The following is a 55482-nucleotide window of genomic DNA, read 5'->3' as shown; positions in this document are numbered from 1 at the left end:
CGTTCGAGGTGGAGCTCCTCGGCGTGGACCATGTGGACGAGGAAGTCGGGGTCGAGGTCCATCGCGGGGTTGACGTCGTCGGCGTCGCGCTCGCCGGCGTGGATCCCGAAGGGCTTGCCGGCGTCGCGCGCCGCCGCCCGGACCGCGTCGAAGTCGGCGTCGCGGGCGCCCGATGCGCCGTACCCGTCGGCGACCGAGAGCACGTCGGGGTCGTCGCGGCCGAAGACGACCGGGTCGATCGCGCGGTTGCCGAACGGGACCCCCTCGCCGGCGAGCGCGTCCCGCAGGGCGCGCACGCCTTCGACGCCGCCCTCGCGGAACTCCAGGAAAGTCCCGGTTCCCGTCGCCTCCATGTACCGGAGGGTGCGCGCCATCGCGGCGACCTTCTCCTCGCGGTCGGCCGCACGGAGGAGCCGGTGTTTCAGCCCGTCCGGCGGCGCGACCAGCTCGTCGAGCGAGAGGCCCTCGCCCGCCTCCTTGGCGATCGAGTCGCCGACGTGGGTGTGGGCGTTCACGAACGCCGGGAGGATCACCCGGTCGCTCTCGACCGACGCCTCCTCGACCCGGACGATCTCGCCGTCCGCGACGACGACCCGACCCTCGACCGGCTCGAAGTCGCGACCGACCAAGACCGTCCCCTCCAGGTGCATACCGGGGGCTCGCCAGCCCGACGTTAAAACGTCACGGGTGCGGGTTCAGGGGCGGTCACCGCGCGTCGAGCCGCGCCCAGAACCCGAGCGTGTCGGGGAGGAGCGCCCGCGGCTCGGCGGCCGCCGCGGCGTCGCCCTCGCTCGTCGTCTCGCCGCCCTCGGGCTTCGGTTCGACGAGTCGCTCGACGATGAACCCCGCGTCCGTCAGGGCGCGGTGGAGGTCGGAGACGGTGCGGTCGAACGCGACCAGGTCCGCGTCGTACGACTCGTCGATCTCGATCTCGCGGCGCGGCGGCGCGTGGTAGCCGCGGCGCGGCGCGCCGTCGTCCGGGTCGATCAGCTCTCGGAACGGGTGCATCACGGCCAGGTAGAACGTCCCGCCCGGCCGGAGGACGCGACGGGCCTCGCGCGCCGCGGCCTCTACGTCCGCCACCAGCTGGAACGCCGCCTCCGAGAAGGCCAGGTCGAACGCGTCGCTCGCGAGCGGCGCGCGTGTCACGTCGCCCTGAACGAAGCGCGCGTCGGCGCCGTAGTGGTCCCGGAGCCGGCGCGCGTGGCGGAGCTGGTCCTCCGAGATGTCGACGCCGACGACGCGCTCGGCGCCCGCGAGCGCCGTGCCGACGCTCCCCTGCCCGCCGCCGCAGCCCAGCTCGGCGACCGCCTCGCCCTCGGCCGACGGCGGGAACTCGGGACCGGTCGCCGCGTGCCCGTCCGGGTCGAACGGCGTGGGGACCGGCGGCGGATCGGTGTCGGTCTCGGCGTTCCACAGCGCCTGAAACGCGTCGCTCCACTCGTTCCAGAGCCGCCGGTTCTCGCGGTGCGCGTCGGTCACGGCGGCACGTCGCCCGGCGGGCGGATAAACCTCACTCGAACTCGTCGAGCGTCGTCGGCATCGCGCCGCGCACCTCGGTCACGAGCCCGTCGGGATCGAGGCCGAGCACCTCCGCGGCCGCGCGGCCGACGCGGTCGGTCGCCGGCTCGGGGGCGTACACGCCGAGGCGCCACTGGTTGCGCTGCGCGGTCCGGAGCGCGGAGACGAGCGGCGACTGGCGTTCGAGGCGTCGTATCTCCCCGTTGACGGTGACGCGCGCGGTAGACTCGCGCATCGTGGGCTCCGGAGGCACGTCGAGGATCACGTGGTCGCGGGCGACGCCCGCCTCCGCGGCGATCTCGCGTTCGAGGGCGGTCTCCCCGGCGTGGTCCGCCTCGTGGACGCGGTCGGGGACGTCGTCGTACTCGGCCCACACCGCCAGCTTGTAGAGGTCGCGCTCGTCGTAGCGACGGGACAGCTCGGCGGTCGCGCGGCAGTCGCGGATCGCGGCGAGGAAGTCGTGGTCGTCCATCCGACGCAGCTCGGCGGCCGTCGTCGCGGTCGCGTCGAGGAGCTCGCTCGCGGCGCGGCGCAGCATCGCCTTCGAGATGCGCGCGACGTGGTGGGTGTAGACGACCGGGTTCATCAGCGCGCGGGCCAAAAGCAGACTCTCGGCGGTCTGGACGTTCCCCTCGTCCAAGACGAGTTCCGGCCCCTCGCGGTCGGCCCCGCCGTCGTCGGCGATCTCGTCGCGCTCGACGAACGTCAGCTCGCGGACGAACCGCTCGGTGTCGATGGTGCCGTACGGGACGCCGGTGTGGTAGGCGTCGCGCACGAGGTAGTCCATGCGGTCCACGTCGAGCTCCCCGGAGACGAGCCCGGCGTACGGCCCCTCGCCGGCGACGATCCCGGCGATCCGGTCCGGGTCGAGGTCGTGGTCGCGCAGCACGTCGCCGACCGCGCCCGTCGCCAGCAGCTCGTCGACGTCGTCGTGGTATTTCCCGGTCCGGCGGTGCGTGAGCGACTCGAGGTTGTGGCTGAACGGCCCGTGCCCCACGTCGTGGAGCATCGCCGCCGCCTCGATGCGGTCGGCGCGGGTGCCCCCGATCCCGAGGTGGTCGAGCGCGCGGCTCGCGAGGTGGTAGACGCCGAGGCTGTGCTCGAACCGCGTGTGGTTCGCGGAGGGGTAGACGAGCTGGACCGTCCCGAGCTGTTTGACGTGCCGGAGCCGCTGGACGGCGGGCGTGTCGACGAGGTCCGCGGCGACACCGTCGATCTCGATGTGGTCGTGGACGGTGTCCTTGACCGTGATCATGCGTTCGCCTTCGGCCGCTTCCGATAAAAGGCTGTGAGTCTCCGCGACGCGGTCTCGCCCTCGCCGCGACCCGCTTTCGGTGGCCGCGAATCCGTGGCGCGATTTATTACCCGACCGCACGAACCGTCGCGTATGTACGACGTGTTAGTCGCGGTCGGACTCGACGACGAGCAGCGGGCGCGCGCACAGGCCGAAGCCGTCGTCGGCCTGCCGGGCGACCCCGACGAGGTGACCGCACACCTCTGTCACGTCTTCCAGGACAACCCGGAGGGCGCGTCGGTCCACCAGCTCGGGACCGTGCGACGCGCCCGAGAGATCCTCGAAGACGCCGGTATCAACTGCGTCCACTACGAGGCCAGCGGCGACCCGAGCGAGGAGCTCCTCGCGGCCGCGGACGACGTCGACGCCGACCTCATCTGCGTGTCGGGACGGAAGCGAAGCCCGGCCGGGAAGGCCGTCTTCGGCAGCACGACGCAGGCGCTGGTGTTGAACGCGGACCGGCCGGTGTTGGCGGTCCCGGGGTCGGGCGGGGAGTGAGGCCGCGGCGGGCGCCGTCGGTCGGGCGCCCCGGCCGTGACGGGCGCGGCGTTCAGGCGGAGGGCCGCCCGGCGGCCCGGAGTCCGAGCACGTCCCGCGCCGCGTCGGCGACAGGCTCGACGCGCTCGGCCGGGCAGTAGACGCCGAGCGTCCAGCGGCGGCGCTCGGCGGCGCGGAGTCCGGAGACGAGCTCGGAGGCGTCCTCCAGCCGCTGCGGGACGCCGTCGACGACGACGGCGGAGCCGGACTCCTTGAGGGCCGGTCGCGAGGGGATGTCGACGATCACCGCGTCGCGGTCGATCCCGACGGCGTCGGCGATCTCGCGCTCGGCCGCCCGCTCCTCGGCGCGGCCGGCGTCGACCGTCCCCGCTGGCACCTCGTCGATCCCCGCCCAGACCGCGCGCTTGTAGAGGTCGCGGCGCTCGATGCGCTCGCCGAGCGCCGGCACCCGGTCGCGGAGCTCGACGAGGAGGTCGTGGTCCGCCATCCGGCGGAACGCCTCCACCTCGGTGCCCGTGCGGTCGAGGTACCGCTCGCAGGCGCGCTCCAGCATCGCGCCGGCGACCCGGGAGACGTGGTGGCGGTAGACGACGGCGTTCATCAGCGATCGCGCGACGAGCAGGCTCTCTGCGGTGGCGACGTTCCCCTCGGCCAGGACGAGGTCGGCGGACTCGCCGGGGCCGTCGCCGCCGATCAGCCGGAGCTCGGTGACGAGCCGACCGGTGTCGACGGTGCCGTACGGAACGCCGGTGTGGTGGGCGTCGCGCACGAGGTAGTCCATCCGGTCCACGTCGAGCTCCCCGGAGACGAGGGGGCCGAGCGCGCCCTCGCCGTCGATCAGCGCGGCGACGCGCTCGGGGTCGAGCCCGTTCCGTTCGAGGACCTGACACACCTCGCGGTCAGCGTCGGTGAGGAGCCACGCGACGTCGTCGTGGTCGCGGCCGGTCGCGCGCCGGATGATCCCCTCGGTCTGGTGGCCGTACGGCCCGTGGCCCACGTCGTGGAGCAGCGCCGCCGCGCGGACGTGCGCCGCGGTGTCGGCGTCGAGGTCGAAGCCCTCGACCGCGCGGCGCGCGAGGTGGTAGACGCCGAGGCTGTGCTCGAACCGCGTGTGGTTCGCGGACGGGTACACCAGGCGGACCGTGGACAGCTGTTTGATGTGTCGCAGCCGCTGGAACGCCGGCGTGTCCACGAGGTCGGTCGCGAGGTCGCCGAGCCTGACGTGGCCGTGGACGCTGTCCTTGATTGCCTTCATGCCCGTCGCCTCGCGTCCCGCGCGGTCCGCGGGGTCGACCCGGCGACGGGAGAGACGGCGCGGGTCACTCGTCGACGACGTCGATGCCGAACCGCTCTTCGAGCGCTCGCACGACCGACCCGCCCACGTTGGCGGTCGCGGCGCGCCCGTCCTCGACCGCGAGCAGGTCGTCCTCGTCGATCTCCAGCTCGGCGGCGACCTCCTCGACCGTCAGCCCGGCGTCCTGCCGCGCCTCGGTGACCACGTCGCCGTAGCCGGAGACGAGGTACGGGAGGCGGTCCGCCTCGTAGCTCGTCCCCTCCTCCTCCCAGCGCTTCGAGTCGCCGGTCGCGGAGTCGTACATCTTCGCCTGCTTGCGGGCGAGCTCCTTCTTCCGGCTCTCGGTCGCGCCCGAGCCGGATCCGCCGCCGGCGCCCCCGGGGCTGCCGCCGGCGCTCCCGCCGCGTGACCCACCGCTGGGCGCGTTCCCGGCGTCGTCGTGGGGGCGGCAGTTCGAGCACACGAGCAGCTTCGCGCCGGCGACCGTCGCCTTCCGGAGGTCCGCGGTCTCGCGGCCGCAGAGCTCGCACGCGTCGCCGTCGTCGCCGCCGCCGCCGCCGCCCGTCGAATACTTCGGCATACCCCGTGTAGTGGTCCGGACCGTTAAAAAGTCGTGGAGGGCGAGGGCCGGCTCCGCCGAGCCGCCGACGCGGCGACCGGTGTCAGCGAGTCCGGCGCCGTTCCGGGCTCACGGCCCGAGGTACCCCCACGCCTGGAGGCGGTCGCCGTCGCCGTCGATCCAGCGCTCGCCGATGTCGTCGCGGTAGTACAGGTTCGGCATCACGATGTCGTCGATCCGGCCGTACGCCTGCTCGCGCGCCGCCCCCATCGTCTCGCCTTTCCCGGTGACGACGATTGGCATCCCGCTCTCGCCGGCGACGCGCCACTGGCCGTCGACCCGCTTCGTGTCCTCCAAGTGGATCCCCTCGCGGTCGTCGGTCTGGAAGACGACGGCCGCATTCCGCGAGTTCTCGTCGTACGTCTTCTCGTCGTCGAACGGGAACGGCGGCAGGACGACTCGCACGGCGATCTGATACCCGTTGTGAACGGCCACCTCCGGCTTGTCGCCGCGCGCGAGGTCGCGGAAGAACGCGGCCGTCGACGACTCGATCGACTCCTCCTGAAGCGCGATGGTCGGGTACCCGAACCGCGGCGTGAACTCCAGCGGGTAGATGCCGGTCTCGTTGACGATACAGTTGATGTCGATGCTCCCGACGTACCCCTCGTCGGCGAGCCACCCCTCCATCTTCCCGAGGGTCTCCTCGAAGAGTCGGTTCCGCCCCGCCCAGAACATGGAGGTTCCCATCTCCCCGGTCGAGGGGCCGATGTTGCCGGGGAACAGCTTCTTGTGCTCGAAGTTGAAGTTGACCCGGTCGATGAACTCGTTCCCGTCGAAGAACCCGCAGATCGCGACCTCGACGCCCTCGACCTTCCGCTGGAGCTGGAACCCCTTCATGCGGTGCCCCCACGCCTTCTTGTACGCCGTCAACACGTCCACGACGTCGCTCCCGTCGTCCTCGCTCCCGACGTACAGCAGGCGCTTGACGTTCTGGACCTCGCCGAGGGGTTTGATCACGTACGGGGCGGGGTGTTCCCGGACGTGCCGTATCCCCGCGTCGAAGCTGTCGAAGACGTGGTGCTCGACGGTGTTCACGCCGTTCTCCTCGAGGACCTCCATCGCGTAGCCGCGGTCCTCTTCGAGGCGGTCGGTGTTCGGCGTCCCGCCGACGACGGCTTTCCCCTTCTCACGGAGCTCCTCTGCGAGTTCGCCCGTCCCGACGTCGGAACCGACCCAGATATCGTCGAAAACGATCACGTCCGCCCACTCCACGTCCGCGCGCCAGTCGTCCGTCTTCGGGACGAAGCCGTCGCCGATCTCGCGGTCGCTCTCGGCTTCGACGTAGTACTTCACGCCGTGGCCCTCGCGGTGGACCTGCCAGGCCAGGTCGGTTATCAGCGCCGCGTCGGCCGAGACGAAGAGGAAGTTGGCGGTGTCCATGCGTGGCAGTCATCCCTGACCGACTTGAGTGTGTGCCCGCGCGCTTCGGGGGTCCCGAGGCAGTGGCGAACGGGCGAAAAACGCCCGCTTCGGCGAGGGTGGTTGAAACGTTAACGCCCGGATTGATGGAGGACCCCGTGGTCGTTCCTGCTATGCCAAGCGTGACACGGGACGGCGTGGCGATCGACTACGCCGTCGACGGGGACCCCGACGGACCGACCGTGCTACTCTTAGAGGGTCTCGGGTACGGCCGGTGGATGTGGCGGTGGCTCGCCGAGGCGTTGGCGGACGACTACGAGGTGCTCCGTCCGGACAACCGCGGCACCGGGGACTCCGACGTGCCCGAGGGGCCGTACACGGTCGCCGAGATGGCGGCCGACGCGGCCGCGGTCCTCGACGACCGCGGCGTCGACGCGGCCCACGTCTGCGGCGCGTCGATGGGCGGGATGATCGCGCAGGAGCTGGCGCTCGCCGACGACCGGGTCGCGTCGCTGACGCTGCTGTGTACGTCGCCCGGCGGCGACGAGGCGACCCCGACGCCGCCGGCGGTTCAAGAGCACATCTTCTCGGCGCCCGAGGACGCCGACCCCCGCCAGCGGGTCCGCTACCTGATGGAGCCGGCCGTCTCGGACGGGTTCTACGAGCGCGAGCCCGAGCTCGTCGACCGGATCGTCGACTGGCGGCTCGCGGGCGACGCGACGCCGACGGGCCGGGAGGCGCAGGCGGCCGCGGTGGCGGCGTTCGACACGAGCGACCGGCTCGGCGACCTGTCCGTGCCGACGCTCGTCCTCCACGGGACCGCGGACCGCGTCCTCCCGGTCGAGAACGCCGACCTCCTGGCGGAGCTGATCCCGCACGCCGAGGTCGAGCGGTTCGAGGGCGGGCCGCACCTCTTCTTCGTCGAGGAGCGCGAGCGCGTCAACGAGCGAGTCCGGTCGTTCCTCGGCGGGGTCGCCTGAGATGGCGACAGAGGACGATCCGCGGGGCGACGACCACGGGGAAGGGGGCGGCGGCGACCCGCGACCGCACCCGCACGGCGACCGGGAGTACGAGTGGGTCGGCTCGCTGTCGGCGCGGCGCGCGCGGCTCTCGCCGGACCGCGTCGCGGTCACCGACACGGCCGCGAACGCCGAGTACACGTACGCCGAACTGGACGAGCGCGCCAACCGCACCGCCCGGTTCCTCCGCGAGGTCGGCGTCGAGGCGGGCGACCGCGTCGCGGTCGTCTCGCGGAACCGCGTCGAGCTGGTCGACCTGTTCTTCGCGACCGGCAAGACCGGCGCCGTCCTCGCGCCGCTCTCGCACCGGCTCGCGGAGCGCGACCTGTCGGCAGTGTTGGGGACGGTCGACCCGGAACTCCTCCTCGTGGAGACGCCCTTCGAGGGCGACGTCATCGACGCCTTGGAGCGCGCCGACGTCGAGCCGGCCGTCAGGTCGATCCCGACCGACGGCGACGACGCGTGGCGGTCGTACACGCGGGACCTGCCCGCGGACGGGTCGCCGGTCGAGACCGCGGAGGTGTCGCTCGCGGACCCGCACCTCTTCTTGCACACCGGCGGCTCGACGGGGACGCCGAAGGAGACGGTGATCAGCCACGGCGCGATGCGCTGGAACGCGTTCAACACGATCACGGCGTGGGGGCTCCGCGAGGACGACGTGACCCCGATGGTGTTCCCGATGTTCCACACCGGCGGGTGGAACGTGCTCACGGTCCCCTTCTTCCAGATGGGCGGGCGCATCCTGCTGAGTCCGGAGGTCGACCCCGGGCGCGTGCTGCGCGACGTGGAGCGCGAGTCGGCGACGACGCTGGTCGCGGTGCCGGCCGTGTTGCGGATGATGGCTCGCCACGACGACTGGGACGACACCGACCTCTCCTCGCTCCGGTTCGTGAAGAGCGGCGGCGGGCCCTGTCGGGAGAGCGTCATCGCGGCGTGGCGCGACCGCGGCGTCGAGATATCGCAGGGGTACGGGCTCACCGAGTGCGGGCCGAACAACTTCGCGATGCCCGACGGGTTCCCGCAGGAGAAGACCGCCAGCGTCGGCGTGCCGGCGCTCGCGGTCGACGCGCGCGTCGTCGACGAGGACGGCCCCGTCCCCGACGGGACGGTCGGTGAACTCGAACTGGCGGGCCCGGCCGCGGCCGACCGCTACTGGAACGAGCCGGCGGAGACGGCCGAGACGTTCGGCGACTGGGTGTCGACCGGCGACCTCGCGCGCGTCGACGAGGACGGCTACTACCACATCGAGGGGCGCAAGAAGAACATGTTCGTCTCCGGCGGCGAGAACGTCTACCCGCCCCGTGTCGAGGACGCGCTCACCGATCACCCGGGGATCGAGGAGGCGGTCGTGATCGGCGTCCCGAGCGACCGGTGGGGGACGGTCGGGAAGGCGATCCTCGTCGGCGACGAGTCGCTCACGCTCGGCGACGTGGAGTCGCACCTCGCCTCGCGGGTCGCCCGGTACGCGGTGCCGAAGGAGCTGGCCTTCGTCGACGAGATGCCGACCTCGGGGCCCTCGAAGATCGACCGCGCGGCGCTGAAAGAGCGGTTCGGTGGCTGACGGCGCCGTAACCCACAGGAACAACCATTATATACGCAGGGGATAAGGACGGGGCATGCTCGACGTCACGATGGATATGGAGCAGTTCGACTGCCCGTTCATCGACACCTCCGCCGACCACGACGTCTCCTTCTCGGCCATGCACTGGCAGTTGGACACGGCGGCGGAGCAGCTGGAGACGCGGCTGCTCGTCGAGTCGCCGGACCGCTACGAGCTCGGGGAGGGGCTCTCCGCGCTCCGCGACCACGAGAACATGGCCGAGTACCGCCTGTTCTCGAAGGAGGACGGGACCGCGATCATCCGGACCGTCATCGAGGAGACGAACGCGATGTCGACGATCACCGACCACGGCGGCTACATCACCGGCCCCTTCCTCATCGAGGACGGCTCCGAGCAGTGGCAGGTCGGCTTCGACGACGAGGCGACGACGGAGGCGGCGCTCCACGACTTGGAGAAGGGCAACGAGTTCGTCGTGGAGGACCGCTCGGAGCTCTCGATGGAGGCGCTGTTCGACACGATGCGGAACGCGAACGCGGCCTCGACGATGCTGGAGGCGTGTCGGGACCTGACCGATGTCGAGCGTGAGACCATCGAGTCGGCCGCCGACGCCGGGTACTTCGAGTCGCCGCGCGAGGCGACGCTGTCGACGCTCGCCGACGAGTTCGACGTCTCGACCGCGGCCGTCTCGAAGAACATGCGCCGCGGCGAGAAGAAACTGCTCCGCAGCGTCGTCGCCGCGCTCGACCGACTGGAGTAGCCGCCGAAGCGACCCGCCGACGCGGTGGATCGGTGGAGTCGATCGCACGGCGCGCCCCTCGAAAACCGCTGTTTCAGTCCCTTTCTCCGGCGTGTTCCGTCGAATCCGAGCGGACTGTTAACATCTTAACTCGGCCCTTGATGGTGGTGGTCACCCTCGGATAGTGTATGCGAGACGAACACACACGGCGATCGTACCTGCGAGGAACCGGCGCCGCGGTCGGCGCGGCGGGACTGACCGGCCTGGCCGGCTGTTCCGGGGGCGGAGACGGCGGGGACGGGTCGGACGGCGGGGACGGATCCGGCGGCAGCGGTGGGGACGGTTCCGACGGCTCCGACGGTGGCGACGGCGGCGACGGCGCCGACCTCTCCGACGAGACGGTCCGGATCGGCGCGCTCCAGCCGACCTCGAGCGACCTCCAGTACTACGGGCAGATCAGCCTCCGCGGGTTCTACTCCGGGCTGGCGTACAAACACGACCTCGACCCGATCCAGGAGGCGACGCCGGGGACGTACACGGTCGAGCCCGACGGCGGTCCGACCTACGAGATCATCGTCGAGGACACGCAGTTCAGCCCGGACACGGCCCAGAGCGTCGCGACGGACCTCGTCTTGGACGAGGAGGTCGACATCCTGTTCGGGGGGACCTCCTCCGACAGCGCGCGCCGGATCATCAACACCGTCGTCGACGAGACGGACGTGCCCTACCTGATCGGCCCCGCGGCCGACGCCGGCATCACGGTGAGCGACGAGTTCTGCCACCCGCTCGCGTTCCGCGCGAGCGAGCACACCGCGATGGACGCGCGGGCTGGCGGGACCTACGTCGCGGAGAACTTCGACATCGACACGGTCGCCGTGTTCGCGTCCGACAACGCGTTCGGGCAGAGCGTCGCGAGCAACTACACGCAGGTCTTGGAGAACCAGGGGGTCGACGTGCTGGAGCCGCGGTTCGTCGAGGTCGGCTACTCCGAGTTCGACGGGCTCTTCGAGCAGGCGGTCTCGGACGGCGCGACGGGCGTCGTCGGCGGCTTCACCGCGTCGACGCTGCCGCAGTTCCTCACCTCGGCCATCTCGTACGACGTCCAGGTGTTCGGCGGGTTCGCCGCCCTGCTGACGACGCAGCTCATCGGCGGCACCATCGAGTCGGCGCTCGGCGAGGACTTCACCGCGCAGGACATCAAGGACGCCGGGCTCGGCCCGTTCACCAGCCGGTACCACTGGAACCAGTACGAGAACCCGATCAACGAGGAGTTCCGGCAGATGCACGTCGACGCGTACGGCATCGTCCCCGACCTGTTCAGCTCCGGCACCTTCACCGCGGCCTCGGCGCTCTCGCAGGCCGTCTCGGAGGCCGGCTCCGCGGACGGCGCCGACATCGCCGACGCGCTGCGCGGGATGACCGTCACGGACACGCCGAAGGGCGAGAACGGGTACACGTTCCAGGAGCACAACAACCAGGCTGCCTCGCAGATGACGGTCGCGTGGCCGGTCCCGACCAGCGACGAGTACGCCGACACCTGGGGCGCGCCCATCATGCCGGGCGAGCCGCTCGAACGCCTCGACGCCGAGGACGTGATGGTCCCCGAATCGGACGCCAGCTGCTCGCTGTGATGCTGCTGGAGACCGAGGGGCTCACGAAGCGCTTCGGCGGCATCACCGCCGTCGACGGCGTCGACTTCGCGTTAGAGGCCGGTGAACTCTGCTCGATCATCGGCCCGAACGGCGCGGGGAAGACGACGTTCTTCAACCTGCTCACGGGCGTGTTGGAGCCCTCCGACGGACGCATCCGCTTCGACCCGGCGGGCGGCGGCGCGGGCGCCGACGCCGCGGAGACGGCCGGCAGCGGTTCGGCGCTCGACATCACCGCGGCCTCGCCGGACGAGACGGCGCTCGCGGGGATCCACCGGTCGTACCAGATCACGAACCTGTTCCCGACGCTGACGGTGTTGGAGAACGTCCGCGTCGCCGCGCAGGCGAGCCGCGGGAACGACTCCTGGAAGCTGTGGCGCAACGTGGCCGACTTCGAGGAGCACTACGCCGAGGCGACCGCGATCCTCGAACGGATCGGGCTCGCGGCGGAGGCGGAGACCGTCACGGAGAACCTGAGCCACGGCGAGAAGCGCAGCCTGGAAATCGGCGTCGCGCTCGCCGGTGACCCCGACCTCCTGCTGCTCGACGAGCCGACCGCCGGCGTGTCGAGCGAGGGCGTCGACGAGGTCGTCGAACTGATCGAGGACGTGGCGGAGGACCACTCGGTGATGCTCATCGAACACAACATGGAGGTGGTGATGGACATCTCCGACCGGATCGCCGTCCTTCACCGCGGCGAGCTCATCGCCGACGGCCCGCCCGAGGACGTGCGCGGCGACCCGGCCGTCCAGGAGGCGTACCTCGGCGGGTACGGCCGCGAAGGGTCCGGGGACGACTCGGCGATCGCGGAGGGGAGCGGCGACGGCACCGCCGACCGCGACGGCGACGCGGCGGCCGACGGCGGTCGCCGCGCGAGCGCCGGGGGTGAGCCGCGGTGACGGCCCTCGAACTCGACGGCGTCCACACGTACTACGGCGAGAGCCACATCCTCCAGGGGCTCTCGCTGTCGGTCGAGGAGGGCGAGATCGTCGCGCTGGTCGGACGCAACGGCGTCGGGAAGACCACGACGCTCCGCACCGCGCTCGGACTGACGCCGCCCCGCGAGGGGACGGTCCGGTTCGGCGGGACGGACGTGACGGGGATGGAACCCCACGAGATCGCCGCCCGCGGGATGGGCTGGGTCCCGGAGGAGCGGCGCGTCTTCTCGCACCTCACGGTCGAGGAGAACCTCCGCGTCGCCGCGCACTCGGCGGCCGACCCGGGCGCCCGGATCGCGGAGGCATACGAGCTGTTCCCGGCGCTCGACCGCTTCGCCGACAAGGAGGCGGGCGACCTCAGCGGCGGGCAACAGCAGATGCTCGCCATCGCCCGCGGCATGGTCGGCGACAACGACCTGCTGCTCGTCGACGAGCCGAGCGAGGGGCTCGCGCCCCAGATCGTCGAGGACGTGGTCGAGGCGCTCCGGGCGGCCTCCGCGGACACGACGATGGTCCTCGTCGAACAGAACTTCCGGCTGGCGATGGACCTGGCGGACCGGTTCTACCTCGTCGACCACGGCGTCGTCGTCGAGGAGGGCGAGACCGCCGGCGTCACGAGCGACGACGAGCGAATCCGGAGGTATCTCACCGCATGACCCCCGGAACGCTCGCGGCGGCCCTCTCGCAGTTCGCGCCGCTGCTCGACCCGAGCGCGCTGCTCGCGACGGGGGGCGCGGTCGACGGGCTTCAGACGGCCGCCCGCGTGCTCGCGGAGGGGATCGGCAAGGGCGCGGTGTACTTCACCATCGCGGTCGGGCTGACCCTGGTCTTCGGGCTGATGGGCGTCCTCAACTTCGCGCACGGCGCGGTCGCGATGGTCGGCGCGTACCTCGGCGGCCTCGTGCTCATCTTGGTCGTCGGCGCGAACACCGGGACGCTCGCGACGATACTCGTCTTCTTCGTCGCGCTGGCGCTGGTGTTCGCGGTCACGACAGCCGCCGGCAGCGCGATGGAAGTGGCGCTGATCCGACCGATCTACGACCGCACGCCCACCTACCAGATCCTGTTGACCTTCGGCGTCTCGCTCATTATCGAGGAGCTGGCCCGGATCATCCTGACGCTCCGCGGGATCCAGCCGGACCCGCAGTGGCAGGCCCCGATGGCCACCGCCCCGGACGTGCTCTTGGGCCGGACCCAGCTGTTCGGCGTCGGCGTCAGGCGGCTGTACCTCTTCGAGATCGCGATCGGCGCGGTCGTCGCGGTCGCGGTGTGGGCGTTCCTGACGAAGACGCTGTACGGGCTCTACATCCGCGCCGGCAGCGAGGACACCGAGATGGTCCAGGCGCTCGGCATCGACGTGCGGCAGGCGTTCACCGTCGTGTTCGGCGTCGGCACCGGGCTCGCCGCGGTCGGCGGCGTGCTGCTGATGTGGGACCCGATCTGGGGACCCAGCGTCCTCCTGAGCATCGACGTGCTGCTGTACGCGTTCGTCGTCGTCATCATCGGCGGGCTGGGGAGCTTCACGGGGACGCTCGTCGCGGCTGGCATCGTCGGCGTCGCCGACTCGGTGACGACGTGGCTGTTCACCACCGGGATCGTCACCTTCCCCGGCCTCTCCGAGGTGACCATCTTCCTCCTGCTCGTGGTGATGCTTATCATCCGCCCGCAGGGGCTCTACGGCGTCGAGGAGGTGGGGGGCCATTAGCGACCCCGATTCCTCCGCCGACGCGGACGCGCCGACTGAATCGGACGCACCCGTCGACGAGGCGGACCCGATCCCGCCGTCGACAGCGACCGGCGGCCTCCGCGCGTACCTGCGGGACCACGCCGTTCACGCGGCCGTGATCGTCGGCTTCCTCCTGTACCCGCTGGCCTACGAGGCGCTGCTCGCGACGCCGGCGGCCCCGTTCGCCGAGGCGTTCCTCCCCGCGATCACGTTCATGGTCGTGGTGCTGTACATGGGGCTGTTCGCGATGAGCTTCGACTTCGTCAGCGGCTACACCGGCTACCTCTCGTTCGGCCACGCGGCCTTCTACGGCACGGGCGCGTACTTCGTCGTCCTCGCCGCGAACGGGCAGGTGCCGGGCGTTCCCGAGGGCACCCCGTTCATGATCACGCTGCTGTTGGGCGCCGCGCTGGCCGGCCTGCTCGCGCTCGTCATCGGGTCGGTGTCGTTCCGGCTCACGGGCGTCTACTTCGCGATGATCACGCTCGGGTTCGCGCAGGTGATCTACGAGCTGATCCGCTCGTGGGGGTACGTCTCGACGAACCCGACAGAGGGCGCGACGGTGAGCGGCGACGCGCTCGCGATCGGCGTCCCGTACGTCGACGCGCTGAGCCTCGACGTGGGGCGGCTCACGGGCGAGAGCGTCGAGAACCTGCTCGGGCTCGGGATCGACCTCTCGGCGACGGTGGTCTCGTACTACGCGCTCGGGATCGTCGTCGTCGTCTGCTACTTCGCGATGCAGCGGATCCTCCACTCGCCGTTCGGGCGCGTGATGATCGCGATCCGCGAGAACGAGGAGCGGGCCCGCGCCGTCGGCTACGCGACCTACCGGTTCAAGCTGGCCGCGTTCGCCGTCAGCGGCTTCTTCGGGGCCGTCGCGGGCGGGATCTTCGCCGCCTACTCGCGGTCGGTCGCGCCGGACGGGACGTTCTACTTCCTCGTCACCGCCGACGCGCTGATCACGACGATCGTCGGCGGGTTCGGCACCCTCGCGGGCCCGGTGTACGGGACCCTATTCAACCAGGGGTTAGAGGACGTCCTCTCGACCGAGAGCGGCGGGATCGCGACGCTGCTCCGCGAGGGGCTCCCGGAGAGCGTCCTCCAGGCCGACCTCTTCGGGGTCAGCTTAGAGCTGTTCGTCAACACCGCGGTCGACGGGCGCGCCCCGCTGTACCTCGGGATCGTCTTCGTGCTGTTCGTGCTGTTCGTCCCGAACGGCATCCTCGGCACCCTGCGCGACCGGCTCGGCGGCACCGTCGGGAAGCGGCTCCCGGACCACCTGCGGCGCTACCTCCGGTAGCGTCGCGGGCCCGCGGCTCCGCGGGCGTCATGGCGCGTCGCCGCGACCGCCCGCGACTCTCACACGACACATGATCGAACCCACGCGACACGACGGAATGGACCGGACGGAGCGCGACGAGACGGACAGAACGCGGCACCGAGGCGGAGCATGACGGTCGGGATCACCGGACTCGGGACGTACGTGCCCGACGAGACCGTTACCGGCGAAGCGATCGCCGCCGAGAGCGGCATCCCGGAGGAGGTCGTGGTCGAAAAGATGGGCGTCCGCGAGAAGCGCGTCTGTCCGCCGGACGGCGACCACGCCACCGACATGTCGGTGAAGGCGGCCGAGGCCGCGCTGGCGGACGCGGGCGTTGACCCGACCGACCTCGACGTCGTCGTCTACCACGGCTCGGAGTACAAGGACCACGTCGTCTGGTCGGCGGCGGCGGCGATCACCGACCGGATCGGGGCGACGAACGCCTACGCCACCGAGAGCTACACGCTCTGTGCGGGCGCGCCGATCGCGTTACGGCAAGTGACCGCGCAGCTGGAGACGGAACCGATGGAGACCGCGCTGCTCGTCGCCGCCAGCCGCGAGGAGGACCTCGTCGACTACGGCAACGAGGACAGCTCCTTCATGTTCAACTTCGGCAGCGGCGCGAGCGCGCTCGTCGTCGAGGCGGCAGATGAGGGCGAGGACTCCGACGCGGCGGCCGACGGCGACGAATCGAGCGACGCCGCCCTCTTCGGCGGTCGCGCCCGGGCGACGGTTCACGCCAGCGCGGCCGAGACCGACGGCTCGTTCGCCGACGACGTGGTGATGCCGGCGGGCGGATCGAAGCGCCCGCCGAGCGAGGAGACCGTCCGCGAGGGGCTCCACACCCTCGACGTGCCCGACCCCGAGGGGATGAAAGAGCGGCTGGGCCCGGTGTCGCTGCCCGCGTACCTCTCGGTCGCCGACGAAGCCCTGGAGCGGTCGGGGTTCGAGCGCGACGACCTCGATTACGTCGCGCTGACGCACATGAAGCGGTCGTTCCACGAGCGCGTCCTCGACGAACTCGGGCTCGACCCCGCGAGCGACGGCTACTACCTCGACGAGTACGGCCACGTCCAGAGCGTCGACCAGGCGCTCGCGCTGGAGGCCGGCGTCGAGACGGGCCGGCTCGAACCGGGCGACCTCGTCTGCCTGCTCGCGGCCGGCACCGGCTACACCTGGTCGGCGACCGTGCTCCGCTGGCGGGGGTAACCGACCTGTCGGCCGCCGCGGCGGCTCGCTACTCGTCGCCGTGCGGCACCGACAGCACCACCGCCTCCCCCGAGAGGACGCGCTCGTCGCGCTCGGGGACGGTCGCGGTCGTCTCGACCGCGAGCCGGTCGCCGCCGAGGTCGTCGATGACGCTGACGCTCGCCGCGACCGTCTCGCCGGGGAACACCGGCTTCTCGAAGGACAGCTCCTGCGAGAGGTAGACGATGTCGCCGGAGAGCCCCGCGAGCGCGCCGGAGACGACCGCTGCCGAGAGCATCCCGTGCGCGACGCGGCCGCCGAACATCGTCTCGGCGGCGTACTCGTCGTCGAGGTGGATCGGGTTCTCGTCCCCCGAGAGCTCCGCGAACGCCTCGATCGTCTCCTCGGTCACCGTTACCTCGTTGGTCGCCGTCTCGCCGACCGTCGCGACTGGCATACCGATCGGTCTCGCCGACGGGGCCTCAACCCCGTGGTTCAGCCTCGAACCCGCGCCGCGTCCCGGGGGCGACCCGCATGTAGCGCTCGGCTCAGTCGTCCGTCGGCGCGCCGACCACGTCGGCGTCGGTCGGGTTCGCGCCGCCGTACTCGGCGACCAGCTCGTCAAGCCGCTCGGGGTCGTCGGCGTGCGCGAGCGGCTCGCCGGCGGTCTCGCAGGCGGCGTCGACCCCGAGCCGCTCGCAGACGCGGTCGGCGGTCGTCTCGGCCATCTGCCGGTAGGTAGTCAGCTTCCCGCCCACGACGCTGTAGAGGCCGGCGGCGCCGTCGCGCTCGTGGTCGAGCAGCGTGAACCCGCGGGAGATCCCGCGGCGGTCAGAGCCCGCCTCGTCGGGCGCGTAGAGGGGGCGGACGCCCCACCAGGTCCGAACGGTCGGCGCGTCGGCGACCGCGGGGAGCATCGCGGCGCACTCCTCGACGGAGCGCTCGATCTCCCAGTCGGCGGTCTCGTAGTCGTCCGGGTCGGAGACGGGCACGCTCGTCGTCCCCAGCACGACCTCGCCGTCGTGGGGCACGACGATGTCGCCGTCGTCGGGGTCGCGACACCGGTTCAACACCGGGCCGAGCCCGTCGTACTCCACCGAGACCATCACGCCGCGGCTCGGCGCCATCCCGACCTCGACGCCGGCCATCTCCGCGATCGAGTCCGCCCACGCGCCGGTGGCGTTGACGACGACCTCGGGCGAGAGCGTCGCGTCGACCGCGCCGCCGACGCGGACCGACTCGACCCCGCCGTCGCTGACCGTCACGTCCTCGACGGGCGCGTGCGGGTGGACGGCCGCCCCGTGGCGCTCGGCGTCGGCGGCGTTGGCGGCCACCAGCCGCGACGGGTAGATGACGCCGTCGGGGACGCGGAACGCCTCCTCGACCTCGTCCGCGAGCCCCGGTGCCGCCTCGCGGGCGGCGTCGCCGTCCAGCCGCTCGGTCTCGATGCCGATCTCCTCGCAGGCGGCGATTTTCTCTTCCAGATAGTCCGGGTCGTCGCCGACGAGGCGGACGAACAGGCCGCCGGTGTCGCGGACGCAGGCCCCGGCGATCGACCGGAGCGTCCGGTTCTCCTCGATACACTCGCGGGCGCCCTCGGCGTCGGCCTCGGCATACCGGGCCCCGCTGTGGAGGAGCCCGTGCGAGCGCCCGGAGGTGCCGCCGCCGAGCCCGCCGCGGTCGACGAGCGCGGCGTCGACGCCGCGGAGCGCGAGATCGCGGGCGATCCCCGTCCCCGTCGCTCCGCCGCCGATCACGAGGACCGTCGGATCGTCGCTCACGCGGCGCTCACCCCGGTCGAATCCGCGGCACGGTCCGCCGCGAGACGCCGTCGGCTCGGATGGCTGTCGAACACGCGATCGATACGGCTCGCGGCCACTTGAGGCCTCCGCCGAAACGGCGTAAATCCGTGGCTACGGGGCCACGCTGGCGAGAAATAGGATATCTCTTTTCCGGCGTCAGCGGGAGGCGCGCCCGTCCGCGGGGCAGGTGCTGACGCCGAACAGGGCGTAGAGCCCGCAGGTGCCGGTCGCCGCGGTCGCGAGCATCGCGAGCGCGACGACGCCGAGCACCGGCGCCGTGAGGGCCGGAAGCGGCGCGGCGCCCGCGAGCGTCGCTATCGAGACGGCACCGGCGACCGCGCCGACGGCCGTCCTGACGAGCTTGTCCGTCGAACCGACGTTTTGTTTCATACGGCACAATACGGCACACGACCGTATCAAGCTTTCCACTGCGCCGCGGGCGCGGCCGGACGGGGCCGCCGAGCGCTCACTCGAACTCGTCGAGGCCGGCCTGAGCGGAGCCGCTCCCGGGGTCCGCGTCCGGTTCCCCGTGGTCGGCCGCGATGGACTCGGCGGCGTCGATCCCGCCGGAGAGCGACGCTCGTCGGGCTATCGCCTCCTCGCCGAGTCGCTCCGCCGCGGCGGGGTACGCGGCGCCGTAGCGGTCGCGGAACTCGCTTTTCGCCGCCTCGTAGTCGACCACCGGGTACGGGTACGCCTCGCCGATCCTGACGCCGACCTCGCGCTGGACCGCGAGCGGCGTCTTTTCGGGGGCGTCGAGGTGGGCCGCCGGGAGCGGCGCGAGCTCCGGGACCCACCGCGAGACGAACTCCCCGTCGGGGTCTTGGTCCCGCACTTGCTTGCGCGGATCGTACAATCGAAGTCCGGGGCGACCGACCAGTCCGCACTGCGACTGCCACTGGGTGTAGTTGATCGCGGGGTCGCCGTCGATCAGGTGCTCGTAGAAGTGGTCGGCGCCGATCCGCCACGGCTGCTGGAGCACGTGGAAGTAGACGGAGGCGCAGAGCGCCCGCATCCGGAAGTTGAGCCACCCGGTCTCGCGCAGGCAGCGCATGCTCGCGTCGACCATCGGGAACCCCGTCTCGCCCGCCTTCCACGCGGCGACGAGGTCCGGGTCGTGCCGGTCGCGGTTGAACCCCTCGTAGACGGGGTTGACGGCGCGGTCGAGCCACCCCGGCCAGTCGAGCAGCTTCTGGGTGTAGTGGCGGTTCCAGAACAGCCGGGAGACGAACATCGACTTGCCGCGGCCGTCCGGCGCGCGCTCGTCGACGTGGCGGTGGACCTCGCGGACTGAGAGACAGCCGAACCGCAGGTAGGGGGAAAGGCCGCTGGTCCCGTCGCGGGCGTCGACCGGCGAGGAGATGGACCCGGGGTAGTCGCCGATCCGATCGGTGAACGCGCGGAGGCGCTCGCGGCCGGCCTCGCGTCCCCCGGTCGGCACGCGCGTCTTCGTCGGCTCGATCCCGTAGGCGTCGGCGACCCGCTCGGGGGTGACGCCGGTCTCGACGCGCTCGACGGCGACGGACCGGGGGTCCCAGTCGAACGGCTCGGCCGCGAGCCACGCCTCGACGCGGTCGCTCCAGTCCTCTCGCGGACGGTGCGCGTCGCGCACGAGTCCGTCCCCGTCGACGAACTCGACGCCGAGGCGCTCGCGGGCGCGCTCGTCGCGTCGGCGTCCGTACCGTCCGGTCGCCGTCGCGGTCGCGACCGCGTCCCAGCCAGCGTCGGCGAACCACCCCAGCACGTCGAGGGGGTCGCCGTGCGCGAACGTCAGCCCCGGCGCGCCCACGTCGCGGTACTGCCGGTCGAGGTCGCGCAGGCAGTCGTGGAGGAACGCGATCCGCGCGTCGCAGGCCGCGCCGCGCTCGTCGTGGAAGCCGGGATCGAAGACGAACAGCGGGAGGATTCGGTCGGACTCGTCGGCGGCCGCCGCGACCGCCGGGTTGTCCGCGATCCGCAGGTCGCTGCGGTGCCAGACGACGGTTCCGGGATCGGCATCGTCCGGCCGCGAGAGGGAGCGGACCGCCTCGGCGTCCGGAGACACGGGAAGGGGAGCGTCGTCGCCGCCTGGCATGTCGTGTGAACGGACGGGCCTCGGAACCATGGGCCTATCGCCCGTCCGGGGGCGGAATCCCCTCGGACGAGAGGCGGTCCCGAGGACGGGAAACGTTGAATAGTGTTCCGTCGCCGTACGTACACGGATGTCAGACTCAGACGAGACCGACGTACTGCGCGAACTCGCCTCGCTGCCGACGATCGCGAGTCCGCGCGTGTCCCCGGACGGAGAGACCGTCGCCCTCTACTACGACGTGACCGGCCGCAACGAGCTCCACCTCTGTGACCCGAGCGACGGGTCCTTAGAGCAGCTCAGCGACGGCGACGTTCCCCGGTCCGTCCGCGCCGGCTTCAAGTGGGACCCCAGCGGCGAGCGCCTCTACTACCACCGCGACGAGGCTGGCGACGAGCAGCACGACATCTGGGCGATGTCGCTCGACGGCGACAGCGAGCCCGTCGTCGAGATGGACGGACAGATCCGCCTCCACGACGTGGGCGAGGACGGCGAGACCCTCCTGCTCGGCTCCAGCCGCGACGGGCAGATGAACCTCTACCGTCACGACCTGTCGAGCGGCGAGACGACGAAGGTAACCGACTACGAGCGCGCCGTCGCGGCCGGTGAACTCTCCCCGGACGGCGACCGGATCGCGTACACGACCAACGAGACCGACGCCTACGAGAACAGCGACGTGTACGTCGCCGACGGCGACGGGTCGAACCCCCGGAACTTGGAGATCGGTGACGTGGGCGCCGAGGCCGCGCCCTCGGACTGGGGCCCCGACGGCGACCGGCTGCTCGTCGTCGACAACACGACCGACCTCGGTCGGGCCGGGATCGTCGACCTCGCCGACGGCGTCGACGACGCGACGGTGACGTGGTTCGGCGACGGCGAGTTCGAGGAGTCGCCGAGCCACTTCCTCGACGACGGCGAGCGGTTCGTCGCGAGCCGGATGCGCGGCGCCGTGACCGTCCCCGTGATCTACGACGCCGAGACCGGTGAGGGGCGCGAACTCGACTTCCCCGCCGGCGTCGCCAGCGTGGCCGACGGCCGCCTCGCGGACGACCGCCTGCTCGCGTACCGGACCACGTCGAGCAAGCGGCCGGAACTGGTCGCGTACGACCTCGACGCTGACGCCACGGAGACGCTGTTCGACGCGGAGTACGGCCCGTTCGACCCGGACGACTTCGTCGAGCCGGAGACGGTGACGTTCGCCTCCGACGGCGTCCCCGAGACGCCGGCGCGCGCGGTCGACCACGACCCATACGAGGAGTTCGAGATCGAGGGATTGCTGTTCGACTCCGGCCGACGCCCCTCGCCGCTGATCGTCAACCCGCACGGCGGGCCGCGACACCACGACATGCGGCGGTTCAGCTACCGCGTCCAGTTCCTGCTGTCGCGCGGCTACTCGGTCCTTCAGGTGAACTACCGCGGCTCCACGGGGCGCGGCCGCGAGTTCGTCCAGGAGCTGTACGACGACTGGGGCGGCGCCGAGCAGGGCGACGTGGCGACCGGCGCCGAGTACGTCCTCGACGAGTACGACTGGCTCGACGAGGACCGCGTCGCCGTCTACGGCGGTTCCTACGGCGGCTACTCCGCGAACTGGCAGATGGTCCAGTACCCGGACCTGTACGCCGCGGGGGTCACCTGGGTCGGCGTCAGCGACCTGTTCGACATGTACGAGAACACCATGCCCCACTTCCGGACGGAGCTCATGGTGAAGAACCTCGGCGAGCCGGACGAGAACGAGGCAATCTACCGCGAGCGCAGCCCGGTGAACTACGTCGAAAACGTCGACGCGCCGCTCCTTATCGTTCACGGCGTCAACGACCCGCGGGTGCCGGTCTCGCAGGCGCGCATCCTCCGGGACGCGCTCGACGACGCCGGCTTCGCGGAGGGCGACGACTACGAGTACGAGGAGCTCGGCGAGGAGGGCCACGGCTCGGGCGACATCGACCAGAAGATCCGCTCGCTGGAGCTGCTCGACGACTTCCTCGACCGTCGGATCGGCGCGGAGCGGACCGCGGTCGCCTCGCTGGACGACTGACGCGGTCGACGCCCGTTCGACGGGGATTATTTAGCCGACGCCGCCGTCGGGGGGAGTGACATGGCTGGATCCCGCGTCGGTGGAGGCTGGTGAGCGTGGCCGGCGTCGGCTTCTGGGTCCTCGTCGCCCTCGCGACGCTGACCAGCCTCGCCACGGCGTGGGCCCTCGGCGCGAACAGCAACTCGCCGCCGTTCGCTCCGGCGATCGGCGCCAACGCCATCTCGACGATGCGGGCGGCCTTCCTCATCGGGATCCTCGCCGCCCTCGGGGCGCTCACGCAGGGCGGGGCGATCTCCGAGACCGTCGGTGCCGGCCTGATCGACGGCGTCCAGATCACCTCGCTGGCGGCGACGGCGGGGCTGCTCACCGCGACCGGGTTCATGGCCTTCGGCGTCTACACCGGCTACCCGGTCCCGGCGGCGTTCGCGACGACGGGCGCGATGGTCGGCGTCGGGCTCTCGCTCGGGGGCGACCCCGCCCTCGCCACCTACCGACGCATCGGGCTCTTCTGGGCGCTCGTGCCGCCCGTCTCCGGCGGGCTCGCGTACCTCACCGCAACCCTCCTCCGGCGCGACGACATCCCGGAGACGGTCGGGGTCCCGCTGCTCGCGGCCGTCGTCGGCGGGATCGTGGCCAACGTCCGGCTGGGCGTCATCCCCTCGCCGCCGGACGCGGCCCAGAGCTCCGTCGCGGGGTTCGTCGCGCGGCAGGTCGGCGCGCCGACGCTCGTCGGGGTCGACCCCGTGGCGGCGCTCGTCACGCTGCTCGCGGCCGCGGCGTGGTTCGCCGCCGTCCGGCGGCGGACGGTGGCGTCGGTCGAGGACGGCATCCGGACGTTCCTCCTCGTCCTCGGGAGCGTCGTCGCCTTCTCCAGCGGCGGGAGTCAGGTCGGGCTGGCGACCGGGCCGCTGGAGAACCTCTACGGCGTCGAGCTCGGACTGCCGGGCGTCGTGCTGCTCTCGCTCGGCGCCGCGGGCATCCTCGCCGGCGCGTGGATGGGCGCGCCGAAGCTGCTCCAGGCGACCTCCCGCGAGTACGCGCAGCTCGGCGCCCGGCGGTCGATCGCCGCGCTGGTCCCCGGGTTCATCATCGCGCAGGTGGCCATCGGGCTCGGGATCCCCATCTCGTTCAACAACATCATCATCTCGGGAGTCATCGGCGGCGGGCTCGCCGGCGGCTCCGCGGGCGTCTCGCGGCGGAAGATCGGCGTCACGCTCCTCTTTTGGGGAATCACGCTCGTGGCGTCGATCGCGATCGGCTACGGGCTGTACGCGGCCTTCGCCGCGGTGCTGGGCGGGTGAAGCGGCGCTCAGCGCACGACCGTCACGGTCACGGGCGCGTCGCCGACCACGCTCGTCGCGACGGTGCCGAGGAGCCGCCTCGCGACGCGGCCGCGCTCGCCGCCGTGGCCGCCCATGACGACGCGGTCGACGTCGTGGGCGTCGACGTACTCCAGGATCGCCGCCGCCGGGTCGCCCGTCCGCACCGCCGTCTCGACGCGGCGGTCGCTCTCGGCGGCGCGGTCCGTCGCTCGGTCGACGATTCGGTCGGCCCGGTCGCGCGCGCTCTCGCGGCGGTCCTCGTCGGCGCCGAGGATCCCGCCCTCGCTCATCGGCGCGTCGAGCGGGGTCACCACGTTCAGGACGGTCACTCGACAGTCGAAGAGTTCGAGCGCGTCGTCGAGCGCGTCGACGGCGAGCGGCGACCCGTCGAGCGGGACGAGGACGTGAGACGGTGCCATGCGACGCCTTACGTCCCCGGACACATATCGGCGGTGATCGGTCGCGCGGGACGGTTCGGGGGACCGACGGCGCCGGTTACTCGCCGGTCTCGATCGGCGCGCCGACGAGGTTGCCCCACTCGGTCCACGAGCCGTCGTAGTTGCGGACGTCGTCGTAGCCGAGCAGCTCGTGGAGGAGGAACCACTCGATCGACGAGCGCTCGCCGACGCGGCAGTAGGTGATCGTCGACTCGTCGCCGTCGACGCCCGCGTCGCCGTACAGCTCGCGGAGCTCGTCCGCGCTCTTGAACGTCCCGTCCTCGTTCAGCGTGGTGCCGATCGGCACGTTGCTCGCCCCGGGGATGTGGCCGCCGCGCTGGGCGGTCTCGTTGAGGCCCTCCGGCGCGATGACCTCGCCGGAGAACTCCTCGGGGGAGCGCACGTCGACCATCGGGATCCCCTCCTCGATCGCCTTGTCGATGTCGTCCTTGTAGGCGCGGACGCTCTCGAAGGGACCGCGGGCCTCGTACTCGCGGGGCGTGAAGTCGGGCTCCTCGGTCGAGAGCGGGTAGTCGTTGTCGACCCAGTACCCCTTCCCGCCGTCGATCACGCGGATGTCGTCGTGACCGTAGTACTTGTAGATCCAGTAGCCGAACAGCGCGAACCAGTTCGGGACGCGGCCGCCGCCGTACACGACGACGGTCGTGTCGGCGTCGATGCCGCCCTCGCCGTTCCGGGCCGCGAAGTCCTCCTTCGAGACGATGTCGCGCTCCGTCTCGTCGGTGAAGACCTCGTCCCACTCGAAGTTGAGCGCGCCGGGGATGTGGCCCTCCTCGTAGGGCGTGTACTCCGACTCGTCGGTGACGGTCGGGTTGTTGATCTCGACGAGCCGCAGGTCCGAATCGTCGCTCTGGAAGTCGTCCAGGTGCTCTTCCACCCAGTCCGCCGTGACGAGTACGTCGTCTGCCATCACCCCTAATAGGGCGGAAGGCCGTTTTGAACGTCCGATAATGGCGGTTCTTTCCGGCGCCTGTGACGACCGGCAGTCGATCGAAACGCCGGAATTCGGACGGTTCGCGGGCGCCTGTTCGTTTCTCTCGGCCGACAGCTACCGGATCACCGTCACGGGCACGTCGGCCTTGTCGACGATGCTCTTCGCGACGCTGCCGACGACCTGCTCGCGCTCCTCCGAGAGCCCGCGGTGGCCGACGTAAATCGCGTCGACCGGCTCCTCGGCCGCGTACTCGGTGATCGCGTCCGCCGGCCGGCCCGTGAGGAGCTGCGTCTCCACGGTGATCGGCTCGTCGGCCGCCTCCTCGGCGATGCTCCGGGCGCTCTCCAAGACGCCCTGCCCGGCCTCGACGGCGGCCTCCTCGCCCGGGAGGACGATCGTGCCGTCGACCAGCTCCGAGTCCGGCGTCAGGACGTGGGCGATCTCGAGCGTCTCGTAGAACGCGACCGCCTGTCGCGCCGCGTACCGGACGGCTTCGTCGCTCTCTGTCGACCCGTCGGTCGCAACGAGGTAGCTCATACGTACGGATCGGCCCGAGGGACACATAATTCCTGTCGGGCGTTCCCGGGCCGCGACTCCGCGAGCGACCTACGGCGCGTCGCCGCCCGTCCCGGGGCGGACGCGGTCGCCGTCCGACGCGTGAATCGCGTCGAGCACCTCCTGTACGCGCGTCGCCTCGGCGAACGAAACGAGGTCGCCGCCCTCTCCCTCGACCGCGCTCGCGAACTCCGTCAGGAGCGCGCGCACGGTGTCGCCCCGTTCGTCGACGAGCGTCTCCTCGCCCTCGCGCCCGTGGTTCCGAACGAGGCGGTACCACTCCGTCAGCGACAGCGCCGCCTCGTCGCCGACGACCGTGACGCTGTTCTCCTCCTCGCCCTCGTGGCCGCAGAGCAGGTCGATCGTCCCCCGAACGCCGCCGGCCCGGAAGCTCCCGACCACGTCGTCCTCGTAGGCGTCCGGTCCCGAGTAGCCCACGTCGGCGGAGACGGTCTCGATCGGGCCGAACAGCTCCTGGACGCCGAACAGGAAGTGGGTCCCGACCTCGCGCAGCGGGCCGCCCTGCTCGCGCGACTCCAGCCAGGCCACGTCCTGCCACTCGCGGGGCCACTGGGGGAACCGGAACCGGAGTTCGACGCGGCGCGGGTCGCCGACCTCCCCCGCGGCGACCGCCTCCCGCAGCCGGATGAACCCCGGCGTGTATCGGAACGGGAGGTTCACGGCCGTGACGCGGTCGGTCTCTGCTGCGAGCGAGACGAGTTCGCGACCGGTCTCCGCGTCGGCCGCGATGGGCTTCTCGCAGATGACATGCCTGCCGGCCGCGAGCGCGTCGGCGACCACCTCGCGGTGCGCGAGCGGCGGCACGCCGACGTACACCGCGTCGAGGCCGTCGGTCTCGACGAGCGCGGCGTGGTCGGTCGTCGTCGCGGTGCGGTCGGTGCCGTGGTCGGCCGCGAGCGACGCCGCGCGGTCGGCGTCGAGGTCGCAGGCGGCCGCCAGTTCGTACCGGTCGTGGTCGTCTATCGCGGCCGCGAGGCGGTTCCCGATCACGCCGCAGCCGACGATACCGATCTGTATCACGGGCGTCGAAAACGGGCGAGCGCGCTTGTAGCTTCGGGAGTCGGAACCGCCGCGGAACCGACCCCGAACCGGGACGATCTTCAGGCGTCGTCCAGCGGTCTCGCGACCATCTCGCCCCACGGCTCGAAGCCGCGGCGGTCGTAGAACCCCTTCGCGCGCTCGTTCGCGGGGTCGACGTCGAGGACCAGCCGGTCGAGCGGGAGGTTCTGATCGGCGGCGACCGCGAGCGCGGCGTCCAGCAGGTCGTCGGCGACGCCGGTCCCGCGGTGCTCGGGGGCGACGAACAGCTCGTTCAGCACCGCCGCGTCCCAAACCATCGACAGTCGCTCGGGGAGCACGAAGGCGTAGCCGACGAGGGCGGCGTCGCCCGCCGTCCCGCTCTCGCCCTCACCCTCGACCGCGACGGTCACGCACCGGTCGTCGTCCGCGACGCAGCCGTCGACCCAGTCGAGCCAGCGCTCGCGGTAGGCGTCCGTGAGCTTCCCCTCGTAGGCGGCCGCCTTCCCGTCGCCGCCCGTGTTCTCGCCGAGGCCGCGCTCGAAGGCGGCCTTCAGTTCGTACAGGCCGTCGGCGTCGCGCTCGCGGTCGTAGGGGCGGATCTCGGGACTCATGCTCCCTCCTCCAGCACGAACTCCGCGAGCGTCGGGACGAAGGTGCCGATGTCGGTGACCATCCCGATCGCCTGCGCCGAGCCGCGGTCGAGCAGTTGGGTGACGGTGGCGGGGTTGATGTCGACGCAGACGGTCTTCGTCGTCGAGGGGAGGCAGTTGCCGACCGCGACGGAGTGGAGCAGCGTGGCGAGCATGATCACGAGGTCGGCCTCGTGGGCCTGCTCGCGGATCGCGTCCTGCGCCTCGACCGCGTCGGTGATCGTGTCCGGGAGCGGGCCGTCGTCGCGGACCGACCCCGCGAGGACGGTGTCGACGTCGTTCTCGACGCACTCGTACATCACTCCCTCCGTGACGATTCCCTCCGCCACGGCGGCCTCGATGCCGCCCACCCGGATTATCTCGGAGATGGTCCAGATGTGGTGCTTGTGGCCCTTCCGCGGGTGTTCGAGCGTCTCGACGTTCATCCCGAGCGAGGTGCCGTAGATGGACCGCTCCAGGTCGTGGGTGGCGAACCCGTTGCCGGCCGAGAGCGCGTCCACGTAGCCCGCGGCGACGAGGTCGGCGAGCGCGTCGCCCGCGCCGGAGTGGATCACGGCCGGCCCCGCGACGACCATCACGTCGCCGCCCTCGTCTTTCACCGCGCGCAGCTCCTCCGCGACCTCGCGGATCGTCGACTCCGAGGGGCGCTCCGCGGAGACGCCGCCCTGCATGAACCCGAACGCGCCGCCGCCGCTCCGCGGGCGCTCGGGCGGGTTCACACGGATCCCGGACTGGTCCGTCGCGACGAGGTCGCCCTCCTCGACGGCGTTGAGGGTCTTGGTGTAGGCGCGCGGGCCCTCGCCGGCGTCCGCCCCCGGCTCCGGGTCGACCACCAGCGCGCAGTCCATCTCGATCCGCTCGACGTCGATCCACTCGCCGTCGTACAACACCTCGGTCGGGTGGTTGGTCGTCGAGTAGAAGTCCGGCGGGACGACCTTGTCCGCGGGCGCCGCGACGAGCTCCACCTCGGAGGGGTCCTCAAGCACCGCGCCGTTCTGGTGGAGCTCGTGGAGGATGTCCCGCAGCGTCTCGGGGTCGTCCGCGGAGACGGTCAGGCGGCAGTACGACTCCTCGGTCTCGTGTTTGCCGACGTCGAACCGCTCGACGTCGAAGGAGCCGCCGAGGTCCATCACCGCGCCGAAGCAGCGCTGCATCGTCCCGCTGTCGATGATGTGACCTTCGAGTTCGACGGTCCGCGAGTGGATCATACGGAGGCGTCGCGCCCGGCGGGGAAACCGGTTTCCCTCAGATCAGGCCGAGCGCGGTGAGGATCTGGTTGCCGAAGATCATCGCGATCAGGCCGGCGAGCATGACGAGCCCGGACGAGACCGTGATCGTCCGCACCGCGGCGTGCCGGTCGCTGATCGGAACCCGGCTGATCACGGCCTCGGCGACCATCCGGAGGATGCGGCCGCCGTCGAGCGGGAATGCGGGCAGGCAGTTGAACAGCGCAAGCTGGATGTTGATCCACCCCGACCAGAAGAGGAGGTTCGCGAGCAGGAAGGCGCCGCCGCCGAGCGCCGCCAGCGGCCCCTCGACGACGAAGAAGTTGGTCAGGTCGCCGGTGAACCCCGCGAAGTTGAACGGGAGCCCGAAGAGGCTGCCGAGCGGGAGGATGAGCGCGACGAACACCAAGCCGAGCGGGGACTGGGTGACTCCGCCGAGCGGGACGCCGTCCGCGGCCTCCCCGCCGTCGCCGCCGAGCAGTTCGAGGTACGCGCCGGCGGGGTACTCCGTGACGCCCACGTCGTCGAGCGCCAGCCCGCTCGTTCCGGGGAAGACGCTGACGCCGATGAAGCCGCCGTCGCGGCTCGGATGGGGGTCGAGCTCCACCTCGTACGTCGCCTGCTCGCCGTCAGCGTCGTAGACGGTGACGGGGACGGTCTCGCCCGGGTCACGCTCGCCGAGGACGGCCGAGAGCGCCCCGTTGTCGACGACGCGCTCGCCGTCCACCGAGACGATCGTCAGCGGCTCGCCGAGCGCCGCGCCCGCGTCGTGGATCGGCCCGTCCTCCTGGACGCCGACGACGTACGCGCCGATCGGCACGTCGGGGACGGTGACAGCCCCCTCGCCGTCGGCGGTTTCGACGCCGGAGGCGTTCTCGGCGCCCGGCGCGTCGCGGACCTGGTCAAGGACGCTCGCGTTGCCGGTCACGGTCAGCGCGGCGCGCTCGTCGCCGCCGACCGCGTCGTAGAACGCCGACTCGGTCGCGACCGCCTCGCCGTTGACGGCCGCGATCGTGACGGGAGCGCCCTCGATCGTCACGCCGAGGGGGTTGCCGCCGGCCGAGCCGACCACCTGTAGCTCGCGGTCGACCGTCACCGTCTCGCGGGCGTCGCCGTCGTCGACGGTGAGCGCGACGGAGTCGCCGGCGTCGGCGATCGCGGCCTCGAACTCGGCGCCCGTCTCGACCGGCGCGCCCGCCACCTCGACGATCCGGTCACCTTGCGAGAGGTCGGCGGCGGCCGCCGGCGAGCCGGGGTTCACCTCGCCGACCGCGTAGCCGGGCGCGGGCGAGATGGCGCCGACGACGGGCCCGAACAGGAGCGCGAAGACGACGATCGTCAGGACCGTGTTCGCGGTGACGCCGGCCGCGAACATCCGGGCGCGGGCGCCGCGGGAGGCCTCCTGCGTCGCCTCCTCGTCCGGCTCGACGAACGCGCCGACCGGGAGCAGCGCGAAGAAGACCAGTCCCATCGACTCGATGTCGATGTCCTCGACCCGGCAGAGGAGCCCGTGCGCGCCCTCGTGGACGACCATCGCGCCGGCGAGCCCGGCGACGATCTCGGGCGCGACCGACAGCGGGAGGAAGTCGTTGACCCCGGGGATGATGAGGAAGTTCTGCGGCTGCTGGATCGCGGAGGGCTGCGCGTTCGTGAACGCCGACCGAGCCGACGAGAGGATGAGCGCGAACGACGCCACCATCGCCACCAGGGCGCCCCCGAGCCCGAGGTTGGCGACCGCGCGCCAGAACCGCTTCGGCGCCGCCAGTCGGCCGAGGAAGGCGCGCCCGCGGAGCGTCCGGAGGGTCAACACCGGACCGGAGACCCTGAACGCGTCCGGGAGGATCCCCTCGTTCCGCAGCCACATCGCGACCGCGGAGTAGGCGAGGACCCCGGTGAGCACCCAGAACAGCGTGTTCATTACGACCGCGTAAGGCTCGCCCGTTCGTAAGGGGTTCGGTTCCCGGAACCCCCGGCGGCGAGGACTGATACGTCTCCTGCTCGTGTGTCGCGGTATGACCGACGCAGACCGAACGCGCGCCGAGACCGAAGCGGACGCCCCCGTCGACGCCGAGCGGTCGCTCGCGCCGCTGATGGGTGCGACGTACGTCGTCGCCGGGATCGCGCACTTCCTGATCCCCGAGCGCTTCGCCGAGGCGGTCCCGCCGTCCTTCCCGCGGCCGGTCGGGCTGGTCTACCTCTCCGGGGTCGCCGAGATACTCCTCGGGATCGGCGTCGCGATCCCGCGGACGCGACGCGCCTCGGCGTGGGGGATCGTCGCGCTCCTCGTCGCGGTGTTCCCCGCCAACGTCCACCTCGCCCGGAGCGAGACGCTGAACGACCTCGTCCCGGAGCCGCTCGTCGCGCCGGCCCGGCTCGCGGCCTGGGTCCGGCTGCCGTTTCAGGGCGTGCTGATCGGGTGGGCGCTGCGCTACGCGCGCGCCGACGAGCCCGAGTCGGCGGCGGCGGAGGCGTGAGGCCAGCGCGCGAGGCGCCGCCGCGAACTCAACACCCAAGTACCCCCCGGTCCAAGCGTGGCCCATGATGGCGCTCATCGACTTCGTCTCGCGGCTGGTCGGCGACGTCGGCCGGTTCGTCGACATCTTCCTGAACGACCTGATCCTCGGCGCGGGCGACCCGCTGTCGGCGCTCCTCGTCGTCGTCGGACAGGTGCTGATCGTCGCCTCCGTCAGCGCGCTCGGGTACGCGGCGGCCGGCGCCCTGCTCGGCGAGATCGGCGTCGACCTGCCCTCGCTCGGCGGCCGCGGCCGCTCGGAATAAAAACGAACCCGCGGACGACCCGGCCGGGAATCCGTCAGTCGTCGTCGCCCGGCGCCGACCGGGTCGCGGCGGCGTCCGCCGGGGCGCCGGTCGCGATCCCCTCCTCCGCGCCGTCCGGCACCTCGAACTCGTTCAGCCGCGCGAGCAGTTCGTCGGACTGCTCCGAGAGCGTGTGGACCCGCTCCGTCACCTCCGAGACGGTCGCGGTCTGCTCCTCGGCCGCGGCCGCGACGGTCTCCGCCTCGGTCGCGGTCTGCCTGCTCACGGACGCGACCCCGTCGACCATGTCGACGACCTCCTGGGTCGTGCGCGCCTGGTCGTCGGTCGCGTCGCTGATCTCCTGGACGGTCTCGTCGACGGTCGTCACGTCCTCGACGACCCCCTCGAACTCCCGCAGCGTCGACTCGATCGTCTCGACGCCCTCGGCGACCTGCGCCTCCATCGCCTCGGCGTCGGCCGCGGTCTCGGCGGACGCCTCCTGGACCGCCTCGATGCGCCCGGAGATCTCCGCGGCCGACTCGCGGGTCTCCTCGGCGAGTGACTTCACCTCGTCGGCGACGACCGCGAACCCGTCGCCGGAGCCGTCCGCGCGGGCCGCCTCGATCGAGGCGTTCAGCGCGAGCAGGTTGGTCTCCTCCGCGATCTCGTCGATCACGGCCGCGATCTCGTCGATCTCGCCGACCCGCTCCGCGAGGTCGGTGACGGCGGCCGCGGTCTCGCCGATCCGGCTCTCCAGGGTCTCGAGCTCGGCGATCGCCTCGGCCGCCTCCTCGCGCCCGGAGCGACCGCGGTCGGCCGCGTCGCGGGCCGTCTCGGCGGCGTCGTCCGCGGAGGCGGCGATCTCCTCGACGGTCGCCGACAGCGTGTTCATCTCGCCCGCGATCGCCTCCAGCTCGTCGGTCTGTTCTGCCGCGCCGTCGGATATCTCCCCGACCGAGCCCGCGACCTCGCCGCTCGCGTCGTCGACCTCGTCCATGCTCGCGCGCACGTCGTCCGCGGTGCCGGCCACGTCCGCGGTGAACGCGCCCACGTCGCCGAGCGTCTCGCCGAGCGTCGCGACGAGCCGGTTGTAGTTGTCGACGAGCTCCGCGTACCGGTCCTCGTCGGTCGCCAGCGCGTCCTCGTCGATGGTCGCCGTCAGGTCGCCGTTCTGCGCGCGCTCGGCGGCGTCGCCGAAGGCGTCGACGAGCGCCTCCAGCTCGGTCGTGTAGGCGGCGAGGTTCTCTGCCATCTCGTCGAGCGAGTCGCCGAACGACCCGGGCACGTCCTCGTCGAGCGCCGGGTCGTCGAACTCCTGCGCGGCGAGCGCCTCGGCCTGCGCCGAGACGGTCGTGAGGTAGCCGTGGACCTCGCCGAACGCGGCCACGAGGCTCCCGACCTCGTCGGGCTGGCTCGGGTCGAGGGCGTCCGCGGCGTCCCGGTCGACCTCCTCGACATCGCCCGCGGCGATCGCCTCGGCCTGACGCTCTAACGCCCGGATCGGGCCGACGAGATCCCGGCGGACGATGAGCAGAGTGTTGTAGATGGCGACGACGGACCCGAGGAACAGCGCCCCGGAGACGACGTACGCGACGGTGCCGGAGAGGACGAACTGCGCGAGAAAGATACCGACGGTGACGAGGAACTGGATGCCGACGGCCGCGACCATCTTGCGCTCTATCGATTCCGAGACGCCGAGCCCGTCCATCGTCCGCCAGAGGAGGGCGTCGTACCGCCCGCGTATCCCGGGGCGGCGCTGCCGTGTCGTGGACATGTCCGGACCTCGACGAGACCGGGTTATCAACCTCCCGCCGGCGTTATCAGGACCGATTCTCGATTGTCACGGACCGAGAATCCGAGGACCGGGGCGACGCCGGTCGAACGGCGGACGGTCGAACGGCGAGCGGCCGCGCCGTCGCGGGACCGCAGAACAGCCCGTCGCGGGGTCTCAAAAGAGGCCGTCGACCGCCTCCGCCGCGAGGTCGACGGCGGCCTCCAGGTCGGGGCCGAGCGGCGACCCGACGACGAGGCCGTCGGCGTGCTCGGCGACCGCGGCGGCGCGCTCGCGGACGGTCTCGGGCGTGCCCGCCATACAGAACGCGTCGACCATCTCGGGCGTCACGCGCTCGAAGGCGGCGGAGAACTCGCCGGCGGAGACGCGCTCGCCGATCTCGCCCGCCGCGTCCGGGTCGATCCCGTGGCGCTTCAGGACGGGCGGCGCCGCGCCCGCGGCGATGAACGCGACCGGGGGGCGGGCGGCCTCGCGGGCGGCCGCCTCCTCGTCGGCGACCGACACCGCGGCGTACGCGATCAGGTCGAACTCGCCGCGGTGGTCCGGCCTGTCGTCGAGGCCGTCGTCGACCTGGTCGCGGGCCCACGCGAGGTCCTTCGGGTGCGACCCGTTGTACAGCAGTCCGTCGGCGTGTTTCGCGGCCATCCGGCACATGTGCGGCCCCTCGCCGCCGACGTGGACGGGGATGTCAGCACCCTGCGGCGGCTCGTAGTTGAGGCCGGCGTCCGCGGCGTCGAAAGCGCCCTCGTGGTCGACGCGTTCGCCCGCCCACAGCTTCTGGGCGGTCTTGAACGCCTCCAGGACGGGCCGGAGCCCCCGCTCGTCCTCGAGGCCGAGGTTCGAGAGCGTCGAGGGGTCGCCCGGCCCGAGGCCGAAGACGGCGCGCCCCCCGGCGACCTCGTCGAGGGTGGCGACCTTCGAGGCGAGCGTCACGGGGTGGGTCTCGTAGGGGTTCGCGACGCCCGGGCCGAGCCGGACCGACTCGGTGGCGGCCGCGAGCCGCGAGAGGAACGCCCACGGGTCGCGGTTGTTGTAGTGACACGTCGAGTAGACGGCGTCGTAGCCGGCCTCCTCGGCGCGGACGCCGAGGTCGACGAGGCGAGACATCTCGTGTTCGGGGGTGAGTTCGATGCCGAGCATGGTTACTCCTGAAACGTCCACTCCCGCAGGGCCTGGCGGACGAAGTCGCCCTCGACCTCGCGGAAGTGACTGTCCGAGCCGTCGTGGTCGCCGAACTCCCAGTCGCGGACGACGACCACGGGGGTCCCGCCCGCGCCCTCGCCGGCGACGAGGTTGGCGGCCGCGGCGAGCTCGTCGACCACGTTCTGGACGGTGACGCCCATCTCGCGGCCGTCGCGGTCGCGCTCGCCGCGCCAGTCGCGGCTGGCGGGCATCCCCGCCCAGCCGATCGCGACCCCGCGCTGCCCGTGACGGAACGGGCGTCCGCAGGTGTCGCTGACGACGACGCGGTCTGCCGCGAGCCCCCGGCGGATCCGCTCCGCGCTCTCGGAGGGGCGCTCCGGGAGGAGCAGCAGGTCGCCGCCGGGGACGTTCGACCGGTCGATGCCGGCGTTGACGCCGACGTGGCCGAAGCGCGTCGCGGTGAGGAGGAACGGCGCCTCCATCACGAGCTCCGTCGACTCCTCGATGACGGCCTGCGCGAACCGCGGGTCCTTCTCCTCGCCGGTGATCTCGGCGAGCCTGTCGGCCACCTCCCTCGCGCGCGGGCTCGCCGGGAAGTCGTCGAGGTCGAAGACGCGGCCCTCCGCCTTCGAGACGACCGTGCTGGCGACGACGACCACGTCGTCCTTGCGGAGGTCGACGCGCTCGCCGATCATGGCCGCCAGGTCGTCCCCCTCCCGGATCTCCGGGAGGTCCGGAACCGCGAACAGCTCCATGCGATCACCTGCGCGGCGACGTGGAAAAACCCCGCCGGTACCGGGCCGGTTTGACGCTATCCGGGGCGTGGTATGTGACGAGGTCCGGTCATCGATATCAACGTTCGGACAGAGAAGCAGGCGTTAATGACACGATACCGCGCGCAACGCGGTTTCTGTTAAACGCATATTAGGAGATGGCAGCGATAACGAGTCATTCAGCCGAACGGTTTTGTACCGTGACCGGCGACCTTCGGCCGCGATGTGCGAACCAGCGACTGAAGCCGATCCGGCACCGATCGGGACGCGGACGCGCGTCCCGGCCGACAGCGACGACGACGAACCGTTCGTGACGCGGACCCGCGCCCCGTGAGGGGCGGAGGGCGACGGTCTCGCTGATTATTCGCCGCACCCGTCCGCACGGCTTATACGCCACTCCGCCGAACCCGGGGTGTGGACCTCCACGTCCGGTACGAGGGCGACGACGACCCCGACAAGTGTACGGCCCGGAAGCTCTCGCGGTTCGACCTCGCCGAGCTCCACCGCTCGGACCGGGCCACGCCGTACGGAGTCGTGCTCAACCCCCACGCGGAGCGCGCGCTCTCGCCAGCGGACGCCGAGCGGGCCGCCGAGAGCGCGCTCGTCGCGCTCGACTGCTCGTGGGAGTCGGCCGGCGAGAAGATGTTCAGCCTCCCCGGCGAGCACCGCGCGCTCCCGTACCTCGTCGCCGCGAACCCCGTGAACTTCGGGCGGCCGATGCGGCTCACGACGGTCGAGGCGTTCGCGGCCGCGCTCGCGATCCTCGGCGAGCGCGACCACGCGGAGCGCGTCCTCGCGAAGTTCACCTGGGGCGAGACGTTCCTCGAACTCAACGCGGAGCCGCTCCGGCGGTACGCGGACTGCGCGGACTCGGCCGAAGTGGTCGCGGTCCAGCAGGAGTACCTCGACCGGGAGTAGCGGCCGCTCGCCTCGGATCCGGCGGTTCCGATAGCGGCACCGAACGGGGTCGCGACAAGCCTTTTGCGTGGTTCGGCCGTATCGAACACCGATGGTTTCCACAGGCGACGACGCACCCACGTTCACCGCGACGGTCGGCACGAGCGACCACGAGCCGTTCGACCTCGACGACGAGATAGGCGACGGGCCGGTCGTGCTCGCGTTCTTCCCCGGCGCGTTCACGCCGCCGTGTACGAACGAGATGATCGCGTTCCAGGAGCGCGCCGACGCCTTCGCCGACGCGGGCGCGACCCTGTTCGGGATCAGCGCCGACTCGCCGTTCTCGCAGGGCGCGTTCCGCGAGGAGCACGGGATCGAGTTCGACCTCGTGAGCGACATGGCCGGCGACGCGATCCGGGCGTACGGCCTCGAGATCGACATCGCCGACCTCGGCCTCCACGGCATCGCCAACCGCGCGGTGTTCGTGATCGACGACCACGGGCGGATCGTCTACGACTGGGTGGCCGACGACCCGACGAACGAGCCCGACTACGGGGCGGTCCTCGGCGCCGTCGAGAGCGCTTAACAAACGCTCCGTCGCGGAGCAGTCGGTTCCGCTACCGCTCCCGCCTTCTATTTATCCGATGTCGAGGCACCCACAGTGGTGCGTCCTTTTGAATCCACAGCCGCTTATTTTTAAATAGCCACTGCTGAACCGACGGGGAACATCCCCAAAGCCCCAGCCGCGAGGACGCCCCACACCGCAACCGCACCTCACGCCTCCCCAGCCTCGTCGGTCTCCGTCGCTTCGCTCGGCGACCGACTCCGGCGAGAATCGGAGATTCTCTGGCAGCCGGCGCGTAGCGCCGGCGACCTCGCGCACGCTCCTCGCGCCCTATCGGGCGCTCGGAGGCGCGTGCCGATGAGGGAACTTCCTTTTCCGATTCCATCAAAACCGGACGGTTTCGAGGAATACCGATCAGTCGCCGACCACGCCGCCGATGGCGCCCGCGAGCGCCGAGTCGACCGCGAACAGGAACGTGAGGAACAGGCCGACGATCAGCACGCCGGCGCCGCCGAGCAGGCTCCCGACCGGGCCGCCAACCAAGCCGACGAGACCCCCGAACGCGGCGAGCGCGAGGGTGACCGCGACCCCGCTCACCGACCCCGCCAGCAGCCCGTGCCAGAAGCCGGAGAACAGGCCGCCGCCGGCCAAGTACCCCGCGACGAACCCGCCGACGAGGCCGGCGGCCGCGTGTCCCACCACGGGGACGAGCGTCGCGAGCAGCCCGGCGATCAGCATCACGACGAACCCGTAGCCCACGGCGCGCCAGTCGGTCATGCCTCGGCGTAGCCGGCCCGCTGATAAATACTTGCGGAGTGTTGCTATACCTTGTTCTTGTTTTAATAATATCTCCTAATTTAGCCCCTGAGAATGGCAGCCGAATTAATAACGCTCCGGCGGATAGGGTCAGGCAATGAGCGACTCGCGCGAAGCGGACGGACCCGACGACGAGCCGGCCGACCGCCCCGCCGGCGCGGCGACGGACGAGCCCGACGGGGCGCGGCTCCGGCTCTCGGTGCCGGACATGGACTGCTCGTCGTGCGCCGGGAAGGTCGAGGGCGCGCTCGACCGCGAGGGCGTCCTCTCGGTCGACACCCGCCCGACCACGGGCGTCGTCGTCCTCACGTACGACCCCGACCAGACGGACGTCGAGGCGCTGACGGCCGCGGTCGAGGGGGCCGGCTACGCCGTCGCGGACGCGGATTCGGACGGCGTCGCCGACGACCTGTTCACGAGCCCCCGGGCGATCGCGACCGCGGTCGGCGGGCTGTTCCTCGGCGCCGGCCTCGTCTTAGAGTGGCTGCTCCCCGGCCTCGACCCGACGTTCGCGACGGTCGGCGGCGTGGGCTTCCTCGGGCCGTGGACGGTCACCGGCGCGTCGGTCGCGTACCTGCTGGCGGTCGCGGTCGCCGGCCCGCCGATCCTGCGGAACGGGCTCTACTCGCTGCGGGGCCTGAGCCTCGACATCGACCTGCTGATGAGCGTGGGGGTCGTCGCCGCGCTGCTCGTCGACCTCCCGTTCGAGGCGGCGACCCTCGCGGTGCTGTTCTCGGTCGCGGAGCTGCTCGAACGCTACTCGATCGACCGGGCGCGCACCTCGCTGCGCGAGCTGATGGAGCTGTCGCCGGACGAGGCGGTCGTGATCCGCGACGGCGACGAGGAGACGGTCCCCGCCGAGAGCGTCGCGACGGGCGAGCGACTCGCGGTGCGGCCGGGCGAGCGCGTCCCGCTCGACGGCGTCGTCCGCGAGGGCTCCGGCGCGGTCGACGAGTCGCCGATCACCGGCGAGTCCGTCCCGGCGGAGAAGGCGCCCGGCGACGAGGTGTACGCCGGCTCGATCAACGAGGCCGGCTACCTCGAGGTGGAGGCGACCGCGCCGGCGAACGAGTCGACTATCGCGCGGGTCGTCGAACTCGTCGAGGCCGCCAACGGCGAGGAGACGCGCGCCGAGCGGTTCGTCGACCGCTTCGCGGCCGTCTACACCCCGATCGTCGTGGCGGGCGCGGTCGCGACCGCGGCGCTCGGCCCGATCCTCGTCGGCGGGGGCGCGGAGACGTGGTTCGTCCGCGGACTCACCCTGCTCGTGGTCGCGTGTCCCTGCGCGTTCGTCATCTCGACGCCCGTCAGCGTCGTCTCCGGCGTGACCGCGGCCGCGCGCAACGGCGTCCTGATCAAGGGCGGCGAACACCTGGAGGCCGCCGGCGACGTGGACGCCGTCGCGCTCGACAAGACCGGGACCCTCACGCGCGGCGAGCTGTCGGTGACCGACGTGGTCCCCCTCGGCGACCGCGGGGCCGACGACGTGCTCGCGTGCGCGACCGCCATCGAGCGCCGGAGCGAACACCCGGTAGCCGCGGCGATCGTCGCGCGCGGCGAGGAGGCCGGCGCCGGGCCCGACGGCGAGGACGCGACCGCGGTCACCGGCTTCGAGGCGCTGACCGGCGAGGGCGTCCGAGCGGACCTCGACGGCGAGACCCACTACGCCGGCAAGCCCTCGCTGTTCGAGGAGCTCGGCTTCGACCTGAGCCACGCCCACGTCCGGCCCGACGGCGGGATGGTTCGGGGGCGCGAGGACGGAGACGCCTCCGACGACGGAAGCGCGAGCGTCACCGAGCCCGAGTCCTGCGACCACGGCCAGTACCTCGACCTGGCGAGCGAGACGATCCCCCGGCTTCAGGCGGAGGGCAAGACGGTCGTCCTCGTCGGCACCGAGACGGAGCTGGAGGGCGTCATCGCGGTCGCGGACACCGTCCGCCCGGAGGCGGCGTGGGTCGTCGACCGGCTCCACGACCTCGGGATCGACCGCGTCGCGATGCTCACCGGCGACAACGACCGGACCGCGCGGGCGATCGGCGAGCGCGTCGGCGTCGACGAGGTCCGCGCGGAGCTGCTCCCGGACGAGAAGGTCGACGCGGTCCGCGAGCTCGCGGCCGAGGCGGAGGCGGAGGGCGGCGTCGCGATGGTCGGCGACGGGATCAACGACGCGCCGGCGCTGGCGGCCGCCGACGTGGGGATCGCGATGGGCGCCGCCGGCACCGACACCGCCATCGAGACCGCCGACGTGGCGCTGATGGCCGACGACCTGACGCGGCTGCCGTACGTCGTCGACCTCTCCTCGCGCGCGAGCTCGACGATCCGGACGAACATCGGCGCCTCCCTCGCCGTGAAGGCGCTCCTGGCGGCCGGCGCCCCGCTCGGCTACGTGAGCGTCGCGACGGCCGTGGTCGTCGGCGACATGGGGATGAGCCTCGGCGTCACCGGCAACGCGCTCCGGCTCGGCGGCGTCGAGCCCGCGGAGCCGCCGGCGGCTGACGCGGCCGCCGACGAGTCCGGCGCGTAGCGGAGCGCGCGCCGCCGCTCGGCGGGAGCCGGCGAAATCGGCCTCACGATTTTTATCGGCCCGACGGCAATTCGGGCGCATGCCCTCCGAGAGCGGACCCGCGGCCGCGGCCGACGCGGTCGACGCCGTCGAACCCGCCGACGCGGTCGAAGACGCAGAGCGCAAGGACGCGACCGCGACCGACGAGGCCGACGCGGCTCGCGGTCCCGGGCGCGAGGCGATCGAGTGGGGACCGGTCCGGTACGACCGGCTGAGGTCGCTCGCGGCCGGGGCAACGGGCGGGATCGCCGGCGCCGTCCTCGTCGGGATCGGGGCCGTCGTCGCCGCGGTTCTCACCGGGACCGGCGAGTTCGCGCTGCCGAGCGTCGGCCTCGCCGAGGCCGCCGTCGGCGTCGGGTTCCTCTTCGCGCTCGCGGTCGCCACCGTCCCCTCGCTGTACGTCTGGTACCGCGAGACAGCGGTCAGCGAACTGACCGTCTCCCGGCTGCGCGAGGCCGCGGGCGCGCTGCGGCCCGGCTGGACGCTCGCCGGACTCGGCGCGGTCGCCGCGGCGGCGCTGGCGCTCCCGACCGACCTCCTCCCCGCCTTCTGGCCGCTGTTCTGGCTCGTCTGGTTCGTGCCGGCCGTCGTCCAGTCGTCGGGCAAGACCGTCCGGCTCGACCCGGCGGCGGCGACGGTCGAGCGGACGTACCCCAGCTACGACCGGACCCGAAGCGACGACCTCGGGTCCGTCGTGCGGACGCGGCGGATCGACCTCCGGTGGACCACGCTGTTCCTGCTCGCGTACCGCGGGAACGCGTGGTTCCGGTCGACGCCGTGGCTGTTCGTCCCGACCGACCGCGCCGACGAGGTCGAGGCGGCGCTCGACGCGGTGCTGGCGGAGAGCGACGGCCCGGACCGCGCGAGCGTCCCGGAGCGGCTCACCCTCGCGGTCCTGGGATCGTTCTCGCTCGTCGTCGGCCTCCTGATGGCCGTCGCGGCCGGCGAGGGCGCGGGCGGCGTGGCGCTGGCGCTGCTCACGGCGCCGTTCTCCCTCCTCTTCCTCGCGCTGGCCGCGCGCCTGTGAGGCGCTCCCCGACACCGGACGTGACACCCCCTACCACGCGACTCATATACTCGCGGACCGTAGCACGGGCATGGACAGACAGCGTCTGGAACGCGCGCTCGAAGACGAGTTCGGCGGAACCGAGGCGGAGCGGCGCGCCGTCTCGCGAGCGGCCCGCGACCTCGTCGACTCCGGGCGGCCCTCCGAGGACCGCGGTCACGGGCTGACCGTGCCGGGGGTGGTCGGGCACATGGAGGACGCCCCGGACGGCTCCTCGCTCGTCGAGCGGTGGAACTGGTGGATGGGCGCGCTCGACGCCGCCTACGGCGGCTACGACTACTTCACGGTGCGGTTCGTCGAGGACGACGAGGCGACCGGCCTCCGTCGATAGGGGGAGGTGACCCCCGGAGCCGCCGTGCCCGAATCGCCGTCCAGCGGTTCGGAGCGGTCCACTTTCACTTTCACTCCGGGGATGGCTCGATTATAGGGGCGTTCCGGCCCGAGGGAGAGGTATGAGCGCAGTAACCGCCGACCGACCGCGGTACGCGACGCCGACGCGCGTGGACGTCACCGACTGTCGAACCGACCGCCTCCCGGACCGCGTCCGGGCGAACCGCGTCGACGGCAGCGAGGTCCACCTCGAACGCCGGGGCGGGCGGACGTTCCTCGTCACGCGACCGACCGAGTGACCGTCGCTTTCGGGCGGCAGTAAAGAAGAACTCAGCGCCCGCTCCCGTCAGTCGTCGGCGGGGAGTTCCGTGCGTGTCAGTTCGCCGTCCCCGAGCCGGCCGTCGAGACCGACGCCGAGCGTCTCGTTCGTCCGCGCGACCGACTCGGCCGCGTCGATGTCGGTCGCGAGCGCGCGGACCGCGTCCACGTTCTCGGGGACCACGTCGGCCTCCTGGTGGACGTTCTGGAACAGGTAGAGGTCCCGGCCGGTGACGCTTATCGACTCCTCCCAGACGCAGTTCTCCCAGAGGTCGCCGCGGGGCCGGCCCGCGTCGGCGGCGTAGTCCTTCAGCGCTCCGGCCCCGTCGATGCCGGCGGCCTCGGGGATGAGGAAGATCCGGCTCTCGTCGGCGAGCAGGTCGCGGACGGCCGCCGGGTCCGGCTCGGTCGCCAGCGTGACGTTGACGCTGTGGGTGTGCATGCCGGTGACCGGCGCCTTCAGCGCCGCGGTGTCGACGGCCACGTCCGGGAGGATCTCGTTCACGTCGGGGCCGTGATGGGAGGGGACCGTCGCCGGGTCGGGGACGATGTCATTTATCGGGCCGCGGTCGGTCTCGTTCGGGTCGCCGCCGCGGCGTACGAGCGTGACGCGCGCCTTCTCGACGCCGAAGGTCTCGTCGAGCGGCGCGAGCAGCCGCGAGAGCGCGGTCGTGTTACAGGAGACGACACGGACGGAGTCGGCGCCGCGGGCGGCCTCGAAGCGGCCGCGGGCGTTGAACGAGGCGTCGGCGACGGCGGCGTCCTCGCCGCCCTGAAAGATCGCCGGCGTGTCGTGTGCCTCGTAGACCGGCGCGTTGCGCTCGCCGACGCCGGAGGGCGCGCAGTCGACGATCACGTCGACGGCGTCGAGCAGGTCGCCGAGGGTCCCCGCCAGGTCGACGCCGGCGGCCGCGAACCGGTCCGTGCGGTCCTCGACAGCCGCGTAGAGGTCGTATCCGCGGCGGGCCGCGGCCTCGACGCCGTAGTCCGGCGACGCCTTGGTCACGCCGACGAGTTCCATGTCGGCCTGGGCCGCGACGGCGTCCGCGACCCGCTTGCCGATCGTGCCGTAGCCGTTGACGCCCACGCGTGTCATGTGCGTCCCTCGCTCGGGGACCGGTATAATCTTTTCGAGGTACGCAAATTGAAATTAACTACCCCACGAGTAATCGATCGGTTAATTCGACGCCGATCGGCACCGGACGTAAATAATTCGATTACGAAATAGAGTAAAATCGCCGATGACAAGGCCTAACGCCCGGGCGGACGGAGACGCGAGCATGGCTGCCGACCTCTCTGACGCCGCGGCGACCGCGGTCGAACAGTGTCTGAACGTCGCCTCCGACGAGTCCGTGGTCGTCGTTACCGACGACGAGCGCGAGCCGATCGGCGAGGCGCTCTACGCGGCCGCGAGCGCCGTGACCGACGACGCGACGGTCCTCCGATACCCGCCCGCGGACCAGCACGGGACGGAGCCGCCGGCGCCGGTCGCGGCCGCGATGCGGGAGGCCGACGTCTTCCTCGCGCCGACGACGAAGAGCCTGAGTCACACCCGCGCCCGCGGCGCCGCCTGCGAAGCCGGCGCGCGCGGCGCGACGCTGCCGGGCATCACCGAGGACGTGTTCACGACCGGGCTCGACGCCGACTACGCCGCCATCGACGCCGCCTGCGACGACGTGCTCGACCAGGTGGCCGACGCCGACGAGGTCCGCGTCACCGCGCCCGCCGGCACGGACATCACGTTCGGGATCGGCGGCCGCGAGTGGCTCGCCGACACGGGCATGGTCCGCGAGCCGGGCGACTTCTCGAACCTCCCCGCCGGCGAGGTGTTCGTCGCGCCCGAGACCGCGACCGGCACGTTCGTCGTCGACGGAACGATGATGCCCCACGGCCTGCTCGACGAGGGACAGACGCTCGCGTTCGAGGTCGAGGACGGGTTCGTCACCGACATCGACGACGACGCGATCCGCGCCGACGTGGAGGCGGCCGCCGAGGACGTCGGCGACGCCGCCTACAACCTCGCGGAGCTCGGCATCGGGACCAACGGCGGCGTCGAGGAGCTCGTCGGATCGGTCCTCTTGGACGAGAAGGCGGGCGGCACGGTCCACATCGCGATCGGCGACAACGCCGGTATCGGCGGCGAAACGGACGCGCCGCTCCACCTCGACGGGATCATCCGGGAGCCGACCGTCTACGCCGATGGCGAGCCGATCGACCTGCCGAGCACGTAAGACGGCCTCAGGCGGGAATCTAACTAGTTGGTTATAAATGACCGAGGCGGTGGCGCGTGCCGACGAGCGCCCGCAGGGCGCGAGTCGCACGCGCGAGGGAGTCGGTGGTTCGGAGCGAAGCGGAGAACCGCCGACGAGGCTGGGGAGGCGTGAGGTGCGGGGCTGTGTGGGGCGGGACTCGAAGGGGCGGTCGCGAGGCGGGCGCAGGCGACGGAAGCACCGCAGCGAGCGAACGGAGTGAGCAAGCGAGGAGCGCACCGAGCGTGCGCCCGCCTCGCGACCGGGGCTTCAGCGGTCTTCATCGCGCCAGCGGCAGCGGAGGAGCAACCGAACGGTTCCGCATATCGCTCGTCTTATTCCACGACCGCGAGCGCGACCCCTTCCACGTCCCGGACGCCGACCACCTGGTGCCGCCAGCCGTCGCCGGCGTCGACGCAGAGCGTGCCCGCCGCCGTGACCGCGACCGAGAGGCCGGGGCCGTAACCGAGCGCGACGACCGCTTCGTCCACGGGGAGCTCGGCGGCCTCCCACGCCTCGGCGTCCCACTCGCCCCCCGCGTCCGCGTGAACCAGCAGGTCGCCGTCGACGACCGCCGTGGCGTGGCCGTCGCCGTCGGCCGCGACCGCGTCCGCCGGCCCCTCCAGCGCCGTCATCCAGCCGTTGCCGAGCCAGTAGAGCCCCGCGCCCGTCGCGGCGAGCGGCATCCCGGCACCGGCCACGTCGCGCGCGTCGTCCAGTCCCACGTCCGTGAGCCCGCCGTCGGCGACGCGGAACACCCCCTCCCCGCCCGCGACGAGCGCCCCGTCGACCGCGCGCGGCTCCGAGACGGTTCCGAGCCGCGTCGTCGAGGCGACCGCCGTCCCGTTCGGTTCGAACGCGACGCGCTCGACCGCGCCGCTCTCGCGGGCGACGAGGAGCGCGCCGTCACGCGCTCCCGTCGCGTCGCCGCGCCCGCCCGCCGTACCGACCGCGACCGCCGAGTCGGCGTCGGCGAGCGCGAAGTCGGGGTCGTCGCCGACCGGGGCGACCGAGAGCCCGTCCGGCGTCGCCGCGGCGACGAGGTCGGCGGCGCCGTCGCTGCGCGCGAGGACGGCCACGTCGCGGGCGGGGTCGCGCGCGACCATGTCGAACGCGCCGACCTTGTCGGCCGACAGCGAGACGCGGACGATCCCGGTCCCCGTCGCGACGTAGGCGTCGGTGCGGCCGGCGCTGCCCGCGTACACGCGCTTTTCGTCGATCGAGATGTCGTCCTCGGCGGGAGCCATCGGCCCCCCGTTCTCCGCGGCGGGACATAAGCCCCGCGCGCCGCCGCTCTCGCTCCGCGCCCCGACGCCGGGTCGGCGTTCCGACGCGGCGGGAACGAGCGCGCGTTCCGACGCCCATTTGAGCGCCCCTTGCGTACGTCGGTTCGTGCAGTCAGTCGCCGCCGACCTCTCGGTCCTGCTCGCGGAGGTGGTCCCCCGGCTGGCGCGGATCACGGCGTTCATCGCGGGCGGCGTCTTCGCCGCCAACGTCGCCGTCGCGTTCGGGCTGGTCCGGTACGTCGCCGGGATCGCGGGATGGCTCACCCGGCCCGCGAACCTCCCGGACGAGGTCGGCACGGCGATCCTCACGACCGCCGCGTCGACAACCGCGGGCTACGCGACCCTCGCGGAGTACCGCGAGGCGGGCCTGCTCGACGACCGGGCGACGCTCGTCGCCGTGGTGATGAACACGTTCTTCGGGTTCGTCCAGCACGTGTTCACCTACTACGTGCCGGTGTTGATCCCGATCCTGGGCGTCACCACCGGCGCCGTCTACGTCGGCGCGCGCGCGGGCATCGCGCTGCTGATCTCGGTCACGGGCGTCGTCGCGGGCGGGCTCCTCCTCTCGGAGTCGAACGTCGACCGGGCCGCGCTCGCCGACGTGGACGCGACCGGTCCCGAGGCCGACGACCGGACCGACCGCGAGCGCGTCCGTGACGCCGCCGAGAAGTCGTGGGGGACGCTCCGCCGGATCGTGCCGCGGCTCGCCGTCGTGTACACGCTGGTCATCTGGATCGTCACCACCTACGACGTGAACGCGCTGACGAGCGTCGCCGAGCCGATCACGGGCGTGCTGGGACTCCCGGGCGCCGCGGTGCCCGTCATCGCGGTGTTCACGCTCGACACGACCGCGGGCGCGGCGACGCTCGCCGGGGCCGAGGCCGGCGTCTTCACCACCCGCACCGCGGTCGCGTCGCTGCTCATCGGGAGCATCCTCTCCTTTGCCGTCTCGACGTTCCGGCGCTCGATCCCGTTCCAGTACGGGATCTGGGGCCCCTCGTTCGGCACGAAGGTGATCGTCGTCAACACCGCCCTGAAGCTCGTCTTCATCTCGGCGACGGTCGCGCTGCTGCTGGCGCCGGTGTGGTGAGGGCGCGGTGAGAGCGTCGTCGCGGGCGGACTCGACGAGGTGCGGACCGCGGCGACCGACCGCGCGCGACGGCGGCGGTCGGATCAGTAGGTTCAACACCGGCCCGGACCGATCGGCGCACATGGCGCTCGAGAAGGACGTGGACTGTCCCGCGTGCGGCGAGACTCGCTCGTTCTACCGGACCGCGGCGATGACGCTCCACCTCGGCGAGAAGACGAAGTGGCGGTGTCCCGACTGCGGCTACGGCTACGTCGAGATCGACGGTATCGACACGCTCGCGGCCTGAGGCGACGCTCGTTTTCCGTCGGCCGCGGCGACGCCGCAACACTCAGTACCCCGGCGGCTGTGCCGGATCGCATGAACCGGATACGGCGACGGTCAGCGGAGGCGAGACCGCGTGGTCGGTGAGGCGCGAGAGCCCGAGGGCGACGCGGGCCCGCTCGACGGGCTCACCGTGTTGGACCTCTCGCGCGTCCTCGTCGGCCCGTTCTGCACGATGCAGCTCGGCGACCTCGGCGCGGAGGTCATCAAGGTCGAGCGGCCCGGCCCGGGCGACCAGACCCGGACGTGGGTCCCTCCGGCGTTCAGCGAGGGGGACGGCGAGAGCGACGAGGGCGCGGAGAGCGCCTACTACGTCAGCGTCAACCGTAACAAGCGGTCGATCCAGCTGGACCTGACGACCGAGGCCGGCCGCGCGGTCGTCCGCGACCTCGCGCGCGAGGCCGACGTGCTCGTCGAGAACTTCCGCGTCGGCAAGACCGCCGAGTGGGGCCTCGACTACGGCGACCTCGTCGAGGAGAACCCGGGGCTCGTCTACTGCGGCATCTCCGGGTACGGCGAGTGGGGCCCCGACCGCGACAAGCCCGCCTACGACATCATGATGCAGGCGCGGGGCGGGTTCATGTCGTTCACGGGCGTCGAGGGCGGCCCGCCGGTCCGGATCGGGGTCGCGCTCGCCGACGTCGGCGCCGGGATGTACGCGACGCAGGCGATCCTCGCGGCCCTGCTCGAACGCGAGCTCGGCGACGGCCGCGGGCAGAAGATAGACGTGAGCCTGCTCGACGGGCAGGCCGCCTGGACCAGCTACATGGCGACGAACTACTTCGCCAGCGGCGAGCCGCCGGGGCGCATGGGGAGCAAGCACCCGAACATCGTCCCCTACCGGGCGTACGAGACGGCGGACGACTACGTCGTCGTCGCCTGCTCGTCGGACCGGTTCTGGCCGCCGCTGTGCGAGGCGATCGACCGCCCCGACCTGCTCGCCGACGAGCGGTACGAGGAGAACGAGGGGCGCGTCCGGAACCGCGACGAGCTCGAACGCGAGTTGGAGGAGACGTTCGCGGCGATGACGACCGACGAGGCGGTCGAGCGGCTGGAAGCGCACGACGTGCCCGCGAGCCGCGTCCGCGACGTGGGCGAGGTGTTCGACGACCCCCAGATCGAGGCGCGCGGGATGCTCGCCGAGGCGGAGCACCCGACCGCGGGCACGGTGCGGTTCCCCGGCTCGCCGATGCACTTCTCGCGGACGCCGACGACGGTCCGCCGCCACCCGCCCGCGCTCGGCGAACACACGGAGTCGGTGCTGCGCGAGTACGGCTACGGCGAGGGCGACATCGACGAGCTCCGGGACCTCGGCGCGATCGCGGACGAGGAGTGAGCGGCGGGCGCGCGCCGGGGCCTCAGAGGATCCCGGCCTGCTCGGCGCGCGCGACGATGCCGCGGGCCATCTTGTCTGTCGCCTCGTCGACCATCTCGCCGTCGACCGAGACGGCGCCTTTCCCCTGTTCTTTCGCCTCGGCGTAGGCCTCGACGATCCGGCGCGCCTTCTCGGCCTCCTCGGGCGAGGGCGCGAACGTCTCGTTGGCGGGCTCGATCTGGCTCGGGTGGATCGCCCACTTGCCGTCACAGCCCAGCTGGCTCGCCCAGCGGCAGGAGTCGCGGAACCCCTCCGCGTCCTCGATCTCGGCGTACGGACCGTCGATCACCTGGAGGCCCTGCGCCTTCGCCGCGTGGGCGATGCGCGCGAGCTGGTAGTGCCAGTAGTGGCCGGGGTAGCCGCCGCCGGAGCCGATCGTGAGGCCGGCGGCGCCGACGTTGGCGGTGTAGTCGCCGGGCCCGAACACGAGCGACTCCAGGCGGTCGCTGGCGCGGGCGATGTCGGCGACCTTCGTCATCGCCTCCGGCGACTCGATCTGCGCCTGGAGGCCGATGTCGCCGACCGGCAGGTCGTTGTTCGCCTCGACCTGCGTGAGGAGGTTGTCGACGGTGGCGACCGTCTCCGGGTTGTTCGCCATCGGCACCATGATCGTGTCGAGGTACTCGCCGGCCCGCCCGACGACCTCGATCACGTCGTCGTAGAACCACCGGGTGTCGACGCCGTTCATCCGGTAACAGGGCCGGGTGTCCGACCAGTCGTACTCGATCAGGCCCTCGATGACGTTCTCGCGGGCGTCGACCTTCGCCGCGGGCGCGACGGAGTCTTCCAAGTCGAGGAACGCCTCGTCGGCGCCGGAGTCGGGCGCCCGCTCGATCATCTTCGGGTCGGAGCCGGGGGTGGCGAGCTGGCTCCGCCGGAGCGTCACGTCGTCCGGTCCGCCCATCAGTCGTCGCCCTCCGAGGCCGTGATCGGGTCGCTCTCCTCTTCGGTGAAGCCGGCCGACTCCTCCTGGCGCCGCCGGGCCTCTGGGTCGAACTCGGCCTCGACCTCCTGGTACCGCGGGACGAAGGAGAGCTCGTGGTGGCTCTCCGTCTCGTGGCCGATGTACCGCTCTTCGAGGTCGAACTGCGCCTCCTCGTCGTTCTCGGCGATGTTCGCGAAGTCCTCGTAGGCGGCGTGCGCGCCGGAGTGGAGCCCGTACAGCGTGATGAAGATGTACTGGTAGCCCAGGTCGCCCAGCTCCTCGAAGGTGAGCGGGTCCTCCTCGGCGCCCCACTCGAACGACGAGGAGTAGTTGAAGGCGAGATCGAGGTCCGGGTGGGTCTCGTGGATCGTCTCGGCGTACTCGACCGCGTCCTCGCGGGACGGGTCGGGCATCTCGGGCCAGACGAGGTCGACGCCGGCGTCGGCGTAGATCCGGCCGCGTTCGAGGTGCTCCTCCCAGTCGCCGTTAGCGGAGCCGTACGCGTCGGTGCGGGCGATGATGACGGTGTCCTCGCTCTGCTTGGCGTCGACCGCGGCCTCGAAGCGCGAGCGGGCCTGCTCGCGGGAGACTATCTGCTTGCCCGCGATGTGGCCGCAGCGCTTCGGCGAGGTCTGGTCCTCGATGTGGACGGCGGCGACGCCGGCCTTCTCGTACTCGCGGACAGCGCGGCGGACGTTGTGGACGCCCCCGTAGCCGGTGTCGCAGTCGGCGATGACGGGGAGGTTCGTCGCCTCGACCATGCGCTTTGCGTTCTCGACCATCTCGCTCATCGTGACCATCTCCAGGTCGGGGAAGCCGAACTGGCCGAGGACGGTCGAGTAGCCGCTCATGTAGGCCGCGTCGAGCCCGGCCATCTCCGCGAGGCGGGCGTCGAGGGCGTGGTAGATCCCGGGCGCGAACGTGTACTCCTGCTCGTCGAAGAGCTCGCGGAGTCGGCGGCCGGCCGGGTTGTCGATATCTCTGGTGAAGACGTCGTCGTCGAGTTCGTTGGGATTCATCGGGTTACTGCGTGGGGTCGTCGGCTGCGGTGCGGTTCGTCGTCGCCCGTCGCTCGCCGGCGCGGCGGCCGTCGGTCGGGCGTCCGGCGGTTGCGGCGCGTCGGTCGCCGCGACGCTCGCCGTCGCCGCGAGCGCTCGGCGCGAGGGTCGTGGGGTCGGGTCGGGGGCCGTCGCCGGTCCCGGCCATCGGGACGGCGCGGCGGAACGAGCCCTCGGCGGGCGATCCGGTCGAGCGGTCCCGGGACTGGCGCGCGGCGTTCGCCGTCATCGCGACCCCCCGTCCGTCCGCGTCCGCGAGGCGGGACGTAGGTCGGGGACGAGCGGCGCGTCGCGCTCGTCGTCCGTCGGCGGGCGAGTCGGCCCGCGGGTCTCGGTCGCCGGCGTCGAACCGGGCGACCGCGTTCCGGTGGCTCGCCTGGTCGTGATCGTCGGGACCAGCGGCGCGCCGGCCTCCTCGGTGATCGGGGTGCGGCCGGGGATGGTCCGGGGAGAAGTTGTCGTCGTACTCGACTCCGTCCGGCGATCGGTACGGGTCGTCGAGTCCGCGTCGGTCGTGCCGTCGGTGCGTCGGGTCGTGTCGTCGGGCGTGTCGTTAGGTGTCGTCATCGGGTCGTGTGGGCGGTTGGGGCGGTCGTATGGTGATCGACTCGGTGCGTCGGGTCGCTGCGTGTCCGTGTACGGATACTGCCATTGCGACTAGGACGACTCGAGAGGGAGTAATAAACATAATGATTGATAATGATAATATTCGTTATGTTGTTTTACCCGATTAAATGTTCCATGACAACACGACCCACAGACGCGGCGAACGGCCCGACCGCACGGCCCTCGGCGCCGGCGCCGAGCGGCGGTCGGCGGTCCCGCCGCCCGGACCGATCGCTTATTGCCCTCGCCGCGCCGAGCGTCGGTAGTGAACGAACGCGACGCCCTCCGGGCCCTCGCGGCCGACCTCCCGCACGCGGGCGACGACGCCGCCGTCGTCGACGGAACGGTCATCACGACGGACATGCTCCACGAGCGGACCGACTTCCCGCCCGGGACGACGCGCTACACCGCCGGCTGGCGCGCCGTCGGCGCGTCGCTGTCGGACGTGGCCGCGACCGGCGCGAGGGCGCGCGCGGCGGTCGCCGTCTACGCCGACGAGGCGTTCGACCGGGACGACCTCGAGGCGTTCGTCGCCGGCGCGGTCGACGTCTGCGAGGCGGTCGACGCCGAGTACGTCGGCGGCGACCTCGACGAGCACGTCGAGTTCACGACGGCGACCACCGCGGTCGGCGACGTGACCGAGGCCGGAGCCGTCACCAGGTCGGGGGCGCGGCCAGGCGACGCGCTCTGCGTCACCGGCGAGTGGGGGCGGTCCGCGGCCGCGCTGCGCCTGTTCGAAGAGGGGGACGACGCGGCGGTCGAGCGCGCCAACGAGCTGTTCCGGTTCACGCCGCGGGTCGCTGACGGGGTCGCGCTGGCCGAGAGCGCGACCGCGATGATGGACTCCTCGGACGGCCTGGCGCGGTCGTGCCACCAGCTCGCCGAGGCGAGCGGGGTCGGGATCGAAATCGAGCGGGACGCGGTCCCGGTCCATCCCGCGGTCGAGGAGGTGGCCGAGGGGTCGGCGGAGCGGTTCGAACTCGCCGCGCACTTCGGCGAGGACTTCGAGCTGCTCTGTGCGATGCCGGACGAGGAGTTCGAGGCGGCCGCGGAGGCGTGCCCGGCCGGCCTGACGCGGATCGGACGCGTGGTCGACAAGCCGAGCGACGACGAGGGGCCGCGCGTCACGGCCGACGGCGACCCGCTACCCGACCGCGGCTTCACGCACGGCGACGAGTAAGCGATGGACGACAGGAGCGGATCAGCGACCGACACGGACACCTCCGAAGCCCCGGCCGTGAGGCGTGCGCACGCTCGCTGCGGTCCTCACTCGGTCGCTCACTTCGTTCGCTTCCTCGTTGCGGTCCTTGCGTCACCTGCGCACGCCTCACGGCCGCCCCTTCGAGTCCCGCCCGCACCGCACAGCACCGCACCTCACGCCTCCCCAGCCTCGTCGCTCGCTGCTCGCGGTTTCACCGCTCGCAGTCGAGGTGCTCGCTTCGCTCGCACCTCGCACCGCTCGCGACTCCCTCGCGGGCTGGCTCGCGGCCGCCGGGGGCGGCCGCTCGCAGGCGCGCCGCGGCGGAAAATTCGTCTCGTGGGTCGCCTACCGGATGAACTCGATCGCGGCGCCCTGCCCGAAGCCGACGCAGAGCGTGGCGAGGCCGCGCTCGGCGTCGCGCTTCTGCATCTCGTGGAGCAGCGTGACGGGGAGTCGCGCGCCCGAGGCGCCGAGCGGATGGCCGAGCGCGATGGCGCCGCCGTTGACGTTGTAGATCTCTTCGTCGATACCGAGCTCGCGCCGCGCGTACTCGCACTGCGAGGCGAACGCCTCGTTGAGTTCGACTAGGTCGTAGTCGTCGATGTCCGTGCCGGCGCGTTCGAGCAGGCCGCGGGTGGCGGGCACCGGGCCGATCCCCATCACCGTGGGGTCGACGCCGGCGACCGCGTTCGTGCCGACCTCGGCGAGCACGTCGAGCCCGTGTTCCTCGGCGAAGGCCCTGCTCGTGACGACCGTGAGCGACGCGCCGTCGGAGATCTGCGAGGAGTTCCCGGCGGTGACGCTGCCGTCGCCGGTGAACGCCGGCGGCAGGTCGGCGAGCTTCTCGGCGGTGGTGTCCGGGCGGATGCCCTCGTCCTCATCGACGAGCCCGTCCTCGGTCTCGACGGGGACGATCTCGTCGTCGAAGCGGCCGGACTCGGTCGCCTCCGCGGCGCGCTGGTGGCTGCGGGCGGCGTACTCGTCTTGCGCCTCGCGGCTCACGTCGTACTCCTCGGCGACCTTCTCGGCGGTCATCCCCATCTGGAGCTGGAAGAGGTTGTACCGCTCCGAGAGCTCGGGGTGGAGGTGCTGGTAGGAGTCGCCGTCCATCGGGACGCGGCTCATGTTCTCGACGCCGCCGGCGATGATGCAGTCGCGGTTGCCCGCGGCGATCGCGTCCGACGCCGAGATGACCGCCTGCATCGAGGAGGCGCACCAGCGGTTGATCGTGGTGGCGGGCACCGACTCGCCCAGCTCCGAGAGGAGGGCGATGACGCGCGCGACGTTGTTGTCCTGCTCGGTCCGCTGCTGGGCGACCCCCCACATCAGGTCGTCGACGTGGTCGCTGGTCAGCCCCGTCTCCGCGAGCGCGTGGTCGATGAGCGTCGTCGAGAGGTCCTCGCTGCGGACGTCCTCGTAGACGCCGCCGTCTTTCCCCTGCGGCGTTCGGTACGCGGCCGCGATCACGGGCGTGGTCTCGTCTGTCATGAAAGATAACAGGACAGACGCCGTATTAAAACGCCGTGGAACGGGCGGGAATCGCTCCGAAGTTTATCGTTTATTCAGTCGGCGGTCGCGGGCGCCGGGTCACTCCGTGAGAAGGCTCTCGCCGGTCATCTCCGCGGGCCGCTCGCGGTCCATCAGGTCGAGGAGCGTCGGCGCGATGTCGCAGAGCGAGCCGTCCTCGCGGACCCGCCTCCCGCCGTCGTCGCCGTCGGGCGTCAGGTAGACGAACGGGACCGGATTGTACGTGTGCGCGGTGTGCGGGTCGTCGGCCGTGCCCATGTCGTCGGCGTTGCCGTGGTCGGCGGTGACAACCGCGTGCGCGCCGGCGTCGGCGACCGCGTCGAGCAGCCGGTCGAGCTGTTCGTCGACGGCCTCGACGGCCTCGACCGCCGCGTCGAAGTCGCCGGTGTGACCGACCATGTCCGGGTTCGCGTAGTTGAGGACGAGCAGGTCAGGGTCCTCCGAGGCGATCGTCTCGACGGCCTCGTCGGTCACCTCGGGGGCGGACATCTCGGGCTGACGGTCGTAGGTGGGCACGTCCGGGCTCTCCACGATGGTGCGGATCTCGCCCGGGAACTCCACCTCGCGGCCGCCGTTGAGGAAGTAGGTGACGTGGGGGTACTTCTCCGACTCCGCGATCCGGAGCTGGGTCCCGCCGGCGTCGGCGACGACCTCCCCGATGGTGTTCTCGGGGATCTGCGGCGGGAACGCGACCGGGAACTCGAACGTCTCGTCGTACTCGGTCATCGTCGTCATGCGGACGTCGGGCTGATCGAGGTCGAACTCCCACGCCGGCCGGGTGCCGGTGAGCATCCGGACCAGCTGCCGCGCGCGGTCCGCGCGGAAGTTGAAGAACACCACCGCGTCCCCGTCTTCGAGGGCTGGCTCGCCGGCGACGAGCGTCGGCTCGACGAACTCGTCCGTCTCGCCGCGGGCGTGGGCCTCACGGGCGGCAGCGACGGCGCTCTCGGCCTCGTGAGCCGCCTCGCGCGAGACGATCGCGTCGTATGCCTTCCTCGTGCGCTCCCAGTTCTCGTCGCGGTCCATCGCGTGGTACCGCCCCGTCACGGTCGCGACGTGGCCGGTCCCGCGCTCGTCTGCCTTCGCGGTCACGTCGGCGAGGAACTCGTCGGCGATCTCCGGGGCGGTATCGCGCCCGTCGGTGAACGCATGCGTCGTTGCGGGGACACCCGCGTCGGCCGCCGCGTCGATCAGCGCGAGCAGGTGCTCCACGTCGGAGTGGACGCCGCCGTCGGAGACCAGTCCCATGAAGTGGACCCGGCCGCCGGTCGAGTCGGCGTGGTCGAGCGCGTCCGCGATCGCGTCGTTGTCCGCGAGCGACCCCTCGGCAAGCGCGTCCGTGATCCGCGTGTACGCCTGCTTCACCACCCGCCCGGCGCCGATGTTGAGGTGGCCGACCTCCGAGTTGCCCATCTGTCCCTCGGGGAGCCCCACGCGCCGCCCGTGGACGACGAGGCGGCCGTCCGCCCCGCGGTCCGTCGCCGCGTCGAACGTCGGCGTGTCGGCCGCCTTCACGGCGTCGCGGCGGTCGTGGTCGCCGAGCCCCCAGCCGTCGAGGATGACGAGTGCCGTCTCCATACTCCCGCGTGCCGCCCGCGGGGTAACTACCCTTCGGTGGGCGGCGTCTCGCCGCGCTCCCGGCGGGGCCGCTCTATCGGTCGATCCGCGCCCCGACAGCCCGTCGCCGGAAGCCAACCTTTTATCGGCTCGACGCTAACCACACGTTAATGGACTCCGCGGTACTGCTCGATCTCCTCGGTAACGAGAACCGCCGGCGTATCCTCCGGCTTCTCGCGACCAAGCCCTGCTACGTCACGGAGATCTCGGAGTACCTCGACGTGAGCCCGAAGGCGGTGATCGACCACCTGCGGAAGCTGGAGGAGGCCGGCGTCGTCGAGTCGACGACGGACGACCAGCGGCGGAAGTACTTCCGGATCGCGCGCAGCCTCCGCCTGGAGGTGAGCGTCTCGCCGTACGGGTTCGGGGCGAAGAGCGCGTACCCGGCGAAGAACA

At 71.9% G+C, this 55482-nt stretch carries 55 protein-coding genes (2 of these 55 cut by a window edge); 26 read left to right on the top strand and 29 right to left on the bottom strand.

Annotated elements, in window-relative coordinates; all coding sequences use genetic code 11:
- The 3 genes in view from EXE44_RS03805 to EXE44_RS03795 are tightly spaced (at most 55 nt apart) and all read right to left on the bottom strand, a layout consistent with a single transcriptional unit that may run on beyond the window.
- A protein-coding gene (locus EXE44_RS03805) for an amidohydrolase family protein (protein WP_137716027.1) crosses the window boundary here: on the bottom strand, positions 1-650 show its 5' portion. The gene continues 415 nt to the left of window position 1, outside the view; the window shows 650 of its 1065 coding nt (coding positions 1-650); it begins with the start codon at positions 648-650; the stop codon falls past the left edge of the window.
- Between the two features lie 55 nt (positions 651-705).
- Positions 706-1482 carry a class I SAM-dependent methyltransferase gene (locus tag EXE44_RS03800; protein ID WP_137716026.1) on the bottom strand — a complete coding sequence of 259 codons (777 nt, stop codon included), beginning with the start codon at positions 1480-1482 and terminating at the stop codon, positions 706-708.
- A 31-nt stretch (positions 1483-1513) separates the two neighbouring features.
- Positions 1514-2776 carry an HD domain-containing protein gene (locus EXE44_RS03795; protein ID WP_137716025.1) on the bottom strand — a complete coding sequence of 421 codons (1263 nt, stop codon included), beginning with the start codon at positions 2774-2776 and terminating at the stop codon, positions 1514-1516.
- 132 nt (positions 2777-2908) lie between these two features.
- On the opposite strand from EXE44_RS03795, the gene EXE44_RS03790 reads away from it, so the two are divergent.
- Entirely contained in the window at positions 2909-3313 is a 405-nt protein-coding gene (locus EXE44_RS03790; protein WP_137716024.1) for a universal stress protein, read from the top strand.
- 52 nt (positions 3314-3365) lie between these two features.
- On the opposite strand, the gene EXE44_RS03785 is transcribed toward EXE44_RS03790, so the two are convergent.
- From EXE44_RS03785 to EXE44_RS03775, 3 genes are all read right to left on the bottom strand, one after another.
- Complete coding sequence (locus EXE44_RS03785; RefSeq protein WP_137716023.1) at positions 3366-4568, bottom strand: HD domain-containing protein; 1203 nt, start codon at positions 4566-4568, stop codon at positions 3366-3368.
- Between the two features lie 64 nt (positions 4569-4632).
- Positions 4633-5187: a transcriptional regulator gene (locus EXE44_RS03780; protein ID WP_137716022.1), complete on the bottom strand. Its 555-nt coding sequence runs from the start codon at positions 5185-5187 to the stop codon at positions 4633-4635.
- Positions 5188-5295: 108 nt separating this feature from the next.
- On the bottom strand, positions 5296-6606 hold the full coding sequence (locus tag EXE44_RS03775; RefSeq protein ID WP_137716021.1) for a phosphoribosylamine--glycine ligase: 1311 nt from the start codon (positions 6604-6606) through the stop codon (positions 5296-5298).
- A 152-nt stretch (positions 6607-6758) separates the two neighbouring features.
- Between EXE44_RS03775 and EXE44_RS03770 the strand changes: the two genes are divergently transcribed.
- The 9 genes from EXE44_RS03770 to EXE44_RS03730 all read left to right on the top strand — a co-directional run bounded on the left by EXE44_RS03770 (position 6759) and on the right by EXE44_RS03730 (position 16744).
- The gene (locus EXE44_RS03770; protein WP_199241179.1) at positions 6759-7565 is read left to right on the top strand and encodes an alpha/beta fold hydrolase; all 807 of its coding nucleotides are present in this window, start codon (positions 6759-6761) and stop codon (positions 7563-7565) included.
- Position 7566: 1 nt separating this feature from the next.
- On the top strand, positions 7567-9165 hold the full coding sequence (locus EXE44_RS03765) for an AMP-binding protein (protein ID WP_137716020.1): 1599 nt from the start codon (positions 7567-7569) through the stop codon (positions 9163-9165).
- Between the two features lie 55 nt (positions 9166-9220).
- Positions 9221-9922, top strand: a complete 702-nt coding sequence (locus tag EXE44_RS03760) for a helix-turn-helix domain-containing protein (protein WP_121564127.1) — start codon at positions 9221-9223, stop codon at positions 9920-9922.
- Between the two features lie 167 nt (positions 9923-10089).
- Positions 10090-11532 (top strand): ABC transporter substrate-binding protein, encoded by a 1443-nt coding sequence (locus EXE44_RS03755; RefSeq protein ID WP_137716019.1) that lies wholly within the window; start codon positions 10090-10092, stop codon positions 11530-11532.
- On the top strand, positions 11532-12449 hold the full coding sequence (locus EXE44_RS03750; protein WP_137716105.1) for an ABC transporter ATP-binding protein: 918 nt from the start codon (positions 11532-11534) through the stop codon (positions 12447-12449). Before EXE44_RS03755 ends, EXE44_RS03750 begins: the two co-directional genes overlap by 1 nt.
- The gene (locus EXE44_RS03745; RefSeq protein ID WP_137716018.1) at positions 12446-13144 is read left to right on the top strand and encodes an ABC transporter ATP-binding protein; all 699 of its coding nucleotides are present in this window, start codon (positions 12446-12448) and stop codon (positions 13142-13144) included. Before EXE44_RS03750 ends, EXE44_RS03745 begins: the two co-directional genes overlap by 4 nt.
- Entirely contained in the window at positions 13141-14193 is a 1053-nt protein-coding gene (locus tag EXE44_RS03740; protein ID WP_137716017.1) for a branched-chain amino acid ABC transporter permease, read from the top strand. Before EXE44_RS03745 ends, EXE44_RS03740 begins: the two co-directional genes overlap by 4 nt.
- Before the next feature lie 136 nt (positions 14194-14329).
- Complete coding sequence (locus tag EXE44_RS03735) at positions 14330-15514, top strand: branched-chain amino acid ABC transporter permease (RefSeq protein WP_137716016.1); 1185 nt, start codon at positions 14330-14332, stop codon at positions 15512-15514.
- A 150-nt stretch (positions 15515-15664) separates the two neighbouring features.
- Entirely contained in the window at positions 15665-16744 is a 1080-nt protein-coding gene (locus EXE44_RS03730; RefSeq protein WP_137716015.1) for a 3-oxoacyl-[acyl-carrier-protein] synthase III C-terminal domain-containing protein, read from the top strand.
- Between the two features lie 28 nt (positions 16745-16772).
- On the opposite strand, the gene EXE44_RS03725 is transcribed toward EXE44_RS03730, so the two are convergent.
- From EXE44_RS03725 to EXE44_RS03710, 4 genes are all read right to left on the bottom strand, one after another.
- Complete coding sequence (locus tag EXE44_RS03725; RefSeq protein WP_121564113.1) at positions 16773-17180, bottom strand: MaoC family dehydratase; 408 nt, start codon at positions 17178-17180, stop codon at positions 16773-16775.
- A gap of 91 nt (positions 17181-17271) precedes the next feature.
- Entirely contained in the window at positions 17272-18504 is a 1233-nt protein-coding gene (locus EXE44_RS03720; protein ID WP_137716014.1) for an FAD-dependent oxidoreductase, read from the bottom strand.
- Between the two features lie 177 nt (positions 18505-18681).
- Positions 18682-18915 (bottom strand): DUF2892 domain-containing protein, encoded by a 234-nt coding sequence (locus EXE44_RS03715; protein WP_137716013.1) that lies wholly within the window; start codon positions 18913-18915, stop codon positions 18682-18684.
- Positions 18916-18991: 76 nt separating this feature from the next.
- Positions 18992-20599: a cryptochrome/deoxyribodipyrimidine photo-lyase family protein gene (locus EXE44_RS03710; protein WP_137716012.1), complete on the bottom strand. Its 1608-nt coding sequence runs from the start codon at positions 20597-20599 to the stop codon at positions 18992-18994.
- A 127-nt stretch (positions 20600-20726) separates the two neighbouring features.
- Here EXE44_RS03710 and EXE44_RS03705 point away from each other — a divergent pair, with 127 nt between their 5' ends.
- A complete protein-coding gene (locus EXE44_RS03705) occupies positions 20727-22625 on the top strand; it encodes a prolyl oligopeptidase family serine peptidase (RefSeq protein WP_137716011.1) in 1899 nt (632 codons plus the stop codon).
- Positions 22626-22720: 95 nt separating this feature from the next.
- Positions 22721-23926, top strand: a complete 1206-nt coding sequence (locus tag EXE44_RS03700; protein WP_137716104.1) for an inorganic phosphate transporter — start codon at positions 22721-22723, stop codon at positions 23924-23926.
- 8 nt (positions 23927-23934) lie between these two features.
- Here the strand turns inward: EXE44_RS03700 and EXE44_RS03695 are convergent, their stop codons facing one another.
- From EXE44_RS03695 to EXE44_RS03665, 7 genes are all read right to left on the bottom strand, one after another.
- A complete protein-coding gene (locus EXE44_RS03695; RefSeq protein ID WP_137716010.1) occupies positions 23935-24366 on the bottom strand; it encodes a universal stress protein in 432 nt (143 codons plus the stop codon).
- Positions 24367-24442: 76 nt separating this feature from the next.
- On the bottom strand, positions 24443-25315 hold the full coding sequence (locus tag EXE44_RS03690) for a sulfurtransferase (RefSeq protein WP_137716009.1): 873 nt from the start codon (positions 25313-25315) through the stop codon (positions 24443-24445).
- Positions 25316-25453: 138 nt separating this feature from the next.
- Positions 25454-25876, bottom strand: a complete 423-nt coding sequence (locus EXE44_RS03685) for a universal stress protein (protein ID WP_053772670.1) — start codon at positions 25874-25876, stop codon at positions 25454-25456.
- Positions 25877-25945: 69 nt separating this feature from the next.
- A complete protein-coding gene (locus EXE44_RS03680; protein WP_137716008.1) occupies positions 25946-26935 on the bottom strand; it encodes a Gfo/Idh/MocA family protein in 990 nt (329 codons plus the stop codon).
- Positions 26936-27015: 80 nt separating this feature from the next.
- Entirely contained in the window at positions 27016-27546 is a 531-nt protein-coding gene (locus EXE44_RS03675) for a GNAT family N-acetyltransferase (protein ID WP_137716007.1), read from the bottom strand.
- A complete protein-coding gene (locus EXE44_RS03670; RefSeq protein WP_137716006.1) occupies positions 27543-28793 on the bottom strand; it encodes a TIGR00300 family protein in 1251 nt (416 codons plus the stop codon). The genes EXE44_RS03675 and EXE44_RS03670 overlap by 4 nt, the downstream gene beginning before the upstream one ends.
- A gap of 37 nt (positions 28794-28830) precedes the next feature.
- Positions 28831-30729: a site-2 protease family protein gene (locus EXE44_RS03665; RefSeq protein WP_137716005.1), complete on the bottom strand. Its 1899-nt coding sequence runs from the start codon at positions 30727-30729 to the stop codon at positions 28831-28833.
- 94 nt (positions 30730-30823) lie between these two features.
- On the opposite strand from EXE44_RS03665, the gene EXE44_RS03660 reads away from it, so the two are divergent.
- Together EXE44_RS03660 and EXE44_RS03655 are read left to right on the top strand one after the other, a co-directional pair.
- The gene (locus tag EXE44_RS03660; RefSeq protein ID WP_137716004.1) at positions 30824-31285 is read left to right on the top strand and encodes a DoxX family membrane protein; all 462 of its coding nucleotides are present in this window, start codon (positions 30824-30826) and stop codon (positions 31283-31285) included.
- A 64-nt stretch (positions 31286-31349) separates the two neighbouring features.
- A complete protein-coding gene (locus EXE44_RS03655; RefSeq protein ID WP_137716003.1) occupies positions 31350-31589 on the top strand; it encodes a hypothetical protein in 240 nt (79 codons plus the stop codon).
- A 34-nt stretch (positions 31590-31623) separates the two neighbouring features.
- On the opposite strand, the gene EXE44_RS03650 is transcribed toward EXE44_RS03655, so the two are convergent.
- The 3 genes from EXE44_RS03650 to EXE44_RS03640 form a co-directional block, all read right to left on the bottom strand.
- A complete protein-coding gene (locus EXE44_RS03650; RefSeq protein WP_137716103.1) occupies positions 31624-33276 on the bottom strand; it encodes a methyl-accepting chemotaxis protein in 1653 nt (550 codons plus the stop codon).
- A 240-nt stretch (positions 33277-33516) separates the two neighbouring features.
- The gene (locus EXE44_RS03645; protein ID WP_137716002.1) at positions 33517-34500 is read right to left on the bottom strand and encodes a 5,10-methylenetetrahydromethanopterin reductase; all 984 of its coding nucleotides are present in this window, start codon (positions 34498-34500) and stop codon (positions 33517-33519) included.
- Between the two features lie 2 nt (positions 34501-34502).
- Positions 34503-35258: a coenzyme F420-0:L-glutamate ligase gene (locus tag EXE44_RS03640; protein WP_137716001.1), complete on the bottom strand. Its 756-nt coding sequence runs from the start codon at positions 35256-35258 to the stop codon at positions 34503-34505.
- A 432-nt stretch (positions 35259-35690) separates the two neighbouring features.
- On the opposite strand from EXE44_RS03640, the gene EXE44_RS03635 reads away from it, so the two are divergent.
- Together EXE44_RS03635 and EXE44_RS03630 are read left to right on the top strand one after the other, a co-directional pair.
- Positions 35691-36194 carry a DUF367 family protein gene (locus tag EXE44_RS03635; RefSeq protein WP_137716000.1) on the top strand — a complete coding sequence of 168 codons (504 nt, stop codon included), beginning with the start codon at positions 35691-35693 and terminating at the stop codon, positions 36192-36194.
- Positions 36195-36285: 91 nt separating this feature from the next.
- Positions 36286-36759: a redoxin domain-containing protein gene (locus tag EXE44_RS03630; protein WP_137715999.1), complete on the top strand. Its 474-nt coding sequence runs from the start codon at positions 36286-36288 to the stop codon at positions 36757-36759.
- A gap of 393 nt (positions 36760-37152) precedes the next feature.
- Here EXE44_RS03630 and EXE44_RS03625 read toward each other — a convergent pair whose 3' ends face one another.
- Entirely contained in the window at positions 37153-37515 is a 363-nt protein-coding gene (locus EXE44_RS03625) for a DUF5518 domain-containing protein (RefSeq protein WP_137715998.1), read from the bottom strand.
- Between the two features lie 136 nt (positions 37516-37651).
- On the opposite strand from EXE44_RS03625, the gene EXE44_RS03620 reads away from it, so the two are divergent.
- The 4 genes from EXE44_RS03620 to EXE44_RS20665 all read left to right on the top strand — a co-directional run bounded on the left by EXE44_RS03620 (position 37652) and on the right by EXE44_RS20665 (position 41812).
- Positions 37652-40078 carry a cation-translocating P-type ATPase gene (locus tag EXE44_RS03620; protein WP_137715997.1) on the top strand — a complete coding sequence of 809 codons (2427 nt, stop codon included), beginning with the start codon at positions 37652-37654 and terminating at the stop codon, positions 40076-40078.
- Between the two features lie 79 nt (positions 40079-40157).
- Positions 40158-41144: a hypothetical protein gene (locus EXE44_RS03615; protein ID WP_137715996.1), complete on the top strand. Its 987-nt coding sequence runs from the start codon at positions 40158-40160 to the stop codon at positions 41142-41144.
- Positions 41145-41214: 70 nt separating this feature from the next.
- Positions 41215-41514, top strand: coding sequence for a hypothetical protein (locus EXE44_RS03610; RefSeq protein ID WP_053772684.1), 300 nt, complete (start codon positions 41215-41217; stop codon positions 41512-41514).
- 121 nt (positions 41515-41635) lie between these two features.
- Positions 41636-41812, top strand: coding sequence for a hypothetical protein (locus EXE44_RS20665; protein ID WP_006112147.1), 177 nt, complete (start codon positions 41636-41638; stop codon positions 41810-41812).
- Positions 41813-41859: 47 nt separating this feature from the next.
- On the opposite strand, the gene EXE44_RS03605 is transcribed toward EXE44_RS20665, so the two are convergent.
- Positions 41860-42927, bottom strand: coding sequence for a type II glyceraldehyde-3-phosphate dehydrogenase (locus EXE44_RS03605; RefSeq protein WP_137715995.1), 1068 nt, complete (start codon positions 42925-42927; stop codon positions 41860-41862).
- Positions 42928-43111: 184 nt separating this feature from the next.
- On the opposite strand from EXE44_RS03605, the gene EXE44_RS03600 reads away from it, so the two are divergent.
- The gene (locus tag EXE44_RS03600) at positions 43112-44062 is read left to right on the top strand and encodes an aminopeptidase (RefSeq protein WP_137715994.1); all 951 of its coding nucleotides are present in this window, start codon (positions 43112-43114) and stop codon (positions 44060-44062) included.
- Positions 44063-44415: 353 nt separating this feature from the next.
- On the opposite strand, the gene EXE44_RS03595 is transcribed toward EXE44_RS03600, so the two are convergent.
- On the bottom strand, positions 44416-45327 hold the full coding sequence (locus EXE44_RS03595; RefSeq protein WP_137715993.1) for a hypothetical protein: 912 nt from the start codon (positions 45325-45327) through the stop codon (positions 44416-44418).
- 145 nt (positions 45328-45472) lie between these two features.
- Between EXE44_RS03595 and EXE44_RS03590 the strand changes: the two genes are divergently transcribed.
- The 3 genes from EXE44_RS03590 (at position 45473) to EXE44_RS03585 (ending at position 48113) form a co-directional block, all read left to right on the top strand.
- Positions 45473-46456, top strand: coding sequence for a nucleoside recognition protein (locus EXE44_RS03590; protein WP_137715992.1), 984 nt, complete (start codon positions 45473-45475; stop codon positions 46454-46456).
- 121 nt (positions 46457-46577) lie between these two features.
- Positions 46578-46742 carry a hypothetical protein gene (locus tag EXE44_RS20660; RefSeq protein WP_167551924.1) on the top strand — a complete coding sequence of 55 codons (165 nt, stop codon included), beginning with the start codon at positions 46578-46580 and terminating at the stop codon, positions 46740-46742.
- Positions 46743-46853: 111 nt separating this feature from the next.
- A complete protein-coding gene (locus EXE44_RS03585) occupies positions 46854-48113 on the top strand; it encodes a CaiB/BaiF CoA-transferase family protein (protein ID WP_137715991.1) in 1260 nt (419 codons plus the stop codon).
- A 22-nt stretch (positions 48114-48135) separates the two neighbouring features.
- Here EXE44_RS03585 and EXE44_RS03580 read toward each other — a convergent pair whose 3' ends face one another.
- The 4 genes from EXE44_RS03580 to EXE44_RS03565 are packed head-to-tail and all read right to left on the bottom strand — an operon-like array spanning position 48136 to position 50702.
- Positions 48136-49056: a CoA ester lyase gene (locus EXE44_RS03580; protein ID WP_137715990.1), complete on the bottom strand. Its 921-nt coding sequence runs from the start codon at positions 49054-49056 to the stop codon at positions 48136-48138.
- Complete coding sequence (aceA, locus tag EXE44_RS03575) at positions 49056-50096, bottom strand: isocitrate lyase (protein WP_137715989.1); 1041 nt, start codon at positions 50094-50096, stop codon at positions 49056-49058. The genes EXE44_RS03580 and aceA overlap by 1 nt, the downstream gene beginning before the upstream one ends.
- Positions 50097-50100: 4 nt before the next feature.
- Complete coding sequence (locus EXE44_RS03570) at positions 50101-50364, bottom strand: hypothetical protein (protein WP_137715988.1); 264 nt, start codon at positions 50362-50364, stop codon at positions 50101-50103.
- Positions 50361-50702: a hypothetical protein gene (locus tag EXE44_RS03565; protein ID WP_137715987.1), complete on the bottom strand. Its 342-nt coding sequence runs from the start codon at positions 50700-50702 to the stop codon at positions 50361-50363. The genes EXE44_RS03570 and EXE44_RS03565 overlap by 4 nt, the downstream gene beginning before the upstream one ends.
- 304 nt (positions 50703-51006) lie before the next feature.
- Between EXE44_RS03565 and thiL the strand changes: the two genes are divergently transcribed.
- Positions 51007-51921, top strand: a complete 915-nt coding sequence (thiL, locus tag EXE44_RS03560; RefSeq protein WP_137715986.1) for a thiamine-phosphate kinase — start codon at positions 51007-51009, stop codon at positions 51919-51921.
- A 366-nt stretch (positions 51922-52287) separates the two neighbouring features.
- Here the strand turns inward: thiL and EXE44_RS03555 are convergent, their stop codons facing one another.
- Positions 52288-53430, bottom strand: a complete 1143-nt coding sequence (locus tag EXE44_RS03555) for a thiolase family protein (RefSeq protein ID WP_137715985.1) — start codon at positions 53428-53430, stop codon at positions 52288-52290.
- Positions 53431-53529: 99 nt separating this feature from the next.
- On the bottom strand, positions 53530-55047 hold the full coding sequence (gene gpmI / locus EXE44_RS03550) for a 2,3-bisphosphoglycerate-independent phosphoglycerate mutase (RefSeq protein WP_137715984.1): 1518 nt from the start codon (positions 55045-55047) through the stop codon (positions 53530-53532).
- 149 nt (positions 55048-55196) lie between these two features.
- On the opposite strand from gpmI, the gene EXE44_RS03545 reads away from it, so the two are divergent.
- A protein-coding gene (locus EXE44_RS03545) for an ArsR family transcriptional regulator (protein ID WP_137715983.1) crosses the window boundary here: on the top strand, positions 55197-55482 show its 5' portion. The gene runs 374 nt beyond the window's last position; the window shows 286 of its 660 coding nt (coding positions 1-286); its start codon is at positions 55197-55199; the stop codon falls past the right edge of the window.

The sequence above is a fragment of the Halorubrum sp. SS7 genome, from assembly GCF_005435055.1.
GTDB lineage: Archaea > Halobacteriota > Halobacteria > Halobacteriales > Haloferacaceae > Halorubrum > Halorubrum salinarum.
The sequence above is the reverse complement of the archived record's forward strand: the minus strand, read 5'-3'. Positions and strand labels throughout refer to the sequence as shown.

What these genes read in the sequence shown, in the direction of transcription:
- EXE44_RS03795 (WP_137716025.1), bottom strand. Translation starts at nt 2,776, where the DNA reads ATGATCACGGTCAAGGACACCGTCCACGACCACATCGAGATCGACGGT.
- EXE44_RS03790 (WP_137716024.1), top strand. Translation starts at nt 2,909, where the DNA reads ATGTACGACGTGTTAGTCGCGGTCGGACTCGACGACGAGCAGCGGGCG.
- EXE44_RS03785 (WP_137716023.1), bottom strand. Translation starts at nt 4,568, where the DNA reads ATGAAGGCAATCAAGGACAGCGTCCACGGCCACGTCAGGCTCGGCGAC.
- EXE44_RS03780 (WP_137716022.1), bottom strand. Translation starts at nt 5,187, where the DNA reads ATGCCGAAGTATTCGACGGGCGGCGGCGGCGGCGGCGACGACGGCGAC.
- EXE44_RS03775 (WP_137716021.1), bottom strand. Translation starts at nt 6,606, where the DNA reads ATGGACACCGCCAACTTCCTCTTCGTCTCGGCCGACGCGGCGCTGATA.
- EXE44_RS03770 (WP_199241179.1), top strand. Translation starts at nt 6,759, where the DNA reads ATGCCAAGCGTGACACGGGACGGCGTGGCGATCGACTACGCCGTCGAC.
- EXE44_RS03765 (WP_137716020.1), top strand. Translation starts at nt 7,567, where the DNA reads ATGGCGACAGAGGACGATCCGCGGGGCGACGACCACGGGGAAGGGGGC.
- EXE44_RS03760 (WP_121564127.1), top strand. Translation starts at nt 9,221, where the DNA reads ATGCTCGACGTCACGATGGATATGGAGCAGTTCGACTGCCCGTTCATC.
- EXE44_RS03755 (WP_137716019.1), top strand. Translation starts at nt 10,090, where the DNA reads ATGCGAGACGAACACACACGGCGATCGTACCTGCGAGGAACCGGCGCC.
- EXE44_RS03750 (WP_137716105.1), top strand. Translation starts at nt 11,532, where the DNA reads ATGCTGCTGGAGACCGAGGGGCTCACGAAGCGCTTCGGCGGCATCACC.
- EXE44_RS03740 (WP_137716017.1), top strand. Translation starts at nt 13,141, where the DNA reads ATGACCCCCGGAACGCTCGCGGCGGCCCTCTCGCAGTTCGCGCCGCTG.
- EXE44_RS03730 (WP_137716015.1), top strand. Translation starts at nt 15,665, where the DNA reads ATGACGGTCGGGATCACCGGACTCGGGACGTACGTGCCCGACGAGACC.
- EXE44_RS03725 (WP_121564113.1), bottom strand. Translation starts at nt 17,180, where the DNA reads ATGCCAGTCGCGACGGTCGGCGAGACGGCGACCAACGAGGTAACGGTG.
- EXE44_RS03715 (WP_137716013.1), bottom strand. Translation starts at nt 18,915, where the DNA reads ATGAAACAAAACGTCGGTTCGACGGACAAGCTCGTCAGGACGGCCGTC.
- EXE44_RS03710 (WP_137716012.1), bottom strand. Translation starts at nt 20,599, where the DNA reads ATGCCAGGCGGCGACGACGCTCCCCTTCCCGTGTCTCCGGACGCCGAG.
- EXE44_RS03705 (WP_137716011.1), top strand. Translation starts at nt 20,727, where the DNA reads ATGTCAGACTCAGACGAGACCGACGTACTGCGCGAACTCGCCTCGCTG.
- EXE44_RS03695 (WP_137716010.1), bottom strand. Translation starts at nt 24,366, where the DNA reads ATGGCACCGTCTCACGTCCTCGTCCCGCTCGACGGGTCGCCGCTCGCC.
- EXE44_RS03690 (WP_137716009.1), bottom strand. Translation starts at nt 25,315, where the DNA reads ATGGCAGACGACGTACTCGTCACGGCGGACTGGGTGGAAGAGCACCTG.
- EXE44_RS03685 (WP_053772670.1), bottom strand. Translation starts at nt 25,876, where the DNA reads ATGAGCTACCTCGTTGCGACCGACGGGTCGACAGAGAGCGACGAAGCC.
- EXE44_RS03675 (WP_137716007.1), bottom strand. Translation starts at nt 27,546, where the DNA reads ATGAGTCCCGAGATCCGCCCCTACGACCGCGAGCGCGACGCCGACGGC.
- EXE44_RS03670 (WP_137716006.1), bottom strand. Translation starts at nt 28,793, where the DNA reads ATGATCCACTCGCGGACCGTCGAACTCGAAGGTCACATCATCGACAGC.
- EXE44_RS03665 (WP_137716005.1), bottom strand. Translation starts at nt 30,729, where the DNA reads ATGAACACGCTGTTCTGGGTGCTCACCGGGGTCCTCGCCTACTCCGCG.
- EXE44_RS03660 (WP_137716004.1), top strand. Translation starts at nt 30,824, where the DNA reads ATGACCGACGCAGACCGAACGCGCGCCGAGACCGAAGCGGACGCCCCC.
- EXE44_RS03655 (WP_137716003.1), top strand. Translation starts at nt 31,350, where the DNA reads ATGATGGCGCTCATCGACTTCGTCTCGCGGCTGGTCGGCGACGTCGGC.
- EXE44_RS03650 (WP_137716103.1), bottom strand. Translation starts at nt 33,276, where the DNA reads ATGGACGGGCTCGGCGTCTCGGAATCGATAGAGCGCAAGATGGTCGCG.
- EXE44_RS03645 (WP_137716002.1), bottom strand. Translation starts at nt 34,500, where the DNA reads ATGCTCGGCATCGAACTCACCCCCGAACACGAGATGTCTCGCCTCGTC.
- EXE44_RS03640 (WP_137716001.1), bottom strand. Translation starts at nt 35,258, where the DNA reads ATGGAGCTGTTCGCGGTTCCGGACCTCCCGGAGATCCGGGAGGGGGAC.
- EXE44_RS03630 (WP_137715999.1), top strand. Translation starts at nt 36,286, where the DNA reads ATGGTTTCCACAGGCGACGACGCACCCACGTTCACCGCGACGGTCGGC.
- EXE44_RS03625 (WP_137715998.1), bottom strand. Translation starts at nt 37,515, where the DNA reads ATGACCGACTGGCGCGCCGTGGGCTACGGGTTCGTCGTGATGCTGATC.
- EXE44_RS03620 (WP_137715997.1), top strand. Translation starts at nt 37,652, where the DNA reads ATGAGCGACTCGCGCGAAGCGGACGGACCCGACGACGAGCCGGCCGAC.
- EXE44_RS03615 (WP_137715996.1), top strand. Translation starts at nt 40,158, where the DNA reads ATGCCCTCCGAGAGCGGACCCGCGGCCGCGGCCGACGCGGTCGACGCC.
- EXE44_RS03610 (WP_053772684.1), top strand. Translation starts at nt 41,215, where the DNA reads ATGGACAGACAGCGTCTGGAACGCGCGCTCGAAGACGAGTTCGGCGGA.
- EXE44_RS20665 (WP_006112147.1), top strand. Translation starts at nt 41,636, where the DNA reads ATGAGCGCAGTAACCGCCGACCGACCGCGGTACGCGACGCCGACGCGC.
- EXE44_RS03605 (WP_137715995.1), bottom strand. Translation starts at nt 42,927, where the DNA reads ATGACACGCGTGGGCGTCAACGGCTACGGCACGATCGGCAAGCGGGTC.
- EXE44_RS03600 (WP_137715994.1), top strand. Translation starts at nt 43,112, where the DNA reads ATGGCTGCCGACCTCTCTGACGCCGCGGCGACCGCGGTCGAACAGTGT.
- EXE44_RS03595 (WP_137715993.1), bottom strand. Translation starts at nt 45,327, where the DNA reads ATGGCTCCCGCCGAGGACGACATCTCGATCGACGAAAAGCGCGTGTAC.
- EXE44_RS20660 (WP_167551924.1), top strand. Translation starts at nt 46,578, where the DNA reads ATGGCGCTCGAGAAGGACGTGGACTGTCCCGCGTGCGGCGAGACTCGC.
- EXE44_RS03580 (WP_137715990.1), bottom strand. Translation starts at nt 49,056, where the DNA reads ATGGGCGGACCGGACGACGTGACGCTCCGGCGGAGCCAGCTCGCCACC.
- aceA (WP_137715989.1), bottom strand. Translation starts at nt 50,096, where the DNA reads ATGAATCCCAACGAACTCGACGACGACGTCTTCACCAGAGATATCGAC.
- EXE44_RS03570 (WP_137715988.1), bottom strand. Translation starts at nt 50,364, where the DNA reads ATGACGGCGAACGCCGCGCGCCAGTCCCGGGACCGCTCGACCGGATCG.
- EXE44_RS03565 (WP_137715987.1), bottom strand. Translation starts at nt 50,702, where the DNA reads ATGACGACACCTAACGACACGCCCGACGACACGACCCGACGCACCGAC.
- EXE44_RS03555 (WP_137715985.1), bottom strand. Translation starts at nt 53,430, where the DNA reads ATGACAGACGAGACCACGCCCGTGATCGCGGCCGCGTACCGAACGCCG.
- gpmI (WP_137715984.1), bottom strand. Translation starts at nt 55,047, where the DNA reads ATGGAGACGGCACTCGTCATCCTCGACGGCTGGGGGCTCGGCGACCAC.